The sequence below is a fragment of the Streptomyces sp. NPDC014764 genome (genome assembly GCF_043082785.1).
GTDB classification, from domain to species: domain Bacteria; phylum Actinomycetota; class Actinomycetes; order Streptomycetales; family Streptomycetaceae; genus Streptomyces; species Streptomyces althioticus.
The window spans coordinates 148,767-204,581 of sequence record NZ_JBIBXY010000004.1 but is presented as its reverse complement, the minus strand read 5'-3'; the positions used below and the strand labels follow the sequence as shown (position 1 = coordinate 204,581).

The following is a 55,815-nucleotide window of genomic DNA, read 5'->3' as shown; positions in this document are numbered from 1 at the left end:
AGGACGCCCTGACGCTCACCATGAGCGTCGAGACCTACGGCTCGTCGTTCCCCGCGCAGATCGGCTGGCACCCGTGGTTCCTGCGCAACCTCGGCGGTGAGGACGTGACGATCGGCTTCGAGCCCGCCTGGCAGGAGGAGCGCGGCGAGGACCACCTGCCCACGGGACGCCGTATCGACCCGCAGCCCGGCCCGTGGGACGACTGCTTCGGGATGCCCGAGGGCGTGGACGTCACCCTCACCTGGCCGGGGCAGCTCCAGCTGAAGGTCACCAGCCGCGAAGAGTGGGTCGTGGTCTACGACGAACAGGACGAGGCCGTCTGCGTGGAGCCGCAGACCGGGCCGCCGGACGGGCTGAACACCCACCCGCGCCTGGTCACACCGCTGGAGCCGCTGGAGGCCTCCACGACCTGGACCTGGACCCGGCTTTAAGCTGACAGGCATGACGGACACTCGCGGCGCGCTGCTGCAGCAGATCAAGGACAAGGCCGTGGTGCACGGCAAGGTGACCCTCTCCTCCGGTCTGGAGGCCGACTACTACGTCGACCTGCGCCGCGTCACCCTCGACGGCGAGGCCGCCCCGCTGGTCGGTCAGGTGCTGCTGGACCTGACCGAGGAGGTGGAGTTCGACGCGGTCGGCGGGCTCACCATGGGAGCCGACCCCGTGGCCGCCGCCATGCTGCACGCCGCCGCCGCGCGCGGCCGCAGGCTGGACGCGTTCGTCGTGCGCAAGGCCGCCAAGGCGCACGGCCTGCAGCGCCGTGTGGAGGGCCCGGACATCAAGGGCCGCCGCGTCCTGGTCGTGGAGGACACCTCCACCACCGGCGGCTCCCCGCTCACCGCCGTCGAGGCCGTGCGCGAGGCCGGCGCGGAGGTCGTGGCCGTGGCGACGATCGTCGACCGGGCCACCGGCGCCGCCGAGAAGATCCGCGAAGGCGCCGGGGTGCCGTACCTGTTCGCTTTCTCCAAGGACGAACTCGGCCTGGACTGACCGGCCGCCCCGCCTTCCCACAGGGCGGACGGCGGGATGGACGTTCCGGCCGAGTCTGGAAGGATGTGACCGACAACGGCGTCGCATCCAAGGTTCCAGGTCAGGGCCGACAGTACGCAGCACCCCACACCGCACTCTTAAGGAGCGGACAGATGCCCATCGCAACTCCCGAGGTCTACAACGAGATGCTCGACCGGGCGAAGGCAGGCAAGTTCGCCTACCCGGCCATCAACGTCACCTCGTCCCAGACCCTGCACGCGGCTCTGCGCGGCTTCGCCGAGGCGGAGAGCGACGGCATCGTGCAGATCTCCACGGGCGGTGCCGAGTTCCTGGGCGGCCAGCACAACAAGGACATGGTGACCGGCGCCGTCGCGCTCGCCGAGTTCGCGCACATCGTCGCCGAGAAGTACGACGTCAACATCGCCCTGCACACGGACCACTGCCCGAAGGACAAGCTCGACGGGTACGTGCGTCCGCTGCTCTCGGTGTCCGAGGAGCGCGTCAAGGGCGGCCGCAACCCGCTGTTCCAGTCCCACATGTGGGACGGCTCCGCGGAGACCCTCGCGGACAACCTGTCCATCGCGCAGGAGCTGCTGGAGCGCGCCCAGGCCGCCAAGATCATCCTCGAGGTCGAGATCACCCCGACCGGTGGCGAGGAGGACGGCGTCTCCCACGAGATCAACGACTCCCTCTACACGACGGTCGACGACGCGATCCGCACCGCCGAGGCGCTGGGCCTGGGCGACAAGGGCCGCTACCTGCTCGCCGCGTCCTTCGGCAACGTGCACGGCGTGTACAAGCCGGGCAACGTCGTCCTCCGTCCCGAGCTGCTGAAGGAGCTCAACGAGGGCGTCGCCGCCAAGTACGGCAAGCCGGCCGGCGCGCAGCCGTTCGACTTCGTGTTCCACGGCGGCTCGGGCTCCTCCGAGGAGGAGATCCGCACGGCCCTGGAGAACGGCGTCGTCAAGATGAACATCGACACCGACACCCAGTACGCGTTCACGCGTCCGGTCGCGGACCACATGTTCCGCAACTACGACGGCGTCCTGAAGGTCGACGGCGAGGTCGGCAACAAGAAGACCTACGACCCGCGCACCTGGGGCAAGCTGGCCGAGGCGTCGATGGCCGCCCGCGTCCTGGAGGCCTGCAAGCACCTGCGCTCGACGGGCACCCGCATCAAGTAACCCGCGCGCCCGACCCGCACGCACGCACACGAATGAGCCCGGCACCTGCCCAGGTGCCGGGCTCTTCCGTATGCTCCCGGTATGCCCGATGTCCGGCTGGCGTCCCCCCAGGGCAGGTGGATCCTGTTCACCACGGTCCTCGGCTCCGGCATGGCCCTGCTCGACTCGACCGTCGTCAACGTCGCCCTGCCGCGCATCGGCGAGGACCTCGACGCCGACCTCGCCGCGCTCCAGTGGACCGTCAACGCCTACCTGGTCACGCTGGCGGGGCTGATCCTGCTGGGCGGGGCGCTCGGCGACCGGTTCGGGCGGCGCCGGGTCTTCGTCGTCGGCGTGCTCTGGTTCGCCGCCGCCTCCCTGCTGTGCGGGATCGCGCCGAACGAGGGCGTGCTGATCGCGGCCCGGGCCCTCCAGGGCGCGGGCGGGGCGCTGCTCACCCCCGGCTCGCTCGCGCTGATCCAGGCGTCTCTCCATCCCGACGACCGGGGCCGCGCGGTCGGCCTGTGGTCCGGCTTCGGCGGCATCGGGGCGGCCGTGGGGCCGTTCCTCGGCGGCTGGCTGGTGGACGGGCCGGGCTGGCGCTGGGTGTTCCTGATCAACGTGCCGCTCGCCCTGCTCTGCGCGCCCGTGGCGCTGCGCCATGTGCCCGAGTCGTCGGGCGGGCAGGTGAAGGGGCGCTTCGACGTGTTCGGCGCGGCGCTCGGCGCGCTCGCGCTGGTGACGTACGCGCTGATCGGGGCCGGTGACGGGTCGCCGCTGGTCGTGGTGTCCGCGGTGGCGGGACTCGCCGCCGCCGTCGGGTTCGTGCTGGTGGAGAAGCGGCGGCCGGGCCCGATGATGCCGCTGGAGATCTTCGCGTCCCGGCAGTTCTCCGCCGTCAACGGCGTCACCCTGTGCGTGTACGCGGCGTTCGGCGGGTTCTTCTTCCTCGCCGCCCTCCAGCTCCAGGTCGTCGTCGGCTGGTCCGCCCTCGCCGCGGGCACGGCCCTGCTGCCGACGACCGCCCTGATGCTGCTGCTCTCCGCCCGCTCCGGCGAGCTGGCCGACCGCATCGGACCGCGCCTGCCCCTCACCGTCGGCCCGCTGCTGTGCGCCGCCGGGGTGCTGATGATGCTGCGGGTCGGGCCCGGCGCCTCGTACGCCGCCGACGTGCTGCCCGCGCTGCTGGTGCTGGGCCTCGGCATGGTCACCCTGGTCGCGCCGCTCACGGCGACCGTGCTGGCGTCCGTGGACACCGCACGGGCGGGCCTGGCCAGCGGGGTCAACAACGCGGCCGCCCGGGCCGCCGGACTGCTGGCGGTGGCCGCGCTGCCGCTGCTCGCCGGGATGGGCCCGGAGGCGTTCCGGCAGCCGGAGCGGTTCGACGCCGCCTTCGACCGGGCGATGCTGCTGTGCGCGGGCATCCTGGTGATCGGCGCGCTCCTCGCCGCGGCGACCGTGCGCCGTCCCGCGCCGGGCTGCCGTCGCCCCGAGTGCCGTACCCACGGCAGCGTGGCCGTGCCACCGCTGGAGGCGGACCCGCGGCGGGGGAGCAGCATCGCCTGATGTACGAGACTGGACCCATGTCGATTCACGAGAACCTCCTCGGGGGCCCGCCCCCGACCCACCTCCCCGACGACCCCGAGCCGCGCGAGCTGCTGGCGTCCGGCGCCACCGCCGCCGAGGTCGCCGGCCGGTACCCCACCTCCTCGCTGGCCTGGGCGCGGCTCGCCGACGAGGCGTTCGAGCGGGACAGCGTCGTCGAGTCCTACGCGTACGCCCGCACGGGCTACCACCGCGGCCTGGACGCGCTGCGCCGCAACGGCTGGAAGGGCCACGGCCCCGTGCCGTGGGAGCACGAGCCGAACCGCGGCTTCCTGCGTGCCCTGCACGCCCTCGCCCGCGCCGCGCAGACGATCGGCGAGCAGGAGGAGTACGAGCGCTGCAGCCAGTTCCTGAAGGACTCCTCGCCCACGGCGGCCCAGGTCCTGGGCTGAACCGGCCGGAAAACGGAACCTGATCACCGCGAGGCCCGTCTGCCCGGCAGGCGGGCCTTGCGGCGGTGGGGGACGATTGCGCAGGATGCACCGTGGGGACCGGGGCCCCCGTGCCGGTAACGGCAGGGGCGGACCGCTACCCGGAGAACATTTCAGGAGACAGCGATGTCCCACGAGGCTCACGAGCCCGAGACCCCGCATCTCGACTTCCAGGGCACGACGCCTTACGAGGACTACGTCAAGGCCGACGTCCTCACCCACCTCCAGCACACCCTCTCGGACGATCCCGGAGAGATGGTCTTCCTGGTCACCACCCAGGTCATGGAGCTGTGGTTCACCGTGATCGTGCACGAGTGGGAGACCGCGGCGCAGGCGCTGCGCCGGGACGACGTGCCGACCGCGGTCGACGCGCTGCGCCGCTCACGGCGCGAGCTGGAGGCGCTGAACGCCTCCTGGCGGCCGCTGGCCGGGCTCACCCCGGCCCAGTTCAACTCCTACCGGAGCGCCCTCGGCGAGGGCTCCGGCTTCCAGTCGGCGATGTACCGGCGCATGGAGTTCCTGCTCGGTGACAAGTCCGCGTCGATGCTGGTCCCGCACCGGGGAGCGCCGCGGGTGCACGCCGAGCTGGAGAAGGCCCTGCACGAGCCCAGCCTCTACGACGAGGTGCTGCGGTTCCTCGCCCGGCGCGGCCACCCCGTGCCCAAGGACGTGCTGGAGCGCGACGTGTCGCGGAAGTACGAGCCGTCGCGCGAGGTCGAGGAGATCTGGACGGCCGTCTACGCGGGCGACGAGCGGGACGAGGTGGCGCGGCTCGGCGAGGCGCTGACCGACGTCGCCGAACTGGTGTGGCGCTGGCGCAACGACCACCTGGTCGCCACCCGCCGGGCCATGGGAGCCAAGACCGGGACAGGAGGGTCCGCCGGAGTGGCGTGGCTGGAGAAGCGGGCGCAGAAGAGCGTGTTCCCCGAGCTGTGGACGGCGCGGTCCTATGTCTGAGCTGACGGAGAAGGCGGAGAAGCTGGACGCGGGCGACGAACTCGCCGGCAAGCGGGCCGAGTTCGTGCTCGACGGGCCGGAGGGCGCGGTCTACCTGGACGGCAACTCGCTGGGTGCGCTGCCCGTCGCCGTGCCCGGCCGGGTCGCGGACGTGGTCGGCCGCCAGTGGGGCGAGATGCGCATCCGCTCCTGGACCGAGAGCGGCTGGTGGACGGCGCCGGAGCGGATCGGCGACCGGATCGCCCCGCTGGTCGGCGCGGCCCCCGGACAGATCGTGGTGGGCGACTCCACCAGCGTCAACGTGTTCAAGGCGCTGGTCGGCGCGGTGCGGCTGGCCCAGGAGACCGGCCCCGGCCGGGACGAGATCCTGGTCGACGCGACCACGTTCCCGACGGACGGCTACATCGCCGGGTCGGCGGCCCGCATGACCGGCTGCACGCTGCGCCCCGTGGAGCCGTCGGAGGTGCCGGGCGCCCTCGGGGAGCGCACGGCCGCCGTGCTGCTCAACCACGTGGACTACCGCACCGGCCGGCTGCACGACCTGCCGTCGCTCACGGCGGCCGTGCACGCGGCGGGCGCGTACGCCGTCTGGGACCTGTGCCACAGCGCGGGCGCCCTGCCGGTCGGCCTGGACGAGCACGGCGTGGACCTGGCCGTCGGCTGCACCTACAAGTACCTCAACGGCGGCCCCGGTTCGCCCGCGTACCTGTACGTGCGGGCGGACCTCCAGGACCGCTTCGACTCCCCGCTGCCCGGCTGGAACTCGCACGCGGAGCCCTTCGGGATGCGCTCCGAGTACGCGCCCGCCGAAGGCGCGGTGCGCGGGCGGGTCGGCACGCCCGACATCCTCTCCATGCTCGCCCTGGAGGCGGCGCTCGAGGTGTGGGACGGGGTGACGGTCGAGGCGGTCCGTGCCAAGTCCCTCGCGCTGACCGACTTCTTCCTGGAGTGCGTCGGGGAGTACGTCCCCGAGGGCCGCGTGGAGTGCCTCACCCCGCTGCCGCACGGGGAGCGGGGCAGCCAGGTCGCGCTGCGCTGCGCCGACGCCGGGCCCGTGATGCGGCGGCTCATCGAGCGGGGCGTGGTCGGCGACTTCCGCCACCCGGACGTGCTCCGCTTCGGATTCACCCCGCTCTACGTCGGTTTCGCCGACGTGGAGCGGGCCGCGCGGGTGCTCGCCGAGGAGCTGGGCTGACCCGACGGGGCCGGGACGGCGGTGTCCCGGCCCCGTTCCCGCCGGTCAGGGGGGCCTCCTGGTGAGAGGGGCGGGCGAAGTGCTGGTACCGTCCCGCCCGAACGGCCGCGTGCACGCCCGGTCCGGTCGAACCACGTTGTATCGCTGAGAGGTTGGAGCATGACGGACGACGTCGCAGCCGCCCGGGCCGCCGCCGAGAAGAAGTCGGCCCTCTCCCACCCGCCGGCCGACCCGGACGCCACGACGGCCTACGGCGACGACCCCGACCACGTGATCGACTTCTGGACGCCGCGCGGCCGGAGCGGACCCGCGCCGGTGGTCGTCGTCCTGCACGGCGGCGCCTGGCGGGCCCCCTACGACCGGCGGCACATCAGCCCGTTCGCCGCGTTCCTCGCGCACCGCGGCTTCGCCGTCGCCAGCGTCGAGTACCGGCGCGGAGCGGCCGGGAAGGACGGCGGCGACCCCGTGGCCGGGCGCTGGCCCGACACCTTCGACGACATCGCCGCCGCGCTGGACGCCCTGCCCGCGCTGATACGCGAGCACCTCCCGGCGGGCGACCCGCGCCGCATCGTCCTCACCGGCCACTCCGCGGGCGGACACCTCGCCCTGTGGGCCGCCGCCCGGCACGTCCTGCCCGCCGGTTCGCCCTGGCGCACCGACGCCCCGGCACCCCTGCGCGGGGTCGTCGCCCTCGCCCCCATCGCGGACTTCGAGGTCGCCGACAAGCTCGGCGTGTGCGGTGGCGCCACCCGCGAACTCCTCGGCGGGGACGACCACTTCGCCGAGCGCAGGGCCCACGCGGACCCGGCCCTGCTGCTGCCCACCGGTATCGCCACCACCCTCGTCCAGGGCCGCGCCGACGTCGACGTCCCGCACACGGTCGCCGAGTCGTACGCGGACGCGGCGGCGAAGGCCGGCGAGGTCGTCGGGGTGACCCTGCTGCCGGACGTCGGCCACTTCCCGCTCATCGATCCCGCGGCGGACGCCTGCGCGGTCGTGGCGGAGGAGATCGCCCAGCTCGCGTGGTGAGCCCGACTCCCGGCAGGGACAGGCCTCGTCATACCACTAGTACCTGAGAGCTACCCCGCGGATGAGTCCCCCGGTGGGACGCGGGTTACCGACCACGCTCCGTAACTTCCTTTCCTGACAGGCCCGATGGGCCGGCGGACGGGAAGGAAGCGCGATGGAGCAGGGGCACGGGCGGGAGACTCCGGGCACGAGACCGGACGGGCCGGAGGGCACGGCACGCCGCCCGGCGGGCCGGCTGCGGCGCGGTCTGCTCGCCCTGCTCGTCGCCGCCGCCGTGGCCGTGCCCCTCGCCGGGGCCGCGGGCCCCCAGGCTCCCGCGCCGCCGCCCGCCCGGCTCCCGCCCCCGGCCGTCGCCGGACTCGACGCGACCTACGCCGCCCACCGGGCCAATGCCGCCGAGGCGGCCCGCACCGCGGCCGACCACGGGTACCGGGACCGCGCGGCCATCGAACGTGGCCTGGCCGCACGGCAGTTGCTGCACTTCGACGGACGCGGCGCCGGCCTCGTCACCGAGGTCCTCGGCGACCTCGCGCACGCCGACCGCGTCGCCGTCCTGGTCCCCGGGTCCGACACCGGCATCGACACCTACGACCGCTTCCGGGCCACCGCCGTCGCTCTGCACGACCGGCTGACCCGGGAAGCGCCCACCGGAGTGCGCACGGCGGTCGTGGCCTGGCTCGGCTACGAGACGCCCGGCACGGTCAGCCCCTCCGTCACGACGACCGGCCGCGCGGAGGAGGCGGCGCCCGGACTGCGCGCGCTCGTCGAGACCCTGCGGTCGGTCGCCGCCCCCCGCGCCCGCGTCTCCCTGCTCTGCCACTCCTACGGCTCCGTCGTCTGCGCGCGGGCAGCCGCCGGACTCGACGTCGACGACCTGGTCCTCCTCGGCAGCCCCGGCACCGGCGCCGGCACCGCCGCCGACCTGCGCACCCGCGCCCGGGTGTGGGCCGCGCGCGGCGCAGGCGACTGGGTCGGGCACGTCCCGCACCTCGACGCCGCCCTGTTCGGCACCACCGTCGGCTTCGGCACCGACCCCGTGTCCGAGGAGTACGGCGCCCGCGTCTTCGCGGCCGGCGACGGCGGACACAGCGACTACTTCGCCCCCGGCTCCCTCTCCCTGGCCAACCTCACCCGCATCGTCCTCGGCCACACCCAGGAGGTGACCCGATGACCCGCCTCACCGTCGCCGTACGCGGCATCGCCGCCCGCGTCGACGCGGCCACCCCCGCCCACCGCGACCGAGCCGTCGACGCCCTCCGCGCCTTCGCCGTGCTCGGCGTGGTGCTCGGGCACTGGCTGGTCACCGCGCTGGTCGCGGACGACCGCAGCCTGCGCACCGCCAGCCCGCTCCAGCACATGCCCTGGCTGGCCCCGGTGTCCTGGGCCTTCCAGACCCTCGCCGTGTTCTTCCTGGTCGGCGGGCACGTCGCGACCCGCTCGTACGCCTCGGCCCGGGACCGCGGGACGCCGTACCGGCGGTGGCTGCACGCCCGGCTGGCGCGGCTGTTCGGGCCGGTCGTCGCCGTCCTCACCCTGTGGGCGGCCGTGACGCTCGCGCTGCTGCTGTCCGACGCCGAGTACGGGACCGTGCGGACGCTGGTGAAGCTGGCGCTGTCCCCGATGTGGTTCCTGCTGGTCTTCGCCGCCCTCACCGCCGCGACCCCGCTGGTCGCGCGGCTGCATCCGCTGTGGCCGCTCGCCGTCGTCCTCCACGTCGACGTGCTCCGCTTCGGCCTCGGCGCCCCCGACGGACTGGGCTGGCTGAACCTGGCGGCGGGCTGGCTGGTGCCGTACACGCTGGGCGCGGCCTGGACCCGGGGCGAACTGGAGGGCCGCAGGGCCGGGTGGATGCTGCTGGGCGGAGGTGCGGCGGCGACGGCCGCGCTGGTCGCGTGGGCGGGGTATCCGGCCGCGATGGTCGGGGTGCCGGGCGCCGAGGTGTCCAACCTCAACCCGCCGACCCTGGCCGCGGTCACCTTCGGCCTCGCCCAGTGCGGGCTCGCGCTGCTGCTGCGGGACCGGCTGCGCCACGCGATGCGGAGCCCGGTCGCGTGGACGGCGGTGGCGCTGGTCAACCTGTCCGCGATGACGGTCTTCCTGTGGCACCAGACCGCCCTGATGGCCACCACCGCCGCGCTTCTCCCGGCAGGCCCGCTGCCCGGCCTGCACACCGTCCCCGACGGCCTCGGCTGGGTCGCCGCCCGGCTGCCCTGGCTGGCCGCCTTCGTCCTCGCCCTCACGGTGTGCGGGGCGGCGTTCCGCACCTGGGAGCGGGGCGGCGGCCGGCGGCGCGTGCGGCCGTCCAAGGTGGTCCGCGCACACCGGCCCGTGACCGAGAGGACCCCGCATGTCTAGTCTGAACGGCGTGGTGGACACGGGGGCTGAGCACATACGGCGGTGGCTGGGCGTCCTGCGCGACGACCTGCTGACCGCGCGGGTCGACCCCCTGCCGCCGTCGACATGGCTGCGGTGGCTGCCGCACGGGGTCGTGTGGATCGTGGCCATCGTCGTGACGATCGTGGAACTCGTGCAGCTCCACGAGCTGGGTCTGGTCCCCTACGGCATCGTCGTTCCCGTCGCGCTGTGCCACGGGGGCGCGATGGTGCTCGTGCTGTGGCGGCCCGTCCTGGGCTGGTGGACGTCCTTGGCCGCGATGGTGGTGGGCGCGTTCGCGGTGCGCGCCGAGATGGTCGTCGGCGACGGCACCTCGTTCACCTGGCCGTGGAGCTCCGCGGGGCTCGTCGGGCACGTCTTCGTGCTGCTGCTGCTCGCCCTGCGGGTGCCGACCCGCGTGTCCGTGGAGGCGCTGGCGCTGACCGCGCTGGTCACCTGGGTGCTGCAAGGGTGGATCGGCGCGCGGGACTACGGCTCCACCGGTGGGCTCGCGGTCATCCTCAGCGCCGTCGTGGTCGTCCTCGGCATCGCCCTGCGCGGCCGCCGCGAGGCCCGCGCCCAGCTGGAGCAACAGACCACGCTCACCGCCGAGGAACGGGCCCGCCGCACGCTGCTGGAGGAACGCAGCCGCATCGCCCGCGAGTTGCACGACGTGGTGGCCCACCACATGTCGGTCATCTCCATCCAGGCGCAGGTCGCCCCGCACCTCGTGCACAACCCGCCCGACGAGCTCAAGGAGAACCTCGCCGGCATCCGGCAGAACGCCGTCGAGGCGCTCACCGAACTGCGCCGCGTGCTGGACGTGCTGCGCTCCGAACACCCCGCCCCCGGCGAGCGCGCGGACGCCCCGCAGCCCACCCTCGGCCGGCTCGAGGCGCTGGTGGAGAACACCCGCGCCGCCGGACTCACCGTGACCACCGAGGTCACCGGCGAACGCCGGCCGCTGCCGCCCGGCGTGGAGCTGTCCGCGTACCGGATCGTGCAGGAGGCGCTGAGCAACGTGCTGCGGCACGCGCCCGGCGCCACCGCGCACGTCACCCTCGCCTACGGGCCGCGCGCCCTGCGGGTGGAGGTCGTCAACACCGCCCCCGCCCGGGAGGCGCCGCCGTCCGCGGGGGCCCGGCACGGGCTGCTCGGCATGCGGGAGCGGGCGGTCATGCTCGGCGGCACGCTCACCGCCGGCCCCTGGTCCGGACGCGGCTACCGCGTCGAGGCCCGCCTCCCCGTGCCCGCACCCTCCGCCACCGACCCCCTTCCCCAGGACGGCGCCGCATGATCCGCGTACTGATCGCCGACGACCAGCAGATGGTCCGGCAGGGCTTCACCGTGCTGCTGAACACGCAGCCGGACATCGAGGTCATCGGCCAGGCGGTGAACGGGCTCGAGGCCGTCGAGAAGGCCGGTGAACTCCCCCCGGACGTGGTCCTGATGGACATCCGCATGCCCGAACTCGGCGGCATCGAGGCCACCGCCCGCATCACCGCAGCCCACCCCGAGGTGAAGGTGCTGGTGCTGACCACCTTCGACCTCGACGAGTACGTGTACGAGGCGCTGCGCGCGGGCGCCTCCGGCTTCCTGCTCAAGGACGCCTCCGCCGAGCAGCTCGCCGAGGCGGTGCGGGTGGTCGCGGCCGGGGACGCGCTGCTCGCGCCGGGCGTCACCCGCCGGCTGATCGCGGAGTTCTCCCGCCTGGACCCGCGGCCCCGCACACCCCTGCGCCAGAAGGTGGGCGACCTCACGGAGCGGGAGACGGAGGTGCTGGCGCTGATCGCGCAGGGCCTGTCCAACGCGGAGATCGCCGTACGGCTGGTGGTGGCCGAGCAGACCGTGAAGACGCACGTCGGCCGGATCCTGGTGAAGCTTGGCCTGCGCGACCGCACCCAGGCGGCGGTGTTCGCCTACGAGTCGGGGCTGGTGCGGCCCTCCGGTTACTGACCCCGTGCGTACCGTGGCGTAACCCCGCGTGGCCTGCGTAGTACTTCAGACGGACGCCCCGGAACCCCTCTCAGCGGGGACGACCGGGGTCACCCGCTCGGCCTACCGTGTGAGCGTGACCGAGACGACGCACCAGCAGTCCCCGCGCACCGGGGACGGCGACCGCAGCCCCGAGTACCGGCTGGCCCAGGACGCCCTCAAGGGGCTGCGCCAGGACCTGTTCCACGACCCCTTCGCCTACCGCCCGCTGGGGCGCCGTCCCGCGGACGGCCCGCTCCTGCGTCGGCTGCCCGCGCGGATGCGCACGGCCGCGGAGCGCCTCCCGCACGCGGTGGTGGGGGCGATCGCGCTGCTCACCCTGATGATCGGCGCCGTCTCCGGAAGCGAGCCGGGCGGCGACGGGCGGGCCCTGCTGGCCGGACTGCTGTGCGCGGTCCCCGTGGTCGTCACCCTGTCCCGGCCGATCGGCGCGTTCTGGCTGTCCCTCGCGTCGGGCCCGCTGACCGCGCTGCTCAACGGCGACGGGTCCGACTGGCCGTGGATGCCCGGCTCGTTCGTCTCCCACCTCACGGTCCTCGTGGTGGTGGCGCTGCGCACCCGGCCGCGCACCGCCGTGTGGATGTGGGTCGTCACCGCCCTGTACGCCGTGTTCGGGGACATCATGTTCGGCGGGTCGTACTACTACTCCAACGGCGCCCCGATGCTGATCCTGTCGGCGTTCGCCCTGCTCCTGGTCTGCCTGTGGCACGTCCGGCACACCGCGCAGCAGGAGGTCACCGCCCAGCAGACGGTCACCGCGCAGGAGCGGTCCCGGCGCACCCTGCTGGAGGAGCGCACCACCATCGCCCGGGAACTGCACGACGTGGTGGCCCACCACATGTCGGTGGTCGCCATTCAGGCCGAGGCCGCGCCGTACCGGGTGGAGAACCCGCCGGAGGAACTGGAGCGCGCCTTCGCCACCATCCGGGAGAACGCCGTCGCCGCCCTCACCGAGCTGCGCCGCATCCTCGGCGTGGTCCGCGCCGAGGACTACGAGGCCCCCGACGCCCCGCAGCCCACCCTCGCCGATCTGGACGCCCTCCTGGTGAACGTGCGGGACGCCGGGCTGACCGTGGAGAAGGTGGTGACCGGCGCGGTGCGGGAGCTGCCGCAGGGGGTGGAGCTGTCGGCGTACCGGATCGTGCAGGAGGCGCTGAGCAACAGCCTGCGGCACGCCCCCGGCGCCAACGCCCGCGTGGAGATCGGGTACGTTCTCGGCGGCCTCGGGGTGCGGGTCGTCAACGGTCCGATGCCCGAGCCGAGCCTGGTGAAGCCCTCACCCGGAGCCGGTCACGGCATTACCGGCATGCGGGAGCGGGTCGCCATGCTGGACGGCGAGATGACCGCCGGCCCCACCGGGGACGGCGGCTACGAGGTCGCGGTGTTCCTGCCGGTCACCGCGGTGAACGAGGGTGACGCATGACCATTCGCGTGCTGATCGCGGACGACCAGATGATGGTGCGCGAGGGCTTCTCGGTGCTGCTCAACGCGATGCCGGACATCGAGGTCGCCGGCGAGGCCGTCAACGGCCGTCAGGCGGTCGACAAGGTCCGCGAACTCGCCCCCGACGTCGTCCTGATGGACATCCGCATGCCGGAGCTCAACGGCATCGAGGCGACCCGCGAGATCGTCGCCGCGGACGGCGCGGCCAAGGTGCTGGTGCTGACCACCTTCGACCTGGACGAGTACGTCTACCAGGCGCTGCGCGCGGGCGCCTCCGGCTTCCTCCTCAAGGACGCCTCCGCCCGCCAGCTGGCCGACGGTGTCCGGGTCGTCGCGGCCGGGGAGGCGCTGCTCGCCCCGTCGGTCACCCGGCGGCTGATCACCGAGTTCTCCAAGCTGTCCGACGCGCCCCGGCTGATGCCGTCCGCGCAGGCCGCGTACGGGGACCTCACCGAGCGGGAGACGGAGGTGCTGGTGCTGATCGCGCAGGGCCTGTCGAACGCGGAGATCGCCGGGCGGCTGGTGGTCGCCGAGTCGACGATCAAGACGCACGTCAGCCGCATCCTGGTGAAGCTGGGCCTGCGCGACCGCACCCAGGCGGCCGTCTTCGCCTACGAGGCGCGTCTCGTCACGCCGGGCTGACCCTGCGCGGCCTAGGCTGAGACGCATGGAACAGCGCATCACCCTGATCACGCTGGGGGTCACCGGCCTCGCCCGCTCGAAGGCCTTCTACGAGGCCCTGGGCTGGCGCGGCCAGGAGGTCCAGGAAACGGTGTTCTTCCAGGCGGGCGGGCTCGGACTGGTGCTGTGGAGCCGGGAGAAGCTGGCCCGGGACTCCGGCCTCGCCCCCGGCACGCCGGGTGGGTTCGGCGGCATCGTCCTCGCGCACAACGTCCGCTCCGACGCCGAGGTCGACGAGCTGCTCGCGGCGGCCGACCTGGCCGGGGGCACGGTCACCAAACGGGCCGTGTTCAACGAGATCGGCTTCTACTCGGGCGCCTTCACCGACCCCGACGGCCACGCCTGGGAGGTCGCCCACAACCCCGGTCTCCCGCTCGCCGAGGACGGCACGGTCACCCTCCCCGACTTCGGCGCCGCCTGACGGACCACCCGGCACCCCTGGTCAGAGGGCGGGGCGGCGGTCTACCGTCCGTCCATGGCAGCTCCTTCCGACCTCGCATTCGACCCGTGGGACCCCGCGTTCGTCGCCGACCCGTACCCCGCCTACGCCGAGCTGCGGGAGCGGGGCCGGGTGCGGTACTTCGAGCCGACCGGCCAGTGGCTTGTCGCCCACCACGCGGACGTCTCGGCGCTGCTGCGCGACCGGCGCCTGGGACGCACCTACCTGCACCGGTTCAGCCACGAGGAGTTCGGCCGCACCCCGCCCCCGCCGGAGCACGAGCCGTTCCACACGCTCAACGACCACGGCATGCTCGACCTCGAACCGCCGGACCACACCCGCATCCGCCGCCTGGTGTCGAAGGCGTTCACCCCGCGCACGGTCGAGCGCCTGCGGCCTTACGTGCGCACGCTCGCGGACGAGCTGGTGGCGGGGCTCGTCGAGGCGGGCGGCGGCGACCTGCTGCGGGACGTCGCCGAGCCGCTGCCGGTCGCGGTGATCGCGGAGATGCTGGGCATCCCGGAGTCCGACCGCGCGCCGCTGCGGCCCTGGTCGGCGGACATCTGCGGCATGTACGAGCTGAACCCGTCGGAGGAGGCGGCGGCGAAGGCGGTCCGTGCGTCGGTCGAGTTCTCCGACTACCTGCGCGACCTGATCGCCGAGCGCCGCAAGAGCCCGGGTGACGACCTGATCTCCGGCCTGATCGCCGCCCACGACGAGGGCGACCGGCTCACCGAGCAGGAGATGATCTCCACCTGCGTCCTGCTGCTCAACGCGGGCCACGAGGCGACCGTGAACTCCACGGTCAACGGCTGGTGGGCGCTCTTCCGCCACCCCGAGCAGCTCGCCGCCCTGCGCGCCGACCACTCCCTCGTCCCCACCGCCGTCGAGGAGCTGATGCGCTACGACACCCCGCTCCAGCTCTTCGAACGCTGGGTGCTGGACGAGATCGAGATCGACGGCCAGGTGATCCCGCGCGGCGCGGAGATCGCGATGCTGTTCGGCTCCGCCAACCACGACCCGGCCGTCTTCGCCGACCCGTCCCGCCTGGACCTCACCCGCCGCGACAACCCGCACATCTCCTTCAGCGCCGGAATCCACTACTGCATCGGCGCCCCCCTGGCCCGCATCGAACTGGCCGCCTCGATGACAGCCCTCCTGGAACGCGCCCCCACCCTCCGCCTGTCGTCGGACCCGGTCCGCAAGCCGAACTTCGTGATCCGGGGGCTGGAAGGGCTGGAGGTCGAGGTGTGACCCGCGGGCCGGACGGTCACTTCAGGTCGAGGTCCCGGCGGCGGAACCCCGCGAGCCCCAGCCCTACCAGGCCCGCCGCCACGCAGGTCAGCAGAGCGAGCGGGGTCCAGGACAGGTCGTCGGCGGGCAGTCGCGGGACATGGCCGAACGGGGAGAGGTTCTGCGTCCACGCCGGGAAGCGGAGGATCTCGCCGAGGTAGCCGACGACGAAGGCGTACACCGGCACGATCCAGGCGGCCCGCACCGCCCGCGGGAACCAGCCGTACAGCACCGCGGCCACACCGGCCGTGACCCACAGGGCGGGCGCGTACGCCAGGGCCGCGCCCAGCAGCTCCGGCACGAGGCCGGGATCACCGGTCGAGGCGGCGCCGGCCAGGCCGAAACCGAGCCCGGCCGACGCGAGCACGGCCGTGCCGCCGACGAGCGCCACGGCCAGATGCCCACCGGCCCAGCGGGAGCGTGACAGAGCGGTGGCCAACAGGGGTTCGGCCCGGCCCGCGCTCTCCTCGGCGCGGGGCCGCAGGGCCGCCATGACGACGTGCACCGCCGCCACCACCGCGAGCACGACCATCACCATCGAGGCGAAGGACTCGACGACGCCCGAGCCGCCGATGCGCTCCAGCGCCTCCTCGATCTCGTCGAGTCCGCCCAGCATGTCCTCGGCGTCCCCGAGGATCGACCCGTACATCGCGCCCATGAGGAACATGCCGGCGCAGAACCCGGCGAGCGTGCCCCGGTGCAGGCGCAGCGCCAGACCGACGGGGCCGGTGAGCGCGGCCGAGGCGCGGGCCCGGCCCGGCCTCCCCGGGCGCAGGGCCGCGCCGACGTCCCGCCGGACGGACAACGCGAACCCGGCCGCGGCACAGGCCGCCGCGCACACCAGGCACAGCGCCAGCGGCCACCAGCGGTCGTCGACGTACGGGTAGCTGCGCTGCGCCCAGCCGACCGGCGAGAGCCAGGACAGCGCGTCGCTCCCACCGCTGTCGCCGGCGGCGCGCAGTACGTAGGCCCCGCCGATCACGGCGAGCGCCAGGCCGGACGCGCCGCGGGTGTGCGCGGTGACCTGGACGGTGACCGCGGCGACGGCGGCGAAGACGAGACCGGCGGCCGCGTGGGCGGAGCCGTAGACCAGCGAGCCCCGTGCGTCGACGCCTTCAAGGCCCAGGCCGGTCAGGCCGAGGGCCAGCAGCAGGGCGAGGACGATGTTCGCCAGCGCGGCGACGGACAGGGCGGCAGCGAGGTGCGCATGGCGGCCGACGACCGCCGAGCGCACCAGCTCGGCGCGGCCCGTCTCCTCCTCCGCACGGGTGTGCCGGGTGACGGTCAGGACGCTCATCAGGCCCACGAGGACGGCCATGAAGCCGAGCATCTGGTGCGACAGGATCGAGCCGAGACCGTCGTCGACGAGGTAGTGACGGGGGCCGGACATGGCCAGGCCGGCCGGGGTGTCCACGCCCGCCACGGCCTTCGCCCGGTCCTCGGGGTCCGCGTACAGCGTGCCGAGGCTGTTCGCCGTGGCCAGCGTGGCCAGGGCCAGCGCGAGGACCCACGCCGGGAGCCGGATCCGGTCCCGGCGCAGGGCGAAGCGGATCAGCGTACGGGTCCCGGCAAGGGCGTTGCCGGCGGCCGCGGGCGGTGCGGCGGGCCGCAGGGTCTCCGGGGCGGCGGTCGTTGAGCTCATCGCTGCGCCCCGTGCGTGTTCCGGTCGGCCTGCTCCTGCGTGCGGTGCCCGTTGGCGGCCAGCTCGTCGCCGTAGTGGCGCAGCATCAGCTCCTCCAGGGTGGGCGGGTGGCTGACCAGGCTGCGGACGCCGAGGTCGGTGAGCGCGCGGACGGCGGCGCCGACCTGGGCGCCGTCGACGGTGAAGCGGATCCGGCCGGTGGCCTCGTCGACGGTCCGCAGGTCGTGGACGCCGGGCAGGCGGGCGAGGTCCGCGGCGGGCCGTTCGGTCTCCGCCTCGACGGTGGTGCGGGTCAGATGGCGCAGCTCGCCGAGGGTGCCGGTCTGGACGGTCCGGCCCTGGCGGACGATGCTCACCCGGTCGGCGAGCTTCTCCACCTGGGCCAGGATGTGGCTGGAGAGCAGCACGGTCCGTCCGGCCGCCTTGGCCTCGGTGATGACGTCCTGGAAGACGACCTCCATCAGCGGGTCGAGCCCCGCGGTCGGCTCGTCGAGCAGCAGCAGCTCGGCGTCGGAGGCGAGCGCGGCGACGATGGCGACCTTCTGCCGGTTTCCCTTGGAGTAGGCGCGGCCCTTCTTCGTCGGGTCGAGGTCGAACCGCTCGACGAGTTCGGCGCGGCGCCGCTCGTCGAGCCCGCCGCGCAGCCGGGCCAGCAGATCGATGGCCTCGCCGCCGGTCAGCCCCGGCCACAGCTCCACGTCACCGGGGACGTAGGCGATGCGGCGGTGCAGCGCCACGGCGTCGCGCCACGGATCCTGCCCCAGCACCTCGGCCGTTCCGGAGTCGGCGCGCAGCAGACCGAGCAGCACGCGGATGGTGGTCGACTTGCCGGCGCCGTTGGGGCCGAGGAAGCCGTGGACCTCGCCGGTCCCGACGTTCAGGTCGAGCCCGTCCAGTGCATGGGTCCGGCCGAACGACTTGCGCAGCCCGGACACGGAGATGGCCTTCGTCATGGTCCCGGAACGTACGCTTCTTTCAGAGATTTGTGAAGGAAGAAAACTGAATGAACGTGGCTACACTGATCCGCACCTCGTCGAGCTGGGGAAAGGCTGGGAGATGGCGGAGCAGGGCGGGGCGGACCGTGACCCGGAAGCCGTCTCGAAGTTCGTGGAGCACTTCGCGGCGCAGCTGGTGGAGGCCGGACTCCCGCGTATGCCCGCCCGCGTCTTCTCCGCGCTGCTCGCCTCCGACGACGGCGTGCTGACCTCCGCCGCACTGAGCGAGGAGCTCCGGATCTCGCCGGCCGCCGTCTCCGGCGCGGTCCGCTACCTGGGACGCCAGCACTTGGTCTCCCGCGAGCGCGAACCGGGCTCCCGCCGCGAGCGCTACCGGGTCCACGAGGACCAGTGGTACCAGGCCCTCACCAGCCGCGAGGCCGTCATCAGGCGCTGGGAGGGCGCACTGCGCGAAGGCGTCGCGAGCGTCGGCGCAAAGACCCCGGCGGGCCGCCGCCTGTCCGAGACCCTGGCCTTCCTCGAGTTCGTGGAGAAGGAGCTCGAGGCGATGATGGCCCGCTGGCGCGCACGGCGGGAGGAACTGTTCGGCGGGGACGGCCCGGACGCCTAACGCGCCGGGACCGTCAGCCCCCACGCGCCCTCCCGGACCTCCCACGTGCGGGTGCGGACGGGGCCGGAGACCGCCGCGTCGGCGCGGTAGCGGAAGTGGGCGCCGGAGACCGTGATCGTGCGGGCCTCCGCCGACAGGGGGGACGCCTCCGCGCCGACCGAGGCCGGGCGGACCTCGACGTGGGCCGTGCCCGAGGCGCCGGGGACGACCGAGACCGCCTCCACCGACTGGTGCAGGTCGACGAGCGTCTCCCCGTCCACCTCCACCCGCAGCCGCGTCGGCCCCGAAACCGGCGCGGCGGGCGGCCGGGCGGGCGCCAGCGTGCGCACCAGGGAACGGCAGGTCCGCAGCCAGGGGTGGGCCACCCCGTCGGCGGAGTCACGCTCGGGGGACGGGGAGCCCAGCGGAGGGATCAGCAGCGCGCCCAGCACCACCCCGTCGCTGTCGTCGACCAGCAGGTCCATCCGCCGCTCCGCCCCGTCCAGCACGGCCCGCGCGGCGGCCACCGCCCCGGACGGCACGCCCAGCGCCCGGGCGAGCGACACCGAGCCGCCCACCGGCACCAGGGACAGCGCGCACCCGGCCAGCTCGCGCTGCCGGTGCAGCAGCTCCACCGCGCGCACCAGCGCCCGGTCGTCGCCCACCACCACCGGACGCCGTGAGCCGCGCCGGGCGAGCGCCCGGGCGAATTCCTCGGGGCCGTCCGGCAGGCACACCTTCGCTCCCGCCGCACCCGCGCGGAGCACGTCCCGCGCGATCCGGACCGACTCGCCGTCCGCCCGCCGGGCGACCGGATCGATGACCACCAGAAGCTGTTCGGACGTCGCGGAAGAAGTCCCGGAAGTCGCCACCTCGGCCATGCCTCGCTTCCTCGGGTAGCATCTTTGTGCAAGAGCCCCTTTGCGCTATTGCGCCAGGGGCTTCGTCTATTCCGGGGCATCCGGTCCGACGGTTGGCGGCCAACGGTGGTCGCGGTGCACGCGGCGGAGATCCTCCGTGTGCGCCCCTGACCTTGGACATGCCCCGCCCGGAAGGGGTGTACGCGCGTGCCCGCACTTGTGCTGCTCGGTGCTCAGTGGGGTGACGAAGGCAAGGGAAAGGCGACGGACCTTCTCGGTGGTTCCGTCGACTATGTGGTGCGCTACCAGGGCGGCAACAATGCCGGCCACACGGTGGTCGTGGGCGATCAGAAGTACGCCCTTCACCTGCTCCCTTCCGGGATCCTGTCCCCCGGCTGCACGCCGGTCATCGGAAACGGCGTCGTCGTCGACCCGTCGGTCCTGCTCTCCGAGCTGAGCGGTCTGAACGAGCGCGGCGTCGACACGTCCAAGCTCCTGCTCAGCGGTAACGCGCACATCATCACGCCGTACAACGTGACGGTGGACAAGGTGACCGAGCGTTTCCTCGGCAAGCGGAAGATCGGCACCACCGGCCGCGGCATCGGACCGACCTACGCCGACAAGATCAACCGCGTCGGCATCCGGGTGCAGGACCTCTACGACGAGTCGATCCTCACCCAGAAGGTCGAAGCGGCGCTCGACGTCAAGAACCAGATGCTCACCAAGCTCTACAACCGGCGCGCGATCGCCGTCGGCCAGGTGGTCGAGGAGCTGCTGGACTACGCGGACAAGCTGGCGCCTTACGTCGCCGACACCGTGCTGGTGCTGAACGAGGCGCTGGAGCAGGACAAGGTGGTCCTCTTCGAGGGCGGCCAGGGCACCCTGCTCGACATCGACCACGGCACGTACCCCTTCGTCACCTCGTCGAACCCGACCGCGGGCGGCGCCTGCACCGGCGCCGGCGTGGGCCCGACGAAGATCAGCCGGGTCATCGGCATCCTCAAGGCGTACACCACCCGTGTCGGCGCCGGACCGTTCCCGACGGAGCTGTTCGACGAGGACGGCGAGGCGCTGCGCCGCATCGGCGGCGAGCGGGGCGTCACCACCGGCCGTGACCGCCGCTGCGGCTGGTTCGACGCGGTGATCGCCCGCTACGCGACCCGGGTCAACGGCCTGACCGACTTCTTCCTCACCAAGCTCGACGTCCTCACCGGCTGGGAGCAGATCCCGGTCTGCGTGGCGTACGAGATCGACGGGAAGCGCGTCGAGGAACTGCCCTACTCGCAGACCGACTTCCACCACGCGAAGCCGGTCTACGAGATGCTGCCCGGCTGGAACGAGGACATCAGCAAGGCGAAGTCCTTCTCCGACCTGCCGAAGAACGCCCAGGCGTACGTGAAGGCCCTGGAGGAGATGTCCGGTGCCCCGATCTCCGCGATCGGCGTGGGCCCGGGCCGTACCGAGACGATCGAGATCAACTCGTTCCTGTAGGCCTACAGGCCTGAAGGTCCGCGGGCCCGCAGGTCCGTGAGTCTGAAGGCCCGCGGACCGTGAGTCTCCAAGCCTGTCGCCGCGTGCACCGGCGCCCCGTGCGGGCGCCGGTGCACGGGCATAGCCTGACGCTGTACCCGCGTGCATCGGCGTGGAAGAGGGTGAGTGCGATGCGCGTGATGCTCAAGGCGACGCTGGACACGGAGAAGGCGAACGAGGTCATCCGCAGCGGGAAGATGCCCGAGCTGATGCAGGAGACCATGGAGCGGCTCCGCCCCGAGGCCGCCTACTTCGGCCCGCTCGGCGGCCGGCGGACCTGCCTGCTGGTCCTCGACCTCGAGGACAGCTCACAGATCCCGCCCACCGGCGAACCGTTCTTCGCGCACTTCGACGCGGAGGTCGAGATGACCCCGGTGATGAACGCCGAGGACCTGCGGAAGGGGCTCTCCGAGCTGCGGTGACGCTCAGCTGAAGACGATCATCGAGCCCTGCGCGAGACTCCGGGTGGCCGCCGCGTGCAGACCGAGCCACACGTGCCGCTCACGGGCGAACGGGCTCGGGTCGTAGGGCGCGGGGACCGCCGGCTCCTCCAGCTCGGTGGGCGCCTGCGGGGGCTCGGGAGCGGCCGGCGGGTTCGCCGGGTCGATGCCGATCGACGGGGCGACCAGTTCCAGTTCGCGCAGCAGCGCGTGAGAGGAGCCCAACGGACCGCCTCCGGCGAGGAGTTCGTCGCTGGACAGCGGGCTCGGGAAGTCCACGGGCACGTACGCGCCCGCGTGGTCGTAGTGCCACACCAGGTGCGACTGCTGGGCCGTCGCCTCGAACATCTCCAGCAACTGCTCGTAGTCACCGCCCAGTTCGTCCACCGGGGTGACCGGCAGACCGCAGACCTGGAGGAGGTACACGCGCCGCAGGAAGTGCAGGGCGTCGTAGTCGAACCCGGCGACCGGGGCGACGTCGCCGGTCAGTCCGGGCATGTACTGGTACACCGGCACCGGCGGCAGCCCCGCGTCGGCCAGCACCGTGTTGTACTGCGCGAGTTCCTCGGCGAAGGGGTTGTCGGGCGTGTGGCACAACACGTCGACGAGCGGTACCAGCCACAGGTCACAGGCCAAAAGAGGACTCCTCGCATCGCGCGGTCGTCGGGTGGGACGTCCGGGTCCGGGAAGACGGTTCGGGACAGGGGTCAGGGAAGCGTATCGGCGTCCCGGGCGGACGGATCCTTCTGTGCGGGCCGTCGTACAGGTCCCTTACCCGTCGTGTCGGCCGTCAGGCCCTCGACGAGGGACAGGGAGTACGCGGTGTACGCGTCGAGGATGGCGCGCGCGGCGGCCGTGTCGCTCTCGGCCAGGGCGTCCACCAGCTCGGTGTGACGTGCCCAGAGCCGGCCCCGCGGATCCGGCAGCTGTCGCAGGTGCTGCACCACGTACACCCACATCTGCACCCGCAGCCGGTGCAGGAAGTCGGTGAGGTACGGATTGCCGAACGCGGACGCCAGCTCCCGCCAGAAGCGCAGGTCGTAGCCGATCAGCACGGTGACCTCGCCGGCCAGGGCCGCGCGCCGGGCCTCCTCGCCGCGCCGCCGCACCCCCGCGAGGAGCGCCGCAAGGCGCGGCTCGTCGGGCCGCAGGTGGGGTGCGCCGCCGTGGGTGAGCGCGTGGAACATGGCCTCGGTGACCAGGCTGCGCGCCTCGATCATGCCGCGGAAGTCGTCGGCGGAGTACTCGTGCACCCGGAAGCCCCGGTGCTGGTCGGCGTCCAGCAGTCCCTGCGCCGACAGGTCGACCAGCGCCTCCCGCACGGGCGTCGCGGACACCCCGTACTGGTCGGCGATCTCCTTGACGGTGAACTCCTGCCCCGGCTGCAGCCGCCCGGCCAGCACCTCGTCACGGAGCGCGTCGGCGATCTGCTGCCGCAGGGTGCTGCGGGTCACGGCGACGTTGCCGAGGCGGGGCATGGTCGGGGCGTCTCCCTCATCGCGTTCGAGTGGCGTGCTCGCAGAAGTCCACGGGAACGCCACCTTACGCGCTTCGACGCCGGCGCCGGATGTTCGAACGGGCGCGAGGGGGAGACCCCTCGCGCCCGCTGGAAGGCCGGTGACCCAGCCGGTCACCTCACGTGTTCGTCGGCCACCGCCAGGGCCGCGTCCAGGGCTGCCAGGCCCTCCTTCAGCTCGGCCTCACTCGTGTTGAGCGGGGGCACGACGTGGGTGCGGTTCATGTTCACGAAGGGCCACAGGCCGGCCTTCTTCGCGGCGGCGGCGAACGCGGCCATCGGGGCGTTCGCCTCGCCGGACGCGTTGTACGGCACGAGCGGCTCCCGGGTCTCCCGGTCACGCACCAGCTCCAGAGCCCAGAACATGCCGGTGCCGCGCACCTCGCCCACGCTCGGGTGACGCTCGGCCAGCTCCCGCAGGCCCGGGCCGACGACGGACGCGCCGAGGGAGGCCGCGTTCCCGACGAGGCCCTCCTCCTCCATCACGTTGATGGTCGCGACGGCGGCGGCGCAGGCCAGCGGGTGCCCGGAGTAGGTCAGGCCGCCCGGGTAGGGGCGGGTGGCGAAGGTGGCCGCGATCTCCGCGGAGATGGCGACGCCGCCCAGCGGGACGTATCCGGAGTTCACGCCCTTGGCGAAGGTCATCAGGTCCGGCACGACGTCGTACAGGTCGGCCGCGAACCACGTGCCGGTGCGGCCGAACCCGGCCATCACCTCGTCCAGCACCAGCACGATGCCGTACTTGTCGCACAGCTCGCGGACGCCCGCGAGGTAGCCGGGCGGGGGCGGCATGATGCCGGCCGTGCCCGGGATGGTCTCCAGGATGACCGCGGCGATCGTCGAGGGCCCCTCGAAGGCGATCGTCGTCTCCAGGTGCTCCAGCGCCCGCGCGCACTCCTGCTCCTCGGTCTCGGCGTAGAAGCGCGAGCGGTACAGGAACGGCGCCCAGAAGTGCACGACCCCGGCGGTGGCGCTGTCGGACGCCCAGCGGCGCGGGTCGCCGGTGACGTTCACCGCCTGCTGGGTGCCGCCGTGGTACGAGCGGTACGCGGAGAGCACCTTGGGCCGGCCGGTGTGCAGCCGGGCCATGCGCAGGGCGTGCTCCACGGCGTCGGCGCCGCCGTTGGTGAAGAAGATCTTGTCCAGATCGCCGGGGGTGCGCTCGGCGATCAGCCGGGCCGCCTCCGAGCGCGCCTCGACGGCGAACGCGGGCGCGAACGTCGTCATCCGCGCCGCCTGCTCCTGGATCGCGGAGACGACCTTGGGGTGCTGGTAGCCGATGTTCGTGTAGACGAGGCCGCTGGTGAAGTCCAGGTAGCGGCGGCCGTCGTAGTCCCAGAAGTACGACCCCTCCGCCCCGGCGACGGCGAGCGGGTCGATGAGCTCCTGCGCGGACCAGGAGTGGAACACATGCGCACGGTCGGCGGCCTTGACGGCGGCGCCGGCCTCGGGGTTCGGCTGAGGGGTCATGCGCCCGAGGGTAGGCGGCGGCGGTGGACGAGCGACATCGGCGGGGTGTCTGCGGTGCGGGGGTTTCCGCGACAGGTTGTCGACAAGGGGAGAGGCGGGGAGGAGAGGCGGGTGACGGCCACCGAGACGTTGCCAGCTTGCTGTCATCATGACAGGCTGCTGTCATAGCTCGGCAGAGGAAATCGATCCCAGGGAGCGGTCATGACCCGCAAGCCCGTGCATCTCGCCCTCTACGACACCTGGGCCGACTGGGAGACCGGTCACGTCACCGCGCACCTCGCCCTCGCGGGTTTCGAGGTCCGCACCGCGACCCCCGGCGGCCGGCCCGTCACCAGCATGGGCGGTCTCCGCGCCTGCCCCGGCCTCGCGCTGGAGGAGCTGCGGCCCGAGGGCAGCTCCCTGCTGATCCTCCCCGGCGCCACCGCATGGGACGAGGGTGACGACCTCGCCCCCGTCGCGCGCGCCGCCCGCGCCTTCCTCGACGCGGGCGTGCCGGTCGCCGCGATCTGCGGCGCCACCGCCGGCCTCGCCCGTGAGGGCCTGCTCGACGACCGTGCCCACACCAGCGCCGCCGCCCCCTACCTCGCGGCGACCGGATACGCGGGCGCCGGGCGGTACGTGGAGGCCGACGCCGTCACCGACGGCCCGCTCGTCACCGCAGGCCCGACCGAACCCGTCGCCTTCGCCCGCGAGGTCCTCCGCCTGCTCGGCGCCTACGACGACAAGGCGGTCGACGCCTGGTACCGGCTGTTCCACCACTCCGACCCGGCCGCGTACACGGAGTGGGCGGAGGCGGCGAGCCGGTGAGCCGGGAGGAGCAGGACCTGCTCAGCCGGGCCGCGCTCGGCGCGTTCAAGCTCAACGGCCAGTTCCTCGCGGTCGCGGAGGAGCTGGCCCGGCCCGCCGGTATCACCGCCGCACGGTGGCAGGTGCTGGGCGCGGTGCTGCGGGAGCCGCTGCCGGTGTCCGGGATCGCCCGCGCCATGGGCATCACCCGGCAGAGCGTGCAGCGCGTCGCCGACCTGCTGGTGGAGCAGGGGCTCGCCGAATACCGGCCCAACCCCGCCCACCGCCGGGCCAAACTCCTCGCCCCGACCGAGGAGGGACACGCGGCCGTCCGCCGTGTCGACCCCGGCCACGCGGCCTTCGCCGCACGGCTCGCGACGGCGTACCGGGAGGCCCACGGGGAGGACGGGCTCGCAGAGGCGGTGCGGGCGCTGGAACGCCTGTCCACGGTGCTCGACGGTCTCGGCCCGCCTGTTACGGAACCGTAGACGTCGCCCGGCCCGGCCGGTACCGGCCCGCCACTATCCTCGACCCGTTGCTCACTGCGGGGGGAAGGCGGCGCAGCGATGGACCAGCTCGACATCGGGGATCCGCAGACGATCGGGGGCTACCGGCTGCTCGCACGGCTGGGCGCCGGCGGCATGGGCCAGGTCTACCTCGCCCGCTCCGACCGGGGGCGCACCGTGGCCGTGAAACTGGTCCGCGAGGAGCTCGCCCGTCAGGAGGAGTTCCGCGCCCGCTTCCGCCAGGAGGTGCGGGCCGCCCGGCAGGTCGGCGGCGACTGGACCGCGCCCGTGCTGGACGCCGACACCGAGGCGGCCGTGCCGTGGGTGGCGACCGGGTACGTCGCCGGGCCGAGCCTCCAGCAGGTGGTGGGCCACGACCACGGGGCGCTGCCCGAGCGGTCGGTGCGCATCCTCGGCGCCGGGCTCGCGTACGCCCTGAAGGACATCCACGCGGCCGGGATCATCCACCGCGACCTCAAGCCGTCCAACGTCCTCGTCACCATCGACGGGCCGCGCGTCATCGACTTCGGCATCGCCCGCGCGCTGGAGACGGTCACCGACGGCGGGCTCACCCGCACCGGCGCGCTCGTCGGCTCGCCCGGCTTCATGGCGCCCGAGCAGGTGCGCGGCGACCGCATCACGCCCGCCTGCGACGTGTTCTGCCTCGGCTCCGTGCTCGCCTACGCGGCGACCGGCGCGCTGCCGTTCGGCACCGCCAACAGCGGGGTGCACGCGCTGATGTTCCGCATCGCGCAGGAGGAACCCGACCTGACGCAGGTGCCCGAAGGACTCGCCGACCTGGTGCGGGCGTGCCTGCGCAAGGACCCGGCGGCCCGGCCCACGCTCGACGAGGTGCTGGCCGCCACCGGCGCGGAGGACACGGTCGCCGACGGCCGCTCCCGCGACCCGTGGCTGCCCAGCGCGCTGGTCGCCCAGCTCGGCCGGCACGCCGTAAGGCTCCTCGACGCGGAGGACCCTCAGGCGCCGGCGCACTCCGGGGAGCCCGGCGGCGACGCGCCCGCCGAGCACGCGCGGGCCGCCGACGACGGCGCTGCCCCGCCCCCGCCGGGTCGGCCCGGCGTGAACCACCTGCCCACCGTCGTGGTCGGCCAGGGCGGCGACCCGCCCCCACCGCCGGGACCGGGACCGGCGCCGGACGGCGCGTACGGCGGAGGCGCCTACGGCCGGCCACAGCAGCACCCGCAGCCGCCCGCGTACGGATACCCGTACGGCGGCCACGGCGCGGGCGCGACGCCGCCCTACGGCCCGCCGCCCTACGGGGCCCCGCCGTACGTTCCGCCCCCGCAGGAACCGCGCCGCGACAGCCGCTCCACCGCGCTGCTCGTGGTGATCGCGCTGGTGGTGGCGCTCGCCGCGGGCGGCAGCGTGTACGCGCTGATGAGCGGCGCCCGGGACGACGACCGCGCGGGCGGCGACCCGTCGACGCCCGCCGCGCCGAGCAGCGCACCGCAGGGCACCGGCGACGCGGCCGGCACCGACGACGTGCCGCCCGCGGAGACGCGCCCACCGAGCAGCAGCGCGCCCGCGGGCAGGACGGTCCCGGAGGAGTTCCTGGGCCGCTGGTCGACCACCATCGACAACGACAGCGGCTCCCACAGCCGCCGCCTCACCGTGCAGCAGGGCGAGGTCGGCGACACGGTGATGTCCTTGGTGGCCGACGGCCCCACCGGCAATGGCACCTACCACTGCGTCTTCGAGGCCCGCCTCACCGGCACCTCCGACGGCCGCCTCCTGATCGGCCCCTCCACGGTCACTGTCGGCACCCCCCGCTCCGCCTGCACCCCCGGCTCCGCCAGCGAGATCACCTTGCTCCCGGACGGCACCCTCCGCCGCGAGAGCACCGGCACAGGCGAACAACTGACGTACACCCGCGACTGACGGCTACCGCGGCGCCCCGCAGCCCGCGGGCAGTCGTGCCGCGGGGCGGCACGGGTGGGCGCGACGGCACCCCGCAAGCGCCGGGCCGCGCAGACGCCCGCCCGCCCACACCAGCGCGTATCAACGCCCCGCGCGAGCTACCGCACACCGGCCCGAATACCCGCCCGCGTACGGAAACGCCCCCGCGTACCAACATCCGCGCACATCAGCGCACCGCACACCAAGACGCGCCCCCGGCGAACCTCACCGCGCCTCCGGCGGCCGCTGCCGAGGCATGTTCGGCCGGGCCCCGTTCGGCGCGGCAGCGAACCGCCCGACGGGCAGCGCCGCCTCAGCCCGCCCCCCGCCGGCCAACGCGGACCGCACCCCCAACGGCACCCCGGTCCGGAACTCCATCATCCAGTCCGCCGTCTCCACCCGGACCAGCTCCGTCACGTCCTCGGTGAAGCGCCGCAGCACCGTCAGGCACCGCTCCGTGGCCTCACTCGCCGTCCCCTCCGCAGGCCCCAGCACCTCCCGCACGCACTCCGACGCCCAGTCGAACTGGAACGCCTGAAGCCGCCGCTGCACGGCCTGCGCGGTCGCCACGTCCCGCATCCACCCGGACGTCATCCCGAAGAAGCGATCGGCCGCCACACACGCCACGGCGACCAGCAGCGCCAGGTACCCCCACGGCGTGACACCGTCCGCCGCCCCGGTCAGATCCAGCAGCGGCAACGCGGCCCCGGCCAGCGCCCCGACCGCCGTACCGGCCCGCAGCGCCCACGAGCACCGTCGCTTCCACATCCGGTCCTCGAGGTACCACGCGGCGGTGTCCAGGGCCCCGCGCTCCACCCACCGGTACAGCTCGTCCAGCCGCGCGGCCGGCTCCCCCCAGTCCCCGAGCGGGAACGCCCGGCCGACGGGGTCGCCCGGACGCAGACCCGCCACGCCTTCGCCCCGCCCGTCGTGAGGCCGACCCTCGGGCTGCATCTCCGGCTGACCCACCCGGTATCTCCCCTCCTGAACCGACCCGCGCCGGCCCCGCGCGTACGCACCGCGCGTGGTCGGCCGGTCACGCGTGGTGCTCGCGCGCCGGGCCCTTCCTACCGCCCAACGGGTGGGCGCGTCGGGGGTTCGCGGGCTTTTACGCCCGGAAGAAGGCGGTCGTCGGGTATAGGGCCCCGGAACGGACTCACCCGAAAGAGTGCCGGGGCAACGGCCGTCCCGAGCACGTAGGCTCGTGCCGAGGGTGTGACCTCGCACCCGGACCGACAGACCGACCCGACGTACCGACCTAGGAGCGAATCGTGATCCCCGGTGGTGGCCAGCCCAACATGCAGCAGCTGCTCCAGCAGGCCCAGAAGATGCAGCAGGACCTGGCCAAGGCCCAGGAGGAGCTGGCGCGCACGGAGGTCGAGGGCCAGGCGGGCGGCGGTCTGGTCAAGGCCACCGTCACCGGCTCCGGCGAGCTGCGGGCGCTGAAGATCGACCCGAAGGCAGTGGACCCGGAGGACACCGACACCCTCGCGGACCTGGTCGTCGCGGCGGTCCAGGCGGCGAACGAGAACGCGCAGACGCTGCAGCAGCAGAAGCTCGGCCCGCTGGCCCAGGGCCTCGGCGGGGGCGGCATCCCCGGCCTCCCCTTCTGACGAGGGGCGGCCGGCCGGGGCTTCCCGGTCCTCCAGGGCTTCTAAGCGGGGCCGCGGCCCTCTACCGTACGTAGTGAAGGAACATCAGGAAGGACGGCAGTCCGTTGTACGAAGGCGTGGTCCAGGACCTCATCGACGAGCTGGGGCGGCTTCCCGGCGTCGGTCCCAAGAGCGCGCAGCGGATCGCCTTCCACATCCTGCAGGCGGAACCGACGGACGTACGGCGTCTGGCGCAGGCGCTGATGGAGGTCAAGGCGAAGGTCCGCTTCTGCGCGGTGTGTGGGAACGTCGCGCAGGAGGAGCGGTGCAACATCTGCCGCGACACCCGGCGCGACCCCGCGGTCATCTGCGTCGTGGAGGAGCCGAAGGACGTCGTCGCGATCGAGCGCACGCGTGAGTTCCGCGGCCGCTACCACGTGCTGGGCGGCGCGATCAGCCCGATCGACGGGGTGGGCCCCGACGATCTGCGCATAAGGGAGCTGCTGGCCCGGCTGGCGGACGGCACGGTCACCGAGCTGATCCTCGCCACGGACCCCAATCTCGAAGGCGAGGCCACGGCCACGTACCTCGCCCGCATGATCAAGCCCATGGGCCTGAAGGTCACCCGCCTGGCCAGCGGCCTCCCGGTGGGCGGCGACCTGGAATACGCGGACGAGGTCACGCTCGGCCGCGCCTTCGAGGGGAGACGACTCCTAGATGTCTGACGCCACGCTGCACGCGACCGACCGGAACCCGGACGACTTCGCGGTCCAGATCGCCGATCAGATCGAGAGCTTCCTGGTGGCCGTCACGGAGGTCGCGAAGGGCGACGAGCCGGACTCGGCGGTGCCCTTCCTCCTCCTGGAGGTCTCCCAGCTGCTCCTGGCCGGCGGCAGGCTGGGCGCCCACGAGGACATCGTCCCCGAGGAGCGCTACGAGCCGGACATGGGGCCCGAGCCGGACGTGGACGAGCTGCGCGAAAACCTGGCGCGGCTGCTCGACCCGATCGACGTCTACTCCGAGGTCTTCGACCCGTACGAGCCGCGCAAGGCCCCGGTCCCGGCCCGCATCTCCGACGACCTCACCGACGTCATCACCGACCTGCGCCACGGCATGGCCCACTACAAGGCGGGCCGCACGTCGGAGGCGCTGTGGTGGTGGCAGTTCTCCTACTTCTCCAACTGGGGTTCCACGGCGTCGGCGACCCTGCGCGCCCTCCAGTCGGTCGTCGCCCACGTCCGCCTGAACCAGCCCCTCGCCGAACTCGACGGCCTGGACACCGACCAGGGCCTGGGCGACGAGGTCCTGGAGGCGGAGGCCGGCAAGGTCATGGCCGAAGAGATCGGCACCCCCCTGGGCATGCGCCCGGTCCAGTAACCGTCACCAACAGTTCTTCACGCCCTTCACCGGCCTCCGGCCCGGGCGGCCGCCACGGCCCGGAGAACCAGTGCGCGGTCCTCGGCCCGCTCCGGTTTCCCCTCCGCGGCCTTGCGCGCGTCCGCCAGCGCCCGCTCCGTGGGCTCGGCACCGCGTGCGAGCAGCAGCCGCACCGCTTCGACCTGCCCGAACGAGACGGCCCACTCCAAAGGCGACCGTCCGTTGAAGTCCCGGTCCTCGATGTCGGCCCCGCGGTCCAGCAGCAGTTCCACGACGTCCGGGTGCCCGCAGGTCGCCGCCAGCACCAGGGGCACGTACGGAATGCGGACCCGCTGGGCCCCCGTAGGCACACCGGCGTCGAGCAGGGCCTCGACCACCGCCGCGCGGCCGGACATCGCCGCCTCGGTCATCGGTGTCAGCTCGTGGTACGGACCCGCGCGCCCTACCGGGTCGGCCCCGGCGGCGAGCAGCAGGCGGACCACGTCCGCGTGCCCCTCCTGCACGGCGAGATCCAGCGCCGAGCGCCCCTCACGGTCGACCGCGTCGACACCGACCCCCGAGGACAGCAGCCGCGCGACCTCCGCCGGACGGTTGTCCTTCGCCGCTGAGGGCAGCGCCTCCGACCTCTGCCTCGGACCCGTCCCCGTCATACCCCGATCATGACCCACCCGCGCCGGTACCGGGGAACCCCTCGTTGATCCCGAACAGCACCGTCATCAGCGCCAGCAGGCCCAGCGGTACGACGACGAACGCCGTTTCCGGGCGTTCCCGCCGTACCGCCTGCCGTCCGAGCGCCACGACCGGCCCCGACAGCCCCCCGGCCATCAGGGCCCACCCCGCCTCCCGGCTTCCGACGACGTTGAACGCGACGAACGCCCCCAGCACGAACAGCGCCGGCGACGCCCACAGGTGCCGAAGCGCCTGTGGGGTGCCCGGATCGGTCACGGACGTGTCCCCCGTGAAACGTGCCCCTCGTGCCGCCGCGCCGGTCGGGCGACGGCGGCCTGTGCGCGTCGACCTGGCTGGTCGGGCCCGGTGTGTTCGACGCGGCAGGAACGTAACACGATCGGGAATCCGGTGATTGCGTACTGAACCACCCGCCGGTCGTGGGGGTACAAGCGACCGAAAAGGACCGGGCTTCGTGTGACGCGGGGCACTTTTCCGAGTGGTCGGCGTGGGTCTGGGCAGGAGCCCCTCGCGAGCGTCCGATGTCTCACCATGCGATATCGCGGAGGGTGGATTTTCGGACGTCGATAGACTGAGCGGACCGCAGCGCACACATATGTGGGCGGACTGTGGACAACGACGGACTGAGCGAGGAGCGCACGTGGGCCTTGTCGTGCAGAAGTACGGAGGCTCCTCCGTAGCCGATGCCGAAGGCATCAAGCGCGTCGCCAAGAGGATCGTGGAAGCCAAGAAGAACGGCCACCAGGTGGTCGCCGTGGTTTCCGCGATGGGCGACACGACGGACGAGCTGATCGATCTCGCCGAGCAGGTTTCCCCGATCCCTGCCGGCCGCGAGCTCGACATGCTGCTGACCGCCGGAGAGCGGATCTCCATGGCCCTGCTGGCCATGGCGATCAAGAACCTGGGCCACAACGCCCAGAGCTTCACCGGCAGCCAGGCAGGTGTCATCACCGACTCGGTCCACAACAAAGCCCGCATCATCGATGTCACGCCGGGCCGCATCAAGGCCTCGGTGGACGAGGGCAACATCGCCATCGTCGCCGGGTTCCAGGGCGTCAGCCAGGACACCAAGGACATCACCACGCTCGGCCGCGGCGGCTCCGACACCACCGCCGTCGCCCTCGCCGCGGCGCTCGACGCCGAGGTGTGCGAGATCTACACGGACGTCGACGGTGTGTTCACCGCCGACCCCCGCGTGGTGAAGAAGGCCAAGAAGATCGACTGGATCTCGTTCGAGGACATGCTCGAACTGGCCGCCTCCGGTTCCAAGGTGCTGCTCCACCGCTGTGTGGAGTACGCCCGCCGGTACAACATCCCGATCCACGTCCGCTCGTCCTTCAGCGGACTCAAGGGCACGTGGGTCAGCAGCGAGCCGATCGAGCAAGGGGACAAGCAGGTGGAGCAGGCTCTCATCTCCGGTGTCGCACACGACACCTCCGAGGCCAAGATCACGGTCGTCGGCGTGCCCGACAAGCCCGGCGAGGCCGCGTCGATCTTCCGCACCATCGCGGACGCCGAGATCAACATCGACATGGTCGTGCAGAACGTGTCCGCCGCGTCCACGGGCCTGACGGACATCTCCTTCACCCTGCCGAAGTCCGAGGGCCGCAAGGCCATCGACGCCCTGGAGAAGAACAAGGGCGCCATCGGCTTCGACTCCCTGCGCTACGACGACCAGATCGGCAAGATCTCCCTGGTCGGCGCGGGTATGAAGACCAACCCCGGCGTCACCGCCGACTTCTTCACCGCGCTCAGCGACGCCGGTGTGAACATCGAACTGATCTCGACCTCCGAGATCCGCATCTCGGTCGTCACCCGCAAGGACGACGTGCCGGAGGCCGTGCGCGCCGTGCACACCGCCTTCGGTCTCGACTCCGACAGCGACGAGGCCGTGGTCTACGGAGGCACCGGCCGCTGATGACCGGCACCGCAGGACCCGGACGCTCCGGGCGGCCGACGCTGGCGGTCGTGGGGGCGACCGGGGCCGTCGGCACGGTCATGCTCCAGATCCTGTCCCAGCGCGCGGACGTCTGGGGCGAGATCAGACTCATCGCCTCCCCGCGCTCGGCCGGCCGCAAGCTGGCCGTGCGCGGCGAGGAGGTCGAGGTCGTGGCGCTCAGCGAGGAGGCCTTCGACGGGGTCGACGTCGCCATGTTCGACGTGCCCGACGAGGTGTCCGCCGAGTGGGCGCCCGTCGCCGCCGCGCGCGGCGCGGTCGTCGTCGACAACTCCGGCGCCTTCCGCATGGACCCGGACGTGCCGCTGGTCGTCCCCGAGGTCAACCCGCACGCGGTCCGCAGCCGCCCCCTCGGCATCGTCGCCAACCCCAACTGCACCACCCTGTCGATGATCGTCGCGCTCGGCGCGCTGCACGCCGAGTTCGGCCTGCGCGAGCTGGTCGTCTCGTCGTACCAGGCGGTCAGCGGCGCCGGTCAGGCCGGCGTGCGGACCCTGCGCGACCAGCTCTCCCTGGTCGCCGGCACGGAGCTGGGCACGAACCCCGGCGACGTACGGCGGGCCGTCGGCGACAACACCGGGCCCTTCCCGGAGCCGGTCGCGCTGAACGTCGTGCCGTGGGCCGGCTCCCTGCGCGAGGACGGCTGGTCGTCCGAGGAGATGAAGGTGCGGGACGAGTCCCGCAAGATCCTCGGCCTGCCCGCCCTCCCGGTCGCCGTCACCTGTGTCCGCGTCCCCGTGGTCACCGTGCACTCCCTCACCGTCCACGCCCGCTTCGAGGGCGAGGTCACCGTCGACAAGGCCCGCGAGATCCTCGCCACCGCCCCCGGCGTCGTCCTCTTCGACAACCCGGCCGCCGGGGAGTTCCCGACGCCCGCCGACGTCGTGGGCACCGACCCCACCTGGGTCGGCCGGGTGCGCCGGGCCCTGGACGACCCCACGGCGCTGGAGCTCTTCGTGTGCGGGGACAACCTGCGCAAGGGGGCCGCGCTCAACACCGCGCAGATCGCCGAGCTGGTGGCCGCGGAGCGCAGGGCCGCCTGACCCGGGACGTACAAACCGGGGGCCGAGAACAAAAGTCCTGGATCACAGAGGATTCATTTGTAGGATCTGTGAGGGACTTGTGGGCCGGACCGGTCGGTCGAGCCACTTGAACATGCAACTTCCTGGGCCGAGGATTGCAGACGAGGATTCACCTCCCCGCCAGCCGCAACCGAGCGGAGGGCGGGGAGCGTCTTTGCGGTCACCCTTATCCGGGGCGTGGGGACGCTGCTTCCCAGACGTGGGGACGTCTGGAGCCGGGCGCGGGGACGTCCGTTCATATGAAACACAGGGGAAGAGCGGGACGCATGAGGGCATTCGGTGTGCTGTCGGTGGTGCTGCCCGACGCGGGTGGGCGGTGGACGGTACCGGTCGGCGCAGACGGGACGCCCGGCACGTACAACCCTTCCGGGGGGAAGTGTGTCCAACTGACGTGGCAGAGGTACTCGACTTCACAGCGCCCCGTGGCACCGCGTTCCGGCCGCCTCGCGGCACGCTCCGGCCCCGCGTGGCCGGCGCGTCCGGTGGCATGCCGGTGATCGCGCCCATGCCCGCAGCGCGCCCCGCCCGCATTCCCGGTCAGCGCGACGGCGCCGACGAGACCGTGGCGGCCGGCACCACGGTCGACCACCTCACCGAGACCTACCGCGCGCACTACCGCTCGCTGCTGGGCCTCGCCGCGCTGCTCCTCGACGACACCGCCTCCTGCGAGGACGTCGTCCAGGAGGCGTTCATCCGCGTCCACTCCGCCCGCAAACGCGTCCGTGACCCGGAGAAGACCCTGGCCTACCTGCGCCAGACGGTCGTGAACCTGTCCCGCAGCGCGCTGCGCCGCCGCATCCTCGGCCTCAAGCTGCTGTCGAAGCCCATGCCGGACATGGCGAGCGCGGAGGAGGGCGCGTACGACCAGCTCGAACGCGACTCCCTCATCAAGGCGATGAAAGGGCTTCAGCGCCGCCAGCGCGAGGTGCTGGTGCTGCGCTACTTCGCCGACATGACGGAGGCTCAGGTCGCCGAGACGCTCGGCGTCTCGCTCGGCTCGGTCAAGGCGTACGGCTCACGCGGCATCGCCGCGCTGCGGGTGGCCATGGAGGCGTCGGCATGAGCGACGGCCAGGACGCGCGGGAACCGCGTCCCGAGGAACGCGAGCCGGCGGGCTCGCGGGGCTCCTCCGGGGACGCGGTGGACACCGCGAAGGGTCAGGAGACCGCGGACGGTCGTACGGCCGACGCCGGCGAGAACTCCGCCGAAGGCGACGGCGACGGCGGACCCGAGGGCGACCGGCATCCGGCCGGATCCGGACGTACCGCGGGCACGGTGGTCGAGGACGACTCCGCGGCGGAGCCGCAGGCCGAGGACGGGGAGGACACCGAACCGGAACCGGAACCGGAATCGGAACGGAATCCGGGACTGGACCCGGACTCGGGCTCGGAAGCGGACACGGAGCTGAAAACGGACCCGGAGCTGGATACGGATCCGGAGCTGGACCCGGAAGCGGATGCCGCGGAAGGCCGTCCGGACCCCGTGGGGGGTCCGGACCGCGGGGGCGTGCCCGAAGGGGACGGGCTCGCGCGGCTGCGCGCGCTCGTGACACCGCACGGGCAGAACCCGACAGACAAGCACGCTGGGAACGGAACTGTGAACGACGGCCGGGACGAACAGAGCCCCGACGGGCTCGACTCGGACGAACTGCACCTGCGCACCCTGCTGCACCGGGCCGTCCAGAACGTGGAGCCGAGCGACGGCACCCTGGACCACCTGCGCCGGGCCGTCCCCGCCCGCCGTGCCCGCAAACGTCAGGCGCTCGTCGGCGCGGCGGCGGCCGCGCTCTTCCTCGGCACGGCCGTCCCCGCTGTCGTCCACGTCTCCACCACCTCCGGCTCGGACGCCAACCCGTCCGCCGTCGGCCACGCCTCGCAGGCCCAGGGAGGCACCGGCCAGGGCAAGTCAGCCGGCAACGGCGAGACCACCGCCGGGGGCGCCTCCGACGAGGTCGGCGGCGACAGGAAGGACCCCGCGAAGGAGGGGGACAAGGGCGGCGCGAGCACCGGGACCAGCACGGGCGCCTCCGAGGGCGGTGACCCCTCGGCCGGCACCACGGCGGACGCCCCCGCCTGCACGGCCGAACAGCTCGGCCCCGCCACCGCGACCAGCGCCGCCCCCGACTCGGCCGGCGCGGTCTACGGCTCTTTCCGGGTCACCAACGTCTCCGGCGCGGCGTGCGTCGTCGACGGCCCGGGCACCGTGAGCGCGACCCCGCAGGGCGCGGCCGACGCGGCGAAGATCGGCACGTTCCGGCATGTCGCGGGTGACGCGGCGGCCGCCCTGCCGGACCCGTCGCTGGAGGCGGCGACCGTGACCCTGAAGCCGGGCGGGGCGTACGAGGTGCGGTTCGCGTGGGTTCCCTCGGAGACCTGCCCGGTCCCCGGCGACACCGCGGGCGGCGGCACCGGGGGCCCTTCCGCGGACCCGACCCCGACCGAGGAGCCGACGAACTCGGCCGGCGCGTCCACGGGCACGGGCACCGCCCCCGGCGCGACGACACAGCTCCTCCGCCAGGACGGCGGCACCGAGGGCAGCGTGACGGTGACCTACACGACCACCACCGGCTCCGGCTCGGCCACCGCGACGGTCACCAACGCCTGCGCGGGGACGGTGTACTGGACGGGGCTGCTGGCCCAGGGCTAGCGGCCCCGCCCGTCGGTCAGAAGGTACGGCTGCGACGACTCACACCGCGAGGAACGAGCAGGCGGTTCTGCCGACCCAGATGTGTGAGCCTATGGAGTTGTTGACGGAGCCGAAGGTCTTGTCACCGAGCCAGTAGTCGTCCCTGAGATCCCGGACGAAGCCCTCGGCACGCGTGAGGCAGATGTGGAAGTTGCTGTTGGCCCCCGAGCCCAGGAAGAACTTCACCTCCGAGCGGGTCCCCTTGTTGACGAGAGAGCTGGCGCGGAAGATGTCGTTGCCCTGGAAGGAGCCGGCGTTGTCGCCCCAGATCTTGTCGTTGCCCTTGGCCATTCCCAGGAAGCCGTCGCAGTTGATCTTGTCGTAGGCGGACATGTACCCGCTGACGGCGTTCTCGTAGTTGTCCCAGCAGGTCCCCGGGGTCTCGGCCGAGGCGTTGGGCGCCAGGCCGAGGATCGCGACGCCGGTCAGGGCGGCCACGGCGGCAGCCGAACCGAACTTGCGCTTGCGCATGCCAGATCTCCTCTTCAGCAGGTGAGCGATGTGTGTGCCGTCCGGCGGTCGGATCCGAGTCCGCCGGAGTTCATGGTCAGGACAGGGAGTCCTGGCGGGCCTGCCGCAGGGCGTGCAGGCGCATCTTCCGGTAGGTGTCCCACTGGTCGCGGTACGGCTTCAGGGTCCTGGCCCGGTACTCGCCCTCCAGCTCACGGACCACCGTCCCCAGGGAGGACTCGACGGCGCAGGTCGCCTCTGTGACGGCGAGCTTCCGGTCGTAGGCGTCGGCCTCGGCGTCCGGCATCCCCTCCACGGCCGCCGCCCTCGTCCGCCGCAGGTCGTCGGGGCTGTCGAAGGGCCGCCCCGCGCTGTTCATGCAGTCGGCCCACCGGCCCAGCGCGTCCGTGAAACGCCGGTCCCGCTTGAGGTCCTGGGCGTACAGCGGGAGCACGCTCTCCACGGTGCGGCGCGCGGTGTACCAGGTCTCGGCGTCCCCGTAGAGCTTCGCCCGTGCCTCGTTGGTGCATCCGCCGCGCGGGGTCTCCACCGTGCCGAGCGGCCCGGGCAGGTCGACCGTCATCCGGTCCCGGTAGTCGCCGTCGAGGGCGCGGGTGTACCGGGCACGCTCCTCCCTGGGGAGCGCGTTCTGGTGGCGGACGGTGCGGTGGGAGGTCCTGATCCTCTCGGCGCGCTCCTCGAACTCCCGCCCGTACCCGTACGTCCGCGCCCACCGCACGGAGTCGATCACGTAGTTGCCGGACTTCTGCTCGTCGACGCCGATCACCGGGAACTCCCAGTAGGGGAACCCGCTGTCCTTCATGCAGGTCCTGATGAGCTTCTGCTCGACCCGCTCGATCTCGACGGCTTCCTCGTTGGTCAGGTCCCGTACCGTCGCGTCGGCGACGGCCTCCCACGGTCGCGGCTGCGGCTCCTCGGCGCATCCTGCGAGCAGGAGGAGAACCGTCACCGTGAGCGTGGCCCCGTACTTCTGCCTCACCGATGTGCACCCTTCCCCGTTCCGGACCGGCGGGTCGTGGGGAGGTGTCTCCCCGCTGCCCGGCCCTGAGGGAACCTACGGGCGCCGCGGTCCGCGCACTGTGCCGTGCGTGCGGAAGAGTTGGTCAGTTGTGCACGGGGCCGGGGAGGCCGCCCGAGGTCCACGGGCCAGAGGGCCCGGAGGGCCTTGAGGGGTCACACCCCCGACGTGCTGGACGGCTCCCGCGCAGTCGCCGGAGCAGTGGAATCCGTGGCGGCCTCCGCCGTCTCGGCCTCCGCTTCCTCCGGCAGGATCCCCAGCTCCGCGTCCCGCGCGAGTTCCACCTCGCGGCGGAACAGCCGGAACCACATGAAGATCGCGAAGCCGACGAAGGCGAACCACTCCGCGGTGTAGCCGAGGTTCTGGAAGGCCTTCAGGTCGAGGCCGGTGCCGCCGGGCGCGGACGCGGGGACCGCGGTCATGCCCGAGTCGCCGTCGTTCAGGGTGACCCAGGCGTCGTAGACGTCGTACGGGACGAGGTTGATCAGGGAGGCCGCGCTGATCGCGGCGGTCTGGCCCTCCGGGAGGCCGCTGCGGGCGCTGACGCCGTTGCTGCCGGGGGTCTCGGAGGCCTGGAGCGCTCCCGTGACGGTGACCTCGCCGGCGGGCGGCGCGGGCGTCTTCGCCGGGTCGGGCTCGCCGGGCAGCCAGCCGCGTACGACGGGCAGGGCGCGGCCGGTGTCGGTGCGCAGCAGGGCCAGGACGTAGTAGCCGTCCTTGTCGTCCAGCGCGCGGTCGGGGACCAGGAGCTGCGTGTCGTACCGGCCGGTCGCGGTGGCCTGCTTGCCGGACGTGGCCTTGGTCACGGGCAGCAGGTCGTCCAGCGGCCGGGGCGCGTCCTTCTTGGCCTCGGCGACCTGCGCCTCGGCCTCGCGGTGGTTGTCCACCCGGTCCTCGAACCGGCCCAGCTGCCAGGACCCCATGAACACGCAGAAGGGGATCGAGAGCAGCAGGAAGACGTTGATCGCCCACCAGCGGGGGGTCAGCAAGAACCGGTACACGCCCTCAAAGGTACGGGCCCGCGGACGGTTCCCGTGCCGCGGGGTCGCCTGCGGGCCGGCCCTCGGAGGGCCCGTGCGGGCGCCCGGTGACGGGCGGTACGCGGTCCGTTCGTCACATCGTGTGAAGGGTCCGGTGGAAGTTCCGCAGGAAGTTGTCCACAGGCTGGGGACCGAGGACGCGCGATGCCCGTCCGGACGGGCAGTATGGGGTCATGACTGAGAGCAACGGGTCCGACGCGCCGGACCGGGCGGACCACCAGACCGAGCGAGTGCAGCAGACCGGGGAGATGCCGGACTGGGAGAAGCGCTTCCGCGCACCCAGGGTGTCCCTTCCCGACTGGGCGGAGGACGCCCCCGACCGTTCCCTGTTCGTGTCGAACGCGACGGGGACGTACGAGCTGTACGCCTGGGACCGGGCGACCGGTGAGCAGCGCCAGGTGACCGACCGGCCGAACGGCACGACGGACGGGGTGCTCTCGCCTGACGGCGAGTGGATCTGGTGGTTCGACGACAAGGACGGCGACGAGTTCGGCGTCTGGCGCCGCCAGCGCTTCTCCGGCGGCGAGGACGAGCTGGCCGCCCCGGGCCTGGACCCCTCGTACCCGGCGGGCCTCGCGCTGGGCCGCGACGGCCGCACGGCGGTCGTCGGCCGCTCCACCGACGAGGACGGCACGACGATCCACCTGGTGCGGACGGGCGAGGCGCCGGTGGAGCTGTACCGGCACCGGGAGTCGGCGGGCGTCGGCGACCTGTCCCACGACGGCTCCCTGATCGCCGTGGAGCACACGGAGCACGGGGACGCTATGCACTCCGCCCTGCGCGTGATGCGCCCCGACGGGACCACGGTCGCCGAGATGGACGACACCCGCGGCGGCACCGAGGAGCTCGGCCTGGAGGTGCTGGGCTTCGCACCCGTGGCCGGCGACACCCGGCTGCTCATCGGCCACCAGCGCCGCGGCCGCTGGGAGCCCATGGTGTGGGACGTGGCGACGGGCGAGGAGACCGACCTGGAGCTGGACCTCCCCGGCGACGTGAACGCCGAGTGGTACCCGGACGGCGGCGCCCTGCTCATCGCCCACGGCTTCGAGGCCCGGGGCGAGCTCTTCCGCTACGACTTCGCCGCGCGCCGGCTGGAGAAGATCCCCACGCCGCGCGGCGCGGTCTCCGGAGCGACGGCCCGGCCCGACGGCACCGTGGAGTACCTGTGGTCGTCGGCCGCGCAGCCGCCGGCGGTCCGCTCCACGTCCGGCGGTGTGGTCCTGGACCCGCCCGGCATGAAGTCGCCCGGCTCGGTGCCGGTGGAGGACGTGTGGGTGGAGGGCCCGGGCGGCCGTATCCACGCGCTCGTGCAGAAGCCGGCCGGCGCGACCGGACCGCTGCCGACCGTCTTCGAGATCCACGGCGGCCCGACGTGGCACGACAGCGACTCCTTCGCGGCGGGCCCGGCGGCCTGGGTCGACCACGGCTACGCGGTGGTCCGCGTCAACTACCGCGGCTCCACCGGATACGGCCGCGCCTGGACGGACGCCCTGAAGCACCGGGTGGGTCTCATCGAGCTGGAGGACATCGCGGCGGTCCGCGAATGGGCCATCACCTCCGGCCTGGCCGACCCCGGCCGGCTGATCCTCACCGGCGGCTCCTGGGGCGGCTACCTGACCCTGCTGGGCCTCGGCACGCAGCCGGAGCACTGGGCGCTGGGCATCGCGGCGGTGCCGGTCGCCGACTACGTCACGGCGTACCACGACGAGATGGAAGCGCTGAAGGCCATGGACCGCACCCTGCTGGGCGGCACGCCCGAGGAGGTCCCCGAGCGCTTCGAGGCGTCGTCCCCGATCACCTACGTCGACCAGGTGAAGGCCCCGGTCTACATCTCGGCGGGGGTGAACGACCCGCGCTGCCCGATCCAGCAGATCGAGAACTACGTGAAGCGGCTCGAGTCGCGCGACGCGGTCCACGAGGTCTACCGCTACGACGCGGGCCACGGCTCACTGGTGGTGGACGAGCGGATCAAGCAGATCCGCCTGGAACTCGACTTCGCGGCCCGTCACCTGCCGACGTGACGGCGCCTCCCGCGCGCCGGGGGGATGCACGGCTCCCTCCGGCGCGGGGGTGACCCCGAGCCCATCACGCCGGAGCGGCCCCGGCCCGTCACGCCGTGGGCGGCCCTCGTGCGTCACGCCGGGAGTGTGACCCTCGCCCTTCGGGGCCGCGCGCGCCGGCTCCGCGTCCGACCGCGCGGCTTCGTGTCCGGCCGCGCGGCTTCGCGCCCGCCGGGGGGAGCGACAGCGGGCCGAAGCACGAGGTGCTGCCGCACGCCCCGCGCTCGTCGAGACGACGCGGCCGGGCGCGTGCTGCTGCCCAGAGGTCCCGCGACCGGCGAGACGCCGATCACCGGCAACGCGGGCGCCCCGCGCCGGATCAGCGCGGACTCCGCGTCCGCCGCCCCAGCAGTTCCGCCAGCCCCCGGCGGGTCGCCGCCAGGACCACGCGGTCGCCGGCGCGCAGGACGTACGTGGCCGGCAGGTCCCACACCAGGCCGGAGCCCGGCGGCTCGGCGCCCGCGGTGTCGCCCCGGGCGGCCGTGTCCAGGGCCAGCACCCGCCAGGCGCCCGGCCGGAACGCCTCCGCGACCGTGCGCCCCTCCAGTTGCGGATGCCCGTTGACGACGACCGCGGCGAACAGCAGCACTCGCCGCTCCACGGGGATCGCGCCGAGGATCTGGCGCCCCATCATCGCCCCGGCGAAGGCGGGCGCGGCCAGGTGGGACACGGACCGGCTCCTGGTCAGCGCGGCCGGGTGTGCGATGCGCAGCGTCCGGTAGACGGCCTTGGCGAAGTCGTCGTCGTACAGCCGCAGCACGGCCCGCAGGTCGGGGCGTACGGAGCGGGCGTAGAGGACGGCCTCCAGGTTGGTGGTGTCGATGCTGGTCAGCGCGAGCAGCGCGTCCGCGCGGTGGATCTTCGCCGACTCCAGGACGCCCTCCTGCGTGACGTCCCCGACCACGACCGGGACGCGTAACCGCCGGGCGACGGCCATGCCCCGCGCCTCGGGGTCGGCCTCGACGCACACCACGGGGATGTGCAGTTCGCGCAGCCGGGTCAGCACCCGGGTGCCGATCTTGCCGAGCCCCAGCAGCACCACGTGCCCGCTCAGCCCGCGCGGCGGCTTCCGCAGCGCGGACGCGGTGCGGAAGGTGCCCAGCGCCTCGAGAACAGCCGCCAGCAGCACCGGCAGCAGCAGCAACCCGACGAGGCCGGACAGCAGTTGCAGCACCTGCTGCCCGAACGGTGCGTCGACCGCGGGCTCGTTGATGGCGAAGAGGTCCAGCAGCGTGATGTAGATGGCATGCAGCGGATGGTCGTCGGTCACCAGGATCAACGCGACCGCCAGCGCGACCACCGCGGCCACCAGACCCGCCAGCGACCAGCGCAGCCGCGCCGAGAACAGCGAGGCGAACGGCATCACCCCGGCCCGCCGGGCCGGCAGCGCGGGACCGGAGTACGACACCTGCTCCAGCACCACCGCGCCGCGCCCGGTCGCCGCCGCCACCGCCTCCGCGCCCGGCAGCAGCTGGGGCCCGTCGCCGCTGTCCTCCGAACCCTCCGCGCCCGCCGGGTCGTTGCTGGTCGCGGACAGCAGTGCCAGCGTGCACAGCCCCGGGTCGGCCACCTCCCCGGGCCGTGGCGGCCGCCGCTCCACCGCCCGCAGAAGCAACCCCTCCGCGTCGACGACCTTGCTGGTGCCGACGAGGGCGGTGGCGACCAGCGCGGGCGCGGTGGTGTCGGCGTCGGACAGCACGGTGGTCGCGATGTCGGCGCCGTGGCCCCCGTGGCCCCCGTGTCCTCCATGGCCGTCGCGGTGGCCCGCCAGTTCGGCGGCCTGGTCGAGCAGTTCCTCGATGTGCTGGCCGAGCCGCCGGTTGTAGAGCCGCAGGACCAGGCGCAGCCGGGGGTTGAGCCGGCGGGCGGTCAGCGCGGCGCGGATGTTGGTCTCGTCGTCGTCGTACACGAGGGCGAGCGCGGCGGCCCGGTCCACGCCCGCGTCGGCGAGGACGGCCTCGCTGGGCTCGGCTGCCTCCATCACCCGTTCGTCGGGGACGAGGGTGTCGTCGGAGCCGTCGGTGCCGCGGTTGACGGCGGTCACCATCCGGCCGAACAGCGCGGCCGAGGCGGCCCGGGCGCGTCCGGCCATCGGCTGGGGCGGGGTGCGCCGCGAGGGGGGCACCACCAGGACCACCTGTTCCCGGTACACGCTGCGCAGTTCGGTGGCGAGGCGGTGCGCCAGCCCGTCGTCGCCGCACACCACCATGTGGGCGGACGGATCGCTGGGCGGGGCGGGGTTGGGAAGGAGGCTCACCACAGGGCGAAGACTGCCTGATCTTGGCCGGTGGTTCCAGGGCGCACGACTAGCATGACGGGCGCACAGGTGAGGTGGACGCCGTACACCGAGGCGGCCGGTACGCGCGAGGACGCGGGAGAGGGGTGGTGGTGATGCCCGGACGGACGGGCGGGGCGGGACGGACGAGCGGGACGGGACAGGCCGACACCGCCGGCCGGACCCGCACGCCCCTGAGCCGCCGGCGGGTGCTGTCCACGGCCGTCGCCCTCGCGGACGAGGGCGGGGCCGACGCGCTGAGCATGCGGAAGATCGCCCAGCGGCTCGGCGTCGTCCCCATGGCGCTCTACAAGCACGTGGCCAACAAGGACGAACTGCTCGACGGCATGATCGACACCGTCGTGGGTGAGATCGACCCGCCGGTCGAGGACGCGGACTGGAGGACCACCGTCCGGATGCGGGTGCTGTCGGCCCGCCGCATGCTGCTGCGCCACCCGTGGGCGTCCGCGGTCATCGAGACGCGGATGAAGGAGCGCGCCGCCCCCACCCCGGCGGTGATGGCCTATCTGGACGGGATGATCGGCGTGTTCCGCGCCGGGGGGTTCTCGCTCGACCTCGTCCACCACGCGATGCACGTCATGGGCAGCAGGCTGCTGGGGTTCTCCCAGGAACTGTTCGTCGACTCCCCGGCCCTCGCCGCGCCCGCGTCCTCCCCGGCCCCCGCCGCGCCCGCGTCCCACCCGGCCATCGAGGAGATGGCCGCGCGCTATCCGAACATCGCCGAGCTGGCCCGGGCGGTCGCCCACGACAGCGGGTCGGTCGTCGGCTCCGGCTGCGACGACCAGTACGAGTTCGAGTTCGCGCTGGACCTGACCCTGGACGGCCTGGAACGCCTCCGCGGCGCGGCCGCCGCCGACCGACGGCTTTGAAAGCTCGACGGCACTGACGGCCCTCTTGCCAGGTGTACGGCGTACACCCATGATGAGAGGTGTACGCCGTACACCCACCCCCCCACATCCACCCCCGGTGCGATGGAGGCAACAGGATGAAGGCGATCGTCCAGGACCGCTTCGGCCCTCCGGAAACCCTCCGGACGGCGGACGTCGACCGTCCCGAACCGGCGGCCGGACAGGTACTGGTCCGCGTGCACGCCGCCGCGGTCAACCCGTACGACTGGCACATGCTGCGCGGCGACCCCTATGCGGCCCGCCTGCTCGGAGGGGTCGGCCTGAACCGCCCCAGGCAGCGGGTGGCCGGGATCGACGCGGCGGGCGAGGTGACGGCGGTCGGCGCCGGGGTGCCGACGCTGAGCCCCGGCGACGAGGTGCTCGGCTTCTGCCCCGGAGCCTTCGCCGAGTACGCCGTCACCACCCCGGACCTCCTGGCCCGCAAGCCCGAGGGCCTCACCTTCGAGCAGGCGGCGGCCGTCCCGATGGCGGCGGTGACCGCGTTGCGCGGCATCAGCACGGTGGGGCGGGTCCGGGCGGGACAGAGCGTGCTGGTCAACGGGGCGGGCGGCGGGGTCGGCACGTTCGCCGTGCAGGTGGCCGTGTCGCTGGGAGCGGAGGTCACCGGCGTGTGCGGCCCGGACAAGGCCGACCCGGTGCGCGCCTCGGGCGCCGCGCACGTCGTCGACCACACCCGTGAGGACTGGAGGGACGGGCGCCGGCGGTACGACGTCATCCTCGACAACGTCGGCGACCGGCCGCCGTCGCACACCCGCCGGGCGCTGACCCCGAGGGGCACGCTGGTGGTGAACGGAGGAGGGGCGCCGGGGCGGGTGTTCGGCGCGATCGGCGCGATGCTGGGCGCGCTGGCCCTGAACGCCGTGGTCCGGCAGCGACTGGCGGTGATCCTCCCGGCGGCCCCGTCCGGCCCGACGCGGGCGGACCTGGCCACGGTGACCGAGCTGCTCGCCTCCGGCCGGCTCACCCCGGTGATCGGCCGTACGTACCCCCTCGCGGACGCCGCCGAGGCCGTACGCCACGTCGAGCAGGGCCACGCCCTCGGCAAGACGGTCCTCACCGTGCGGTGAGCCGGCATCCGTCCGCGGGCGCAGGGGCATGACGGCGTCCTGGGCGTAAGGGGCGGCACCCACGTCGCGCGTCATGCGTGAGGGTGCCGCCCTCCCTTCGGTGGGTGTCGTCACGGATGGTGTCGGCGTGCACGGCGGGTGAGGGTGTGATCACCGCACTTCATCGCCCCTGCCACCGTCCGGGGCGCCCGTAGGGCACCGAATCACTCGGAAGGAGTCCGCACCCTGATGCACGCGGCGCCGCAGCGAACCGGCCTGAACAACGACTTGTTGCCCTCCGGGGGACCGCGGTGAGCGTCACGGCGTGGATGGCGGTGGCGGTCTTCGCCGCCGTCTATGTGCTGATCGCCACGGAGTGGGTGCACCGGGTCGCCGCCGCACTGGGCGGCGCGGTGCTGATGCTGCTCATCGGCGCGACCGATGCCGAGCACGCCTTCTTCTCCGAGGACTCGGGCATCGACTGGAACGTCATCTTCCTGCTGCTCGGGATGATGCTGATCGTCGCGGTGCTGAAACGCACCGGAGTCTTCGAGTTCATCGCCATCTGGGCGGCGAAACAGGCGCGCGGGCGGCCGTACCGGCTGATGGTCCTGCTGGTCGTGGCGACCGGCTTCCTGTCGGCATGGCTGGACAACGTCACCACGGTGCTGCTGATCGCGCCGGTGACGATCCTGGTCTGCCGGCGGCTCGGTCTTCCGCCGATCCCGTTCCTCATATCCGAGGTGATGGCCTGCAACATCGGCGGCGCGGCGACCCTCATCGGGGATCCGCCCAACATCATGATCGGCTCCCGTGCGGACCTGTCGTTCAACGACTTCCTGGTCCACATGACGCCGATCGTCGTCGTGTTGATGATCATCTTCGTGCTGATGAGCCGGGTGCTGTTCCGCAAGGCGTTCCACTACGACCCCGAACGCGCCGCGTCGCTCATGGAGCTGGACCCCAAGGCGGAGATCAAGGACAAGCACCTGCTGGTGATCAGCGGTGCGGTGATCGTCGCCGTGATGGCGTGCTTCGTGCTGCACACCTGGCTCCACATGGAGCCCTCGGTGGTGGCCATGAGCGGCGGTCTGCTGCTGCTCGCGCTGTCCCGGCTCAGCCCCGGGGACGTGGTCAAGGACGTCGAGTGGGAGACGCTGGCGTTCTTCGCGGGACTGTTCGTCATGGTCGGAGGCATGGTGCAGACAGGCATCATCGGCGACCTGGGGAAACTGGCCGCGAAGGCGACCGGCGGCAATCTCGAGGCGACGTCCATGGCGCTGGTCTTCGGCTCCGTGATCCCGTCGGCGATCATCGACAACATCCCGTTCGTGGCGTCGGTGAGCCCGATCGTCAGCGAGATCGTGGCGTCGGCGGGCGGCCCCGGCGAGGCGGAGATGCTGTGGTGGTCGTTCGCGCTCGGCGCGGACCTGGCCGGAAACGCGACGATCATCGCCTCGTCGGCCAACGTGGTGGTCATCGGCATAGCCGACCGCGAGGGCCATCACATCTCGTTCTGGCAGTTCAGCAAGTACGGCCTGATCGTCACGGCGGTCACCGTGTCGGTGGCGGCGTTGTACGTATGGCTGAGGTACTTCGCACTGGCCTGAGCGGCGGTGCGTCACCGCCGGAACACGGTGAGCTGCCAGGCGTTTTACGCTCCTCGCACATCTATGCGACGTACATGAAATTTGTCGTACGGTAAACTTTGCCTCGCCTTGGTGCTCTGCTGAGCCGCCGAACGCCCAGTCCGCAGGAAGCGGACCCGGATGCGAGGGGGGACGTGACATGAATCGACGCGCAGTACGCCGCGACACGGACCGGCCCGTACGCATCGACATCACCCCTCGCGACAGCGTTCCCGAACGCGGCACCGCCGTCTCCGGCGCCTGACCCGCCCGGCCGCCCGCCTCTCCGTCAAGGGCGCGGCAGCCGGCCTCCACGCCACCGCCCGCCCGAACGGGCTCCAGGCGTCGCGCCGTACGCGGACCGGGACCACCCGCCGTCACCTCTCACCGCACACCCGCGGATCCCGCGCGCGACCAGGCGCTACGCCGACCGCCCGCACACCACCCGAGCCCCTTTCAGGCACTGACGCCGCCGTCACCGACCCGGAGGACCGACGCCCGTGCACAACACCGCCACCATGCTCATCGAACTGGGCGCCATCATCCTCGCCCTGGGTCTGCTGGGCCGCCTCGCCGCACGGGTGGGCTTCTCGCCCATCCCGCTCTACCTGCTCGCCGGACTCGCCTTCGGCCACGGAGGCATCCTTCCGCTGCAGGCCAGCGAGGAGTTCACCGCCGTCGGCGCCGAGATCGGCGTCATCCTGCTGCTGCTCATGCTGGGCCTGGAGTACAGCGCGTCCGAGCTGGTCACCAACCTGAAGACGCAGTACCCGTCCGGGGCGGTGGACTTCGTCCTCAACGCGGTACCGGGCGCGGTGGCGGCGCTCCTCCTGGGCTGGGGACCGGTCGCGGCGGTCGCGCTGGCCGGTGTCACGTGGATCTCCTCCTCCGGGGTGATCGCGAAGGTGCTCGGGGATCTGCGCCGGCTCGGCAACCGCGAGACACCGGTGGTGCTCGGCGTCCTCGTCATCGAGGATCTGGCGATGGCGGTCTACCTGCCGATCCTCACCGCCGTGCTGGCGGGCGCGGGCCTGGCGGGCGGCTCGGTCACCCTGCTGATCGCGCTCGGCACCGTGGGTGCCGTCCTCTACCTGGCACTGCGCCACGGACGCCTGATCAGCCGCGCGGTGTCCTCCGACAACGCGGAGATGCTGCTGCTCGTCGTGCTCGGCCTGACGCTCCTTGTCGCGGGCGTCGCGCAGGAACTGCAGGTGTCGGCGGCCGTCGGCGCGTTCCTCGTGGGCATCGCCCTGTCCGGTGAGGTCGCCGAGGGCGCGAGCAACCTGCTCACCCCGCTGCGGGACCTCTTCGCCGCCGTGTTCTTCGTCTTCTTCGGCCTGTCCACCGACCCGGCGGACATCCCGCCGGTCCTGGTCCCGGCGCTGCTCCTGGCGATCGTCACCGCGTTCACCAAGATCGCGACGGGCTGGTACGCGGCCCGGCGCGCGGGCATCAAGGGCGCGGGCCGCTGGAGGGCGGGCGGCACGCTGGTGGCGCGCGGCGAGTTCTCCATCGTCATCGCGGGTCTCGCGGTCGGCGTGGAGCCCCGCATCGGCCCGCTGGCGACGGCGTACGTCCTGATCCTGGTCGTCATCGGCCCGCTGACCGCGCGCTGGACCGAGCCGCTGGCCCGCAAGCTCACCGGCCGTCCGGAGACGCCGGTCGAGGCGGAGCGGGTGGCGTCGGAGCCGGCGAAGGTGTGAGGCGTTACTCGCGGCCGAGGATGTCGGCGGCGACGCCGATGCCCTCACGGGTGCCGATGACGATGAGGGTGTCACCGCCGGCCAGCCGGTACTCCGGCCCCGGCGACGGGATGGCCTCGGCGCGGCGCAGCACGGCGACGACGGACACACCGGTCTCGGTGCGCATCCGGGTGTCGCCGAGCACGCGCCCGTTCCAGTAGGAGGTCGACGGCAGCTCGATCCGCTCGGCGACCAGACCCAGCTCGGCCGTCGCCAGCAGGTTCGGGCTGTGGTGCGAGGGGAGCAGCGCGTCGACGACGGTGGCGGCCTCCTCGGCGTTCATCTTCAGGCACACCGCGGTGTCGTCCGGGTCGTCCCGGCGGTAGACGTTCAGCGTCCGGGAACCGTCGAGGTGGGCGATCACCGACAACCGCCGCCGCTCCCGCGTCACGAGGTCGTACCGCACCCCGATCCCCGGCAGCGGAGTGTGCCCCATACGCCCAGCGCCGCCCATGACCGTCCCCCTACACCGTCTCGAATTCACCTACGGGCCATGACCGACGGCACCCTACGGCACGGGGGATCGGGGGGCGACATCCGGGCCGGGACGAGTGGTTCCGCCCTGCGGCACCGGGGGGAGCAGCTGCCCGTGCGGTGCGGTTGCCCCTCGGTTGAGGGGGCGCACAGGTGGGACGCGGTTGCGGGACGCACAGTGACGTGACGCGGCCAAGGTGCGGCGACGCCAGGGGGGCGTGCCCTCGCATGGCCTGGAGGACAGTCGTCGCGGCGTCCGGCGCAGCGACCCCACGGGACGCGGACGGTCCCACGGGTGCTCCGACCCCCACCGTCGGGGCAGACCGGGACCACGGGTGCCGGCGGTGCGGGCGGGTGCTCCACGGCTGCATCGGGGCACGGCAGGGCAAGCCGGCGGCAGCTTCGGGAAGTCGGACGACAGCCGACATCGGACGACCGCCGGACCGAGCGGCGAAGGGAACGGCCCGGCACCGGGCGCACGCGCGACAGGGGCGGGACCCGGCCGCGCGCGACGAGCGCGACGAGGGTGGGACCCGGCCGCGCGACGAAGCCGGGAATCGGCCGCGCGACGAAGCCGGGAATCGGCCGCGCGACGAGGGCGGGAACCCGGTCTCGGCAAGAATCGTTCTTCGTCTGCACGTCCGATGAGGGAGCCACAGTTTGTCCGCCAGATCGACGGACCCGTCGGGGCCCGGTCCCCGGCCACTCCGCCCACTTCCCCTGATCACAACACACGGCGGGGTGGTGTGAGATGAGTGCCGTGGAAGCGTGGCTGGGTCTGCTCGCCCTGTTCGTCCTGACCGCGGGCACCGGCTATTTCGTCGCCCAGGAGTTCGCCTACGTCTCGGCCGACCGGCTGGCCCTCGCCCGTGAGGCGGAGGAGGGGGACAAGAAGGCCGCCCGGGCACTGAAGGTGCTGGAGCGGCTGTCGTTCATGCTGTCGGGCGCCCAGCTCGGCATCACGGTGACCGGTCTGGTCGTGGGCTTCATCGCCGAGCCGTCCGTCTCCGCGCTGCTGAGACCCGTGCTGTCCGGCGTCGGCATCCCTGACGCCGCCGTCACCACGATCTCCGTCGTTCTCGCCTTCGTGCTCGCCACGGTGGTGCAGATGGTGCTGGGCGAGCTGGCCCCGAAGAACCTCGCGATCGCCGTCCCCGAAAGGCTGGCCAAGGCGTTGGCCGGCTCCACCCTCGGCTACCTCAAGGTGGTCGGGCCGGTGGTCCGCGTCTTCGACGGAGCGGCCAACAAACTGCTGCGATCCGTGGGCATCGAGCCGGTGGAGGAACTGCATCACGGCGCCACCCTCGAGGAGCTCGGCCACCTGATCGGCGAGTCCCACGAACAGGGGGAACTGCCGCGGGGGACGGCCGAACTGCTCGACCACGCCCTGGAGTTCTCCGAGCGGACGCTGCGCGCGGTGATGGTGCCCCGGGTCGACGCGGTCTTCGTCCGCAAGGACGCCACGGCCGCCGAGACCATCACTCTCATCGCCCGGCACGGCCACTCCAACTACCCGGTGCTGGGTGACCATCCCGATGACGTCGCGGGTGTCCTGGGCGTGCGGGAGCTGATGGGGCTGCCACCGGAGCGAGCCGCCGGCACCACGGCCGGCGCGGCGGCCCGGCGCCCTCTGCTGCTGCCGGACACGCTGCCGCTGCCGGACGCCGTGGAACGGATGCGGGAGCGGGACGACGAGTTCGCCGTCGTCCTGGACGAGCACGGCGGCGTGGCCGGCGTCGTCACCTACGAGGACATCGCCGAGGAACTCGTGGGCGACATCGCCGACGAGACGGACACCGTCACCGAGGTGGCGGTCGCGGACGGCGAGGGCTGGCTGGTGGACGCCGGGCGGCGTCTGGACGAGGTGGCCGAGGCGACCGGCATCGAGCTGCCCGAGGAGGACGACTACGACACCGTCGCCGGGCTCGTCGTCGACCGGCTCGGCCGCTTCCCGGCGATCGGCGACCGGCTCACGGTGGAACTGCCGGCGGGCGGGAACGCCGTGATCGACGTACGCACCCTCGACCGGCACGTACCCGAACGCATCCGGATCGAACGGCCGGCCGAGAAGGAGGACGAGCAGGCATGAGTTTCCCGTTGGCGCTCTTCGTCACCGTCCTGCTGCTCATCGGCAGCGGCTTCTTCGTCGCGGCCGAGTTCGCACTGGTCGCCGCCAAGCGGCACCGCATGGAGAAGGCCGTCGCCGAGGGGCAGCGCGGCGCCAAGGCGGCCCTGGCGGGCATGCAGGAACTGTCGCTGATGCTGGCAGGCGCCCAGCTCGGCATCACCGTGTGCACCCTCGGTCTGGGCTCCGTGTCCAAGCCCGCCATCTCCCACGAACTGGACCCGCTGCTGCACAAGCTGGGCCTGCCCGCCGCACTCAGCTACGGCGTGGCCTTCGCCGTGGCGATGATCGTCGTGGTGTTCCTGCACATGGTCCTGGGCGAGATGGCGCCCAAGTCCTGGGCCATCGCCCACCCCGAGCGATCCGCGATGCTGCTGTCCCCGCCCTTCCGCGCCGTCGCGACCGCCGTACGCCCGCTGATCTGGCTGCTCAACAGGATCAGCAACGCCCTGGTCCGCCTCTGCAAGGTCGTGCCCCGGGACGAACTGGTCTCCGTCCACAACCGGGAACAGCTCACACACCTGGTGGAGGAGTCCGAGCGACTGGGCCTGATCAGCGAAACGGACTCCGACCTGCTGACCCGCTCTCTGACCGAGCCCGAGACCCCGGTACGCGGTCTGACGGTCCCGGCCGCCGACATCGTGGCGGTCCCCTCCGACGCCGGGGCGGAGCAGATCCTCGGCCTGGCCGCCACGCACGACCGCACCCGGCTCCTGGTCCGCCACGAGGACACCATTCTCGGCTCGGTGCACGCCCGCGACGTCCTCGTGGCGCGAGCCCAGGGGCGGACGGCAGACGCCCGCGCGCTGGCCCGCCCCGTCCCCGAGCTGCTGGAGGACGCCACGGTCGCGGAGGCGATCGAGGCCATGCGCCGACGCAGGGCCTCCCTCGCAGTGGTCCGCGACGGAGCCGGCCGTCTCATCGGCCTCGTGACACTGGACGACCTGCTGGCCCGCTACCTGCTGCCGACGGCCGCGTAGAGCGCCCGCCCCGCCGGGCCGAGCGCCCCGACTCCCCGGGGCGCTCGGCCCGGCCGGACACCCGGCCCGCCCCCGGCCTGCTGCACACAGGAAAGAGGCCCGTTCACACTGCCGTGAACGGGCCTCTTTGTCTGGCTGTCGGGGTGGCGGGATTTGAACCCACGACCTCTTCGTCCCGAACGAAGCGCGCTGCCAAGCTGCGCCACACCCCGGTGTCGCTCGCTGTCGCGGCGACGACGTTTACTTTAGCCCACTGGTGGCTAGAGACGAAATCTGGTTTTCGGGCGGGTGTGGTCCAGGGCCACCAGGAGGACCGCCACGGCGTAGATGGCGAGTCCCACGAGGAGCGCGTTGGCGAGCACGCTCCGGTAGCCGTGGCGGGCCACGTCGAGGAACGGGTAGAGGTAGCGGCCGGCGGAGCCGGGGAGCAGCTCGCCCCGGGCGAGGGTGAAGGCCAGGTAGGCCAAGGGGTACAGCAGCCACGTCGTGGCCTGGCGCAGGTGCATGCGGGCCGGCGGTGTCAGGACCAGCCAGTCCAGGAGCGCGGCGACCGGCAGCACCGTGTGCAGCAGGTGGCCCGCGACCGGCTCGAGCCATGTCGCGCCTCCGCCGGAACCCGCCGTCATGGCGTAGGCCGGCGCGGCGTCCGCGAGGGCGATGTGGTGGACCAGGGCCGCGACCACCACGTACAGGAGCGCCGCCCCCGTGACGGCGCCCGGCAGGGGATGGCGGGCCGTCCACGCGCGGCGCGCCGAGGCGAACGTCACCAGGGCGAGCAGTGCCGCGCTCTGGATCACGAAGTAGCTCAGTACCCGGGTGGGGCTGCCGAGGAGGATCTCGGTCAGCACGGCCGCCGTCGCGAGCACGGCCAGGGCCAGCCGGTACACCGCGGTCAGCGGGCGGCGCACCGGCGGTACGACGGCTCGGGCGGGGACGACGGAGGGGAGCAGTTGCGGAGCCGTCCGCGGGAGGGCGGGGAGGTCCGGGATGTCCCTGGGTATCGGGGCGGTCATGCCCCCAGCGTGGGACGGCCGACGGGGCGCGGCGACGTGGCATGGGCCGGTCGGGTTATCCGTACGTCGGACAACCCGCCCGCCGTCGCCGACACGTCAGACGACCCGCCCGCCGCCGAGCCTCAGCGCGCCACCAGCGTCAGCAGGGTCGCCTCCGGCGGGCACGCGAAGCGCACCGGCGTGTAGCGGCTCGTGCCGCAGCCCGCCGAGACGTGGAGGTACGACCTGCGGCCCTCCGCCGTGTGCGTGGACAGGCCCTTCACGCGATCGGTGTCCAGGTCGCAGTTGGTGACCAGGGCGCCGTAGAACGGGATGCACAGCTGTCCGCCGTGCGTGTGACCTGCGAGGATCAGCGGGTAGCCGTCGGCCGCGAACGCGTCCAGCACCCGCAGGTACGGCGCGTGCACCACGCCCATCGAGAAGTCCGCCCCGGACGACGGGCCGCCCGCCACCTCCGGGTACCGGTCCCGCTTGATGTGCGGGTCGTCGAGTCCCGTCAGCTCGATCGACGTGCCCTCGATCTTCAGGGTGCCCCGCGTGTTGGTGAGGTTGAGCCAGCCCGCCGAGTCGAAGCCGTCCCGCAGGTCCTCCCACGGGTTGTGGACGGCGTCGACGACCGGCGGGTTGCCGTTCAGGCCGTGGCGGCCCTGCACCTTCTCGACCAGGTAGCGGGCGGGGTTGCGCAGCCGGGGGCCGTAGTAGTCGTTGGAGCCGAAGACGTACGCCCCGGGGAATTCCATCAGCGGGCCGAGCGCGTCCAGGACCTCGGGGACGCCTTCGGGGTCGGACAGGTTGTCGCCCGTGTTGATCACGAAGTCGGGGCGCAGGCCCGCCAGCGAGCGCAGCCACCGCTGCTTCTTCCGCTGGCCGCCGACCATGTGGATGTCGGACACCTGCAGTACGCGCAGGGGGCGCATCCCGGAGGGGAGGACGGGCACGGTCACCCGTCGGAGGCGGAAGGAGCGGGCCTCGAAGCCCGCGGCGTACAGCAGCCCGGCGGCGCCGGCCGCCGTGATTCCCAGGGGGATTCGGTATCGCGCGCGCATGCGCCCATCGTGTCAGACCCTGACGGTTCCTCCGCACGCCCCAGGGGGCCACCCCTGCCGGGAGTTCACCCACAGGCGTACCGAGCCCTCCCCCGCAAATCAGCAGGCGCGGCCATGACCGCACCTGCGACAATCAAGTCATGACCACGCTCAAGTCGAAGCTGCACGACGACCTCAACGCCGCGATCAAGGAGCGCGACGAGCTCCGCTCCTCGACGCTCCGGCTGACGCTCGCCGCGATCACCAAGGAGGAGGTCGCGGGCAAGGAGAAGCGCGAGCTCTCCGACGACGAGGTGCAGAAGGTGATCGCCCGCGAGGCCAAGAAGCGCCGTGAGGCGGCGGACGCCTTCGCCCAGGGCGGCCGCCCCGAGCAGGCCGAGCGGGAGAAGGCGGAGGGCGAGGTGCTCGCCGGCTACCTCCCCAAGCAGCTGTCCGACGACGAGCTGAACGCGATCGTCGCCCAGGCGGTCGATGAGGCCCGCGCCGCCGGCGCCGAGGGGCCGCGCGCCATGGGCGCCGTCATGAAGATCGTGAACCCGAAGGTGGCCGGTCAGGCGGAGGGCGGCCGGGTGGCGGCCGCGGTGAAGAGGCTTCTGGCGGGCTGAGCCGCCGCCACGACGGCTTACGGCCACAAGCACACCCACGGCCGTACGGCCACAACACGGCGGTGGGGGCCCCACCCCCCCCCGGGCCCGGGGCCCCCCCGCCGGGGGGCCGGCCACCGGGACGCCCGGCCCCCCCGCCCCGGGGCCGGGGCCCCGCGGAACGCGAGGGGGGGCGGG

General features: G+C 73.0%; 53 protein-coding genes and 1 tRNA gene (1 of these 54 cut by a window edge). 37 read left to right on the top strand and 17 right to left on the bottom strand.

What is annotated here, in order from left to right; all coding sequences use genetic code 11:
* From ACF1AG_RS12790 to ACF1AG_RS12715, 16 genes are all read left to right on the top strand, one after another.
* On the top strand, positions 1-431 hold the 3' portion of the coding sequence (locus ACF1AG_RS12790) for an aldose 1-epimerase (RefSeq protein ID WP_359600238.1). It extends 358 nt beyond the left edge of the window; only the last 431 of its 789 coding nucleotides appear in the window; its start codon lies off the left edge, out of view; its stop codon occupies positions 429-431.
* A gap of 10 nt (positions 432-441) precedes the next feature.
* Positions 442-990: an orotate phosphoribosyltransferase gene (gene pyrE, locus ACF1AG_RS12785; RefSeq protein ID WP_359600237.1), complete on the top strand. Its 549-nt coding sequence runs from the start codon at positions 442-444 to the stop codon at positions 988-990.
* Positions 991-1,142: 152 nt separating this feature from the next.
* Complete coding sequence (gene fbaA, locus ACF1AG_RS12780) at positions 1,143-2,174, top strand: class II fructose-bisphosphate aldolase (RefSeq protein WP_359600236.1); 1,032 nt, start codon at positions 1,143-1,145, stop codon at positions 2,172-2,174.
* A gap of 81 nt (positions 2,175-2,255) precedes the next feature.
* Complete coding sequence (locus tag ACF1AG_RS12775; protein WP_391809730.1) at positions 2,256-3,719, top strand: MFS transporter; 1,464 nt, start codon at positions 2,256-2,258, stop codon at positions 3,717-3,719.
* Between the two features lie 17 nt (positions 3,720-3,736).
* The gene (locus ACF1AG_RS12770; RefSeq protein ID WP_359600233.1) at positions 3,737-4,150 is read left to right on the top strand and encodes a DUF3151 domain-containing protein; all 414 of its coding nucleotides are present in this window, start codon (positions 3,737-3,739) and stop codon (positions 4,148-4,150) included.
* Positions 4,151-4,315: 165 nt separating this feature from the next.
* On the top strand, positions 4,316-5,146 hold the full coding sequence (locus ACF1AG_RS12765) for a tryptophan 2,3-dioxygenase family protein (RefSeq protein ID WP_359600232.1): 831 nt from the start codon (positions 4,316-4,318) through the stop codon (positions 5,144-5,146).
* On the top strand, positions 5,139-6,341 hold the full coding sequence (gene kynU, locus ACF1AG_RS12760) for a kynureninase (protein WP_391809729.1): 1,203 nt from the start codon (positions 5,139-5,141) through the stop codon (positions 6,339-6,341). Before ACF1AG_RS12765 ends, kynU begins: the two co-directional genes overlap by 8 nt.
* A 159-nt stretch (positions 6,342-6,500) precedes the next feature.
* Positions 6,501-7,370: an alpha/beta hydrolase gene (locus ACF1AG_RS12755; RefSeq protein WP_387795873.1), complete on the top strand. Its 870-nt coding sequence runs from the start codon at positions 6,501-6,503 to the stop codon at positions 7,368-7,370.
* A 154-nt stretch (positions 7,371-7,524) separates the two neighbouring features.
* Positions 7,525-8,541, top strand: a complete 1,017-nt coding sequence (locus tag ACF1AG_RS12750; RefSeq protein ID WP_391809728.1) for an alpha/beta hydrolase — start codon at positions 7,525-7,527, stop codon at positions 8,539-8,541.
* Positions 8,538-9,725, top strand: a complete 1,188-nt coding sequence (locus ACF1AG_RS12745; RefSeq protein WP_391809727.1) for an acyltransferase — start codon at positions 8,538-8,540, stop codon at positions 9,723-9,725. Before ACF1AG_RS12750 ends, ACF1AG_RS12745 begins: the two co-directional genes overlap by 4 nt.
* Positions 9,718-11,040, top strand: coding sequence for a sensor histidine kinase (locus ACF1AG_RS12740; RefSeq protein ID WP_391809726.1), 1,323 nt, complete (start codon positions 9,718-9,720; stop codon positions 11,038-11,040). Before ACF1AG_RS12745 ends, ACF1AG_RS12740 begins: the two co-directional genes overlap by 8 nt.
* On the top strand, positions 11,037-11,699 hold the full coding sequence (locus ACF1AG_RS12735; RefSeq protein ID WP_391809725.1) for a response regulator: 663 nt from the start codon (positions 11,037-11,039) through the stop codon (positions 11,697-11,699). Before ACF1AG_RS12740 ends, ACF1AG_RS12735 begins: the two co-directional genes overlap by 4 nt.
* A 115-nt stretch (positions 11,700-11,814) precedes the next feature.
* Complete coding sequence (locus ACF1AG_RS12730) at positions 11,815-13,161, top strand: histidine kinase (protein ID WP_359600224.1); 1,347 nt, start codon at positions 11,815-11,817, stop codon at positions 13,159-13,161.
* Positions 13,158-13,823: a response regulator transcription factor gene (locus ACF1AG_RS12725; protein ID WP_359600223.1), complete on the top strand. Its 666-nt coding sequence runs from the start codon at positions 13,158-13,160 to the stop codon at positions 13,821-13,823. Before ACF1AG_RS12730 ends, ACF1AG_RS12725 begins: the two co-directional genes overlap by 4 nt.
* A 25-nt stretch (positions 13,824-13,848) precedes the next feature.
* Positions 13,849-14,283 (top strand): VOC family protein, encoded by a 435-nt coding sequence (locus tag ACF1AG_RS12720; protein WP_359600221.1) that lies wholly within the window; start codon positions 13,849-13,851, stop codon positions 14,281-14,283.
* A gap of 54 nt (positions 14,284-14,337) precedes the next feature.
* Positions 14,338-15,555 carry a cytochrome P450 gene (locus ACF1AG_RS12715; protein WP_359600220.1) on the top strand — a complete coding sequence of 406 codons (1,218 nt, stop codon included), beginning with the start codon at positions 14,338-14,340 and terminating at the stop codon, positions 15,553-15,555.
* Positions 15,556-15,571: 16 nt separating this feature from the next.
* On the opposite strand, the gene ACF1AG_RS12710 is transcribed toward ACF1AG_RS12715, so the two are convergent.
* Positions 15,572-17,236 carry an ABC transporter permease gene (locus tag ACF1AG_RS12710; protein ID WP_391809724.1) on the bottom strand — a complete coding sequence of 555 codons (1,665 nt, stop codon included), beginning with the start codon at positions 17,234-17,236 and terminating at the stop codon, positions 15,572-15,574.
* Complete coding sequence (locus ACF1AG_RS12705) at positions 17,233-18,189, bottom strand: ATP-binding cassette domain-containing protein (RefSeq protein ID WP_391809723.1); 957 nt, start codon at positions 18,187-18,189, stop codon at positions 17,233-17,235. The genes ACF1AG_RS12710 and ACF1AG_RS12705 overlap by 4 nt, the downstream gene beginning before the upstream one ends.
* 103 nt (positions 18,190-18,292) lie before the next feature.
* Here ACF1AG_RS12705 and ACF1AG_RS12700 point away from each other — a divergent pair, with 103 nt between their 5' ends.
* Positions 18,293-18,802 (top strand): MarR family transcriptional regulator, encoded by a 510-nt coding sequence (locus tag ACF1AG_RS12700; protein WP_359600215.1) that lies wholly within the window; start codon positions 18,293-18,295, stop codon positions 18,800-18,802.
* Here the strand turns inward: ACF1AG_RS12700 and ACF1AG_RS12695 are convergent.
* Positions 18,799-19,662 (bottom strand): diacylglycerol kinase, encoded by an 864-nt coding sequence (locus ACF1AG_RS12695; protein ID WP_359600213.1) that lies wholly within the window; start codon positions 19,660-19,662, stop codon positions 18,799-18,801. The genes ACF1AG_RS12700 and ACF1AG_RS12695 overlap by 4 nt on opposite strands.
* A 186-nt stretch (positions 19,663-19,848) precedes the next feature.
* Here ACF1AG_RS12695 and ACF1AG_RS12690 point away from each other — a divergent pair, with 186 nt between their 5' ends.
* Positions 19,849-21,132 (top strand): adenylosuccinate synthase, encoded by a 1,284-nt coding sequence (locus ACF1AG_RS12690; protein WP_359600212.1) that lies wholly within the window; start codon positions 19,849-19,851, stop codon positions 21,130-21,132.
* A 170-nt stretch (positions 21,133-21,302) separates the two neighbouring features.
* Positions 21,303-21,593, top strand: coding sequence for a hypothetical protein (locus ACF1AG_RS12685; protein ID WP_359600210.1), 291 nt, complete (start codon positions 21,303-21,305; stop codon positions 21,591-21,593).
* A 3-nt stretch (positions 21,594-21,596) separates the two neighbouring features.
* On the opposite strand, the gene ACF1AG_RS12680 is transcribed toward ACF1AG_RS12685, so the two are convergent.
* The 3 genes from ACF1AG_RS12680 to ACF1AG_RS12670 form a co-directional block, all read right to left on the bottom strand.
* Positions 21,597-22,247, bottom strand: coding sequence for a hypothetical protein (locus ACF1AG_RS12680; protein ID WP_190004674.1), 651 nt, complete (start codon positions 22,245-22,247; stop codon positions 21,597-21,599).
* A gap of 71 nt (positions 22,248-22,318) precedes the next feature.
* A complete protein-coding gene (locus ACF1AG_RS12675) occupies positions 22,319-23,089 on the bottom strand; it encodes a GntR family transcriptional regulator (RefSeq protein ID WP_391809722.1) in 771 nt (256 codons plus the stop codon).
* 152 nt (positions 23,090-23,241) lie between these two features.
* Positions 23,242-24,597, bottom strand: a complete 1,356-nt coding sequence (locus tag ACF1AG_RS12670; RefSeq protein ID WP_359600206.1) for an aspartate aminotransferase family protein — start codon at positions 24,595-24,597, stop codon at positions 23,242-23,244.
* Between the two features lie 201 nt (positions 24,598-24,798).
* Between ACF1AG_RS12670 and ACF1AG_RS12665 the strand changes: the two genes are divergently transcribed.
* The 3 genes from ACF1AG_RS12665 (at position 24,799) to ACF1AG_RS12655 (ending at position 27,788) form a co-directional block, all read left to right on the top strand.
* A complete protein-coding gene (locus tag ACF1AG_RS12665) occupies positions 24,799-25,404 on the top strand; it encodes a DJ-1/PfpI family protein (protein WP_359745711.1) in 606 nt (201 codons plus the stop codon).
* Positions 25,401-25,871: a MarR family winged helix-turn-helix transcriptional regulator gene (locus ACF1AG_RS12660; RefSeq protein ID WP_387795862.1), complete on the top strand. Its 471-nt coding sequence runs from the start codon at positions 25,401-25,403 to the stop codon at positions 25,869-25,871. Before ACF1AG_RS12665 ends, ACF1AG_RS12660 begins: the two co-directional genes overlap by 4 nt.
* A 78-nt stretch (positions 25,872-25,949) precedes the next feature.
* The gene (locus ACF1AG_RS12655) at positions 25,950-27,788 is read left to right on the top strand and encodes a serine/threonine-protein kinase (RefSeq protein ID WP_359600202.1); all 1,839 of its coding nucleotides are present in this window, start codon (positions 25,950-25,952) and stop codon (positions 27,786-27,788) included.
* Between the two features lie 243 nt (positions 27,789-28,031).
* Here the strand turns inward: ACF1AG_RS12655 and ACF1AG_RS12650 are convergent, their stop codons facing one another.
* Entirely contained in the window at positions 28,032-28,775 is a 744-nt protein-coding gene (locus ACF1AG_RS12650; RefSeq protein WP_359600200.1) for an SLATT domain-containing protein, read from the bottom strand.
* Positions 28,776-29,077: 302 nt separating this feature from the next.
* Here ACF1AG_RS12650 and ACF1AG_RS12645 point away from each other — a divergent pair, with 302 nt between their 5' ends.
* From ACF1AG_RS12645 to ACF1AG_RS12635, 3 genes are all read left to right on the top strand, one after another.
* A complete protein-coding gene (locus ACF1AG_RS12645; RefSeq protein ID WP_359600198.1) occupies positions 29,078-29,419 on the top strand; it encodes a YbaB/EbfC family nucleoid-associated protein in 342 nt (113 codons plus the stop codon).
* Positions 29,420-29,523: 104 nt separating this feature from the next.
* Positions 29,524-30,123 carry a recombination mediator RecR gene (recR, locus tag ACF1AG_RS12640; protein ID WP_033274839.1) on the top strand — a complete coding sequence of 200 codons (600 nt, stop codon included), beginning with the start codon at positions 29,524-29,526 and terminating at the stop codon, positions 30,121-30,123.
* On the top strand, positions 30,116-30,775 hold the full coding sequence (locus ACF1AG_RS12635; protein WP_102641706.1) for a DUF5063 domain-containing protein: 660 nt from the start codon (positions 30,116-30,118) through the stop codon (positions 30,773-30,775). The genes recR and ACF1AG_RS12635 overlap by 8 nt, the downstream gene beginning before the upstream one ends.
* A 26-nt stretch (positions 30,776-30,801) precedes the next feature.
* Here the strand turns inward: ACF1AG_RS12635 and ACF1AG_RS12630 are convergent, their stop codons facing one another.
* Both ACF1AG_RS12630 and ACF1AG_RS12625 read right to left on the bottom strand, forming a co-directional pair.
* On the bottom strand, positions 30,802-31,425 hold the full coding sequence (locus ACF1AG_RS12630) for an ankyrin repeat domain-containing protein (protein ID WP_359600196.1): 624 nt from the start codon (positions 31,423-31,425) through the stop codon (positions 30,802-30,804).
* A gap of 7 nt (positions 31,426-31,432) precedes the next feature.
* Positions 31,433-31,720, bottom strand: a complete 288-nt coding sequence (locus ACF1AG_RS12625) for a hypothetical protein (protein WP_359600194.1) — start codon at positions 31,718-31,720, stop codon at positions 31,433-31,435.
* 382 nt (positions 31,721-32,102) lie between these two features.
* Here ACF1AG_RS12625 and ACF1AG_RS12620 point away from each other — a divergent pair, with 382 nt between their 5' ends.
* The 4 genes from ACF1AG_RS12620 to ACF1AG_RS12605 all read left to right on the top strand — a co-directional run bounded on the left by ACF1AG_RS12620 (position 32,103) and on the right by ACF1AG_RS12605 (position 37,147).
* A complete protein-coding gene (locus ACF1AG_RS12620; protein WP_359600192.1) occupies positions 32,103-33,380 on the top strand; it encodes an aspartate kinase in 1,278 nt (425 codons plus the stop codon).
* Entirely contained in the window at positions 33,380-34,462 is a 1,083-nt protein-coding gene (locus ACF1AG_RS12615; RefSeq protein ID WP_359600191.1) for an aspartate-semialdehyde dehydrogenase, read from the top strand. The genes ACF1AG_RS12620 and ACF1AG_RS12615 overlap by 1 nt, the downstream gene beginning before the upstream one ends.
* 526 nt (positions 34,463-34,988) lie before the next feature.
* Positions 34,989-35,564 carry a SigE family RNA polymerase sigma factor gene (locus ACF1AG_RS12610; RefSeq protein ID WP_359600254.1) on the top strand — a complete coding sequence of 192 codons (576 nt, stop codon included), beginning with the start codon at positions 34,989-34,991 and terminating at the stop codon, positions 35,562-35,564.
* Positions 35,561-37,147 carry a hypothetical protein gene (locus ACF1AG_RS12605; protein ID WP_391809721.1) on the top strand — a complete coding sequence of 529 codons (1,587 nt, stop codon included), beginning with the start codon at positions 35,561-35,563 and terminating at the stop codon, positions 37,145-37,147. The genes ACF1AG_RS12610 and ACF1AG_RS12605 overlap by 4 nt, the downstream gene beginning before the upstream one ends.
* Positions 37,148-37,186: 39 nt before the next feature.
* On the opposite strand, the gene ACF1AG_RS12600 is transcribed toward ACF1AG_RS12605, so the two are convergent.
* From ACF1AG_RS12600 to ACF1AG_RS12590, 3 genes are all read right to left on the bottom strand, one after another.
* Positions 37,187-37,657, bottom strand: coding sequence for a hypothetical protein (locus ACF1AG_RS12600; protein ID WP_391809720.1), 471 nt, complete (start codon positions 37,655-37,657; stop codon positions 37,187-37,189).
* A 76-nt stretch (positions 37,658-37,733) separates the two neighbouring features.
* Positions 37,734-38,636, bottom strand: coding sequence for a hypothetical protein (locus ACF1AG_RS12595; protein ID WP_359600186.1), 903 nt, complete (start codon positions 38,634-38,636; stop codon positions 37,734-37,736).
* Between the two features lie 194 nt (positions 38,637-38,830).
* Entirely contained in the window at positions 38,831-39,676 is an 846-nt protein-coding gene (locus ACF1AG_RS12590; RefSeq protein WP_359600185.1) for an SURF1 family protein, read from the bottom strand.
* A gap of 212 nt (positions 39,677-39,888) precedes the next feature.
* Here ACF1AG_RS12590 and ACF1AG_RS12585 point away from each other — a divergent pair, with 212 nt between their 5' ends.
* Complete coding sequence (locus ACF1AG_RS12585; RefSeq protein ID WP_359600183.1) at positions 39,889-41,736, top strand: prolyl oligopeptidase family serine peptidase; 1,848 nt, start codon at positions 39,889-39,891, stop codon at positions 41,734-41,736.
* Between the two features lie 358 nt (positions 41,737-42,094).
* Here the strand turns inward: ACF1AG_RS12585 and ACF1AG_RS12580 are convergent, their stop codons facing one another.
* Complete coding sequence (locus ACF1AG_RS12580; RefSeq protein ID WP_391809795.1) at positions 42,095-43,984, bottom strand: NAD-binding protein; 1,890 nt, start codon at positions 43,982-43,984, stop codon at positions 42,095-42,097.
* 182 nt (positions 43,985-44,166) lie between these two features.
* Between ACF1AG_RS12580 and ACF1AG_RS12575 the strand changes: the two genes are divergently transcribed.
* The 4 genes from ACF1AG_RS12575 to ACF1AG_RS12560 all read left to right on the top strand — a co-directional run bounded on the left by ACF1AG_RS12575 (position 44,167) and on the right by ACF1AG_RS12560 (position 49,356).
* Entirely contained in the window at positions 44,167-44,940 is a 774-nt protein-coding gene (locus ACF1AG_RS12575) for a TetR/AcrR family transcriptional regulator (protein WP_387795856.1), read from the top strand.
* Between the two features lie 116 nt (positions 44,941-45,056).
* Positions 45,057-46,046 (top strand): NAD(P)-dependent alcohol dehydrogenase, encoded by a 990-nt coding sequence (locus ACF1AG_RS12570; RefSeq protein ID WP_391809719.1) that lies wholly within the window; start codon positions 45,057-45,059, stop codon positions 46,044-46,046.
* Positions 46,047-46,354: 308 nt separating this feature from the next.
* Positions 46,355-47,635 carry an SLC13 family permease gene (locus ACF1AG_RS12565; RefSeq protein ID WP_391809794.1) on the top strand — a complete coding sequence of 427 codons (1,281 nt, stop codon included), beginning with the start codon at positions 46,355-46,357 and terminating at the stop codon, positions 47,633-47,635.
* A 518-nt stretch (positions 47,636-48,153) separates the two neighbouring features.
* The gene (locus ACF1AG_RS12560) at positions 48,154-49,356 is read left to right on the top strand and encodes a cation:proton antiporter (protein ID WP_359600175.1); all 1,203 of its coding nucleotides are present in this window, start codon (positions 48,154-48,156) and stop codon (positions 49,354-49,356) included.
* Positions 49,357-49,360: 4 nt separating this feature from the next.
* On the opposite strand, the gene ACF1AG_RS12555 is transcribed toward ACF1AG_RS12560, so the two are convergent.
* On the bottom strand, positions 49,361-49,831 hold the full coding sequence (locus ACF1AG_RS12555; protein WP_391809718.1) for a cation:proton antiporter regulatory subunit: 471 nt from the start codon (positions 49,829-49,831) through the stop codon (positions 49,361-49,363).
* A gap of 789 nt (positions 49,832-50,620) precedes the next feature.
* Here ACF1AG_RS12555 and ACF1AG_RS12550 point away from each other — a divergent pair.
* Positions 50,621-51,958, top strand: coding sequence for a hemolysin family protein (locus ACF1AG_RS12550; RefSeq protein ID WP_359600171.1), 1,338 nt, complete (start codon positions 50,621-50,623; stop codon positions 51,956-51,958).
* Complete coding sequence (locus tag ACF1AG_RS12545; protein ID WP_359600169.1) at positions 51,955-52,974, top strand: hemolysin family protein; 1,020 nt, start codon at positions 51,955-51,957, stop codon at positions 52,972-52,974. Before ACF1AG_RS12550 ends, ACF1AG_RS12545 begins: the two co-directional genes overlap by 4 nt.
* A gap of 138 nt (positions 52,975-53,112) precedes the next feature.
* On the opposite strand, the gene ACF1AG_RS12540 is transcribed toward ACF1AG_RS12545, so the two are convergent.
* The 3 genes from ACF1AG_RS12540 to ACF1AG_RS12530 all read right to left on the bottom strand — a co-directional run bounded on the left by ACF1AG_RS12540 (position 53,113) and on the right by ACF1AG_RS12530 (position 55,033).
* Positions 53,113-53,186: transfer RNA gene (locus ACF1AG_RS12540), tRNA-Pro, on the bottom strand.
* Between the two features lie 48 nt (positions 53,187-53,234).
* Complete coding sequence (locus tag ACF1AG_RS12535) at positions 53,235-53,987, bottom strand: Pr6Pr family membrane protein (protein WP_387795840.1); 753 nt, start codon at positions 53,985-53,987, stop codon at positions 53,235-53,237.
* A gap of 122 nt (positions 53,988-54,109) precedes the next feature.
* Entirely contained in the window at positions 54,110-55,033 is a 924-nt protein-coding gene (locus ACF1AG_RS12530; protein WP_359608083.1) for a metallophosphoesterase, read from the bottom strand.
* Between the two features lie 140 nt (positions 55,034-55,173).
* Here ACF1AG_RS12530 and ACF1AG_RS12525 point away from each other — a divergent pair, with 140 nt between their 5' ends.
* Entirely contained in the window at positions 55,174-55,638 is a 465-nt protein-coding gene (locus ACF1AG_RS12525; protein WP_359608081.1) for a GatB/YqeY domain-containing protein, read from the top strand.
* The last annotated feature ends 177 nt before the right edge of the window (positions 55,639-55,815 follow it).

Bases quoted from the DNA above. Each gene is read 5' to 3' on its own strand.
- pyrE (WP_359600237.1), top strand. From the start codon at position 442: ATGACGGACACTCGCGGCGCGCTGCTGCAGCAGATCAAGGACAAGGCC.
- fbaA (WP_359600236.1), top strand. From the start codon at position 1,143: ATGCCCATCGCAACTCCCGAGGTCTACAACGAGATGCTCGACCGGGCG.
- ACF1AG_RS12775 (WP_391809730.1), top strand. From the start codon at position 2,256: ATGCCCGATGTCCGGCTGGCGTCCCCCCAGGGCAGGTGGATCCTGTTC.
- ACF1AG_RS12770 (WP_359600233.1), top strand. From the start codon at position 3,737: ATGTCGATTCACGAGAACCTCCTCGGGGGCCCGCCCCCGACCCACCTC.
- ACF1AG_RS12765 (WP_359600232.1), top strand. From the start codon at position 4,316: ATGTCCCACGAGGCTCACGAGCCCGAGACCCCGCATCTCGACTTCCAG.
- kynU (WP_391809729.1), top strand. From the start codon at position 5,139: ATGTCTGAGCTGACGGAGAAGGCGGAGAAGCTGGACGCGGGCGACGAA.
- ACF1AG_RS12755 (WP_387795873.1), top strand. From the start codon at position 6,501: ATGACGGACGACGTCGCAGCCGCCCGGGCCGCCGCCGAGAAGAAGTCG.
- ACF1AG_RS12750 (WP_391809728.1), top strand. From the start codon at position 7,525: ATGGAGCAGGGGCACGGGCGGGAGACTCCGGGCACGAGACCGGACGGG.
- ACF1AG_RS12745 (WP_391809727.1), top strand. From the start codon at position 8,538: ATGACCCGCCTCACCGTCGCCGTACGCGGCATCGCCGCCCGCGTCGAC.
- ACF1AG_RS12740 (WP_391809726.1), top strand. From the start codon at position 9,718: ATGTCTAGTCTGAACGGCGTGGTGGACACGGGGGCTGAGCACATACGG.
- ACF1AG_RS12735 (WP_391809725.1), top strand. From the start codon at position 11,037: ATGATCCGCGTACTGATCGCCGACGACCAGCAGATGGTCCGGCAGGGC.
- ACF1AG_RS12725 (WP_359600223.1), top strand. From the start codon at position 13,158: ATGACCATTCGCGTGCTGATCGCGGACGACCAGATGATGGTGCGCGAG.
- ACF1AG_RS12720 (WP_359600221.1), top strand. From the start codon at position 13,849: ATGGAACAGCGCATCACCCTGATCACGCTGGGGGTCACCGGCCTCGCC.
- ACF1AG_RS12715 (WP_359600220.1), top strand. From the start codon at position 14,338: ATGGCAGCTCCTTCCGACCTCGCATTCGACCCGTGGGACCCCGCGTTC.
- ACF1AG_RS12710 (WP_391809724.1), bottom strand. From the start codon at position 17,236: ATGAGCTCAACGACCGCCGCCCCGGAGACCCTGCGGCCCGCCGCACCG.
- ACF1AG_RS12705 (WP_391809723.1), bottom strand. From the start codon at position 18,189: ATGACGAAGGCCATCTCCGTGTCCGGGCTGCGCAAGTCGTTCGGCCGG.
- ACF1AG_RS12700 (WP_359600215.1), top strand. From the start codon at position 18,293: ATGGCGGAGCAGGGCGGGGCGGACCGTGACCCGGAAGCCGTCTCGAAG.
- ACF1AG_RS12695 (WP_359600213.1), bottom strand. From the start codon at position 19,662: ATGGCCGAGGTGGCGACTTCCGGGACTTCTTCCGCGACGTCCGAACAG.
- ACF1AG_RS12685 (WP_359600210.1), top strand. From the start codon at position 21,303: ATGCGCGTGATGCTCAAGGCGACGCTGGACACGGAGAAGGCGAACGAG.
- ACF1AG_RS12675 (WP_391809722.1), bottom strand. From the start codon at position 23,089: ATGCCCCGCCTCGGCAACGTCGCCGTGACCCGCAGCACCCTGCGGCAG.
- ACF1AG_RS12670 (WP_359600206.1), bottom strand. From the start codon at position 24,597: ATGACCCCTCAGCCGAACCCCGAGGCCGGCGCCGCCGTCAAGGCCGCC.
- ACF1AG_RS12665 (WP_359745711.1), top strand. From the start codon at position 24,799: ATGACCCGCAAGCCCGTGCATCTCGCCCTCTACGACACCTGGGCCGAC.
- ACF1AG_RS12655 (WP_359600202.1), top strand. From the start codon at position 25,950: ATGGACCAGCTCGACATCGGGGATCCGCAGACGATCGGGGGCTACCGG.
- ACF1AG_RS12635 (WP_102641706.1), top strand. From the start codon at position 30,116: ATGTCTGACGCCACGCTGCACGCGACCGACCGGAACCCGGACGACTTC.
- ACF1AG_RS12630 (WP_359600196.1), bottom strand. From the start codon at position 31,425: ATGACGGGGACGGGTCCGAGGCAGAGGTCGGAGGCGCTGCCCTCAGCG.
- ACF1AG_RS12615 (WP_359600191.1), top strand. From the start codon at position 33,380: ATGACCGGCACCGCAGGACCCGGACGCTCCGGGCGGCCGACGCTGGCG.
- ACF1AG_RS12610 (WP_359600254.1), top strand. From the start codon at position 34,989: ATGCCGGTGATCGCGCCCATGCCCGCAGCGCGCCCCGCCCGCATTCCC.
- ACF1AG_RS12605 (WP_391809721.1), top strand. From the start codon at position 35,561: ATGAGCGACGGCCAGGACGCGCGGGAACCGCGTCCCGAGGAACGCGAG.
- ACF1AG_RS12600 (WP_391809720.1), bottom strand. From the start codon at position 37,657: ATGCGCAAGCGCAAGTTCGGTTCGGCTGCCGCCGTGGCCGCCCTGACC.
- ACF1AG_RS12585 (WP_359600183.1), top strand. From the start codon at position 39,889: ATGACTGAGAGCAACGGGTCCGACGCGCCGGACCGGGCGGACCACCAG.
- ACF1AG_RS12580 (WP_391809795.1), bottom strand. From the start codon at position 43,984: ATGGTGGTGTGCGGCGACGACGGGCTGGCGCACCGCCTCGCCACCGAA.
- ACF1AG_RS12575 (WP_387795856.1), top strand. From the start codon at position 44,167: ATGCCCGGACGGACGGGCGGGGCGGGACGGACGAGCGGGACGGGACAG.
- ACF1AG_RS12570 (WP_391809719.1), top strand. From the start codon at position 45,057: ATGAAGGCGATCGTCCAGGACCGCTTCGGCCCTCCGGAAACCCTCCGG.
- ACF1AG_RS12565 (WP_391809794.1), top strand. From the start codon at position 46,355: ATGGCGGTGGCGGTCTTCGCCGCCGTCTATGTGCTGATCGCCACGGAG.
- ACF1AG_RS12555 (WP_391809718.1), bottom strand. From the start codon at position 49,831: ATGGGGCACACTCCGCTGCCGGGGATCGGGGTGCGGTACGACCTCGTG.
- ACF1AG_RS12550 (WP_359600171.1), top strand. From the start codon at position 50,621: ATGAGTGCCGTGGAAGCGTGGCTGGGTCTGCTCGCCCTGTTCGTCCTG.
- ACF1AG_RS12545 (WP_359600169.1), top strand. From the start codon at position 51,955: ATGAGTTTCCCGTTGGCGCTCTTCGTCACCGTCCTGCTGCTCATCGGC.
- ACF1AG_RS12535 (WP_387795840.1), bottom strand. From the start codon at position 53,987: ATGACCGCCCCGATACCCAGGGACATCCCGGACCTCCCCGCCCTCCCG.
- ACF1AG_RS12530 (WP_359608083.1), bottom strand. From the start codon at position 55,033: ATGCGCGCGCGATACCGAATCCCCCTGGGAATCACGGCGGCCGGCGCC.
- ACF1AG_RS12525 (WP_359608081.1), top strand. From the start codon at position 55,174: ATGACCACGCTCAAGTCGAAGCTGCACGACGACCTCAACGCCGCGATC.